The organism is Mucilaginibacter tolerans, assembly GCF_030519375.1.
In the GTDB taxonomy this organism is placed as follows: Bacteria; Bacteroidota; Bacteroidia; order Sphingobacteriales; family Sphingobacteriaceae; genus Mucilaginibacter.
Window position 1 is genome coordinate 173,015 of the sequence record NZ_JAUMKB010000002.1, and the last position, 57,671, is coordinate 230,685.

General features: G+C 42.3%; 53 protein-coding genes (2 of these 53 running past the window's edge). 16 read left to right on the forward strand and 37 right to left on the reverse strand.

The window, feature by feature from the left end; all coding sequences use genetic code 11:
• Nucleotides 1-4,702, reverse strand: partial view of an alpha-2-macroglobulin family protein gene (locus tag Q3A68_RS03340; RefSeq protein ID WP_302899623.1) — the 5' portion only. 890 nt of this gene lie to the left of the window's left edge; only the first 4,702 of its 5,592 coding nucleotides appear in the window; it begins with the start codon at nt 4,700-4,702; its stop codon lies beyond the left edge, outside the window.
• 118 nt (nt 4,703-4,820) lie between these two features.
• Here Q3A68_RS03340 and Q3A68_RS03345 point away from each other — a divergent pair, with 118 nt between their 5' ends.
• On the forward strand, nt 4,821-5,024 hold the full coding sequence (locus Q3A68_RS03345) for a hypothetical protein (RefSeq protein ID WP_302899624.1): 204 nt from the start codon (nt 4,821-4,823) through the stop codon (nt 5,022-5,024).
• 85 nt (nt 5,025-5,109) lie between these two features.
• Here the strand turns inward: Q3A68_RS03345 and Q3A68_RS03350 are convergent, their stop codons facing one another.
• The 8 genes from Q3A68_RS03350 to Q3A68_RS03385 form a co-directional block, all read right to left on the reverse strand.
• Nucleotides 5,110-5,514, reverse strand: coding sequence for a hypothetical protein (locus Q3A68_RS03350; protein ID WP_302899625.1), 405 nt, complete (start codon nt 5,512-5,514; stop codon nt 5,110-5,112).
• Nucleotides 5,515-5,605: 91 nt separating this feature from the next.
• A complete protein-coding gene (gene topA, locus Q3A68_RS03355) occupies nt 5,606-7,924 on the reverse strand; it encodes a type I DNA topoisomerase (protein WP_302899626.1) in 2,319 nt (772 codons plus the stop codon).
• Between the two features lie 163 nt (nt 7,925-8,087).
• Nucleotides 8,088-9,176 carry a tRNA 2-thiouridine(34) synthase MnmA gene (gene mnmA / locus Q3A68_RS03360; protein ID WP_302899627.1) on the reverse strand — a complete coding sequence of 363 codons (1,089 nt, stop codon included), beginning with the start codon at nt 9,174-9,176 and terminating at the stop codon, nt 8,088-8,090.
• A 149-nt stretch (nt 9,177-9,325) separates the two neighbouring features.
• Entirely contained in the window at nt 9,326-10,693 is a 1,368-nt protein-coding gene (locus Q3A68_RS03365; RefSeq protein WP_302899628.1) for an NAD-dependent succinate-semialdehyde dehydrogenase, read from the reverse strand.
• Nucleotides 10,694-10,760: 67 nt separating this feature from the next.
• On the reverse strand, nt 10,761-11,435 hold the full coding sequence (locus Q3A68_RS03370) for an ATP-binding cassette domain-containing protein (protein WP_302899629.1): 675 nt from the start codon (nt 11,433-11,435) through the stop codon (nt 10,761-10,763).
• A 350-nt stretch (nt 11,436-11,785) separates the two neighbouring features.
• Nucleotides 11,786-13,036, reverse strand: coding sequence for a glutamate-5-semialdehyde dehydrogenase (locus tag Q3A68_RS03375; RefSeq protein WP_302899630.1), 1,251 nt, complete (start codon nt 13,034-13,036; stop codon nt 11,786-11,788).
• A gap of 82 nt (nt 13,037-13,118) precedes the next feature.
• Nucleotides 13,119-14,198, reverse strand: coding sequence for a glutamate 5-kinase (proB, locus tag Q3A68_RS03380; RefSeq protein WP_302899631.1), 1,080 nt, complete (start codon nt 14,196-14,198; stop codon nt 13,119-13,121).
• A gap of 96 nt (nt 14,199-14,294) precedes the next feature.
• Nucleotides 14,295-14,627, reverse strand: coding sequence for a hypothetical protein (locus Q3A68_RS03385; protein ID WP_302899632.1), 333 nt, complete (start codon nt 14,625-14,627; stop codon nt 14,295-14,297).
• Nucleotides 14,628-14,743: 116 nt separating this feature from the next.
• Between Q3A68_RS03385 and Q3A68_RS03390 the strand changes: the two genes are divergently transcribed.
• Nucleotides 14,744-15,019, forward strand: a complete 276-nt coding sequence (locus tag Q3A68_RS03390) for a hypothetical protein (protein ID WP_302899633.1) — start codon at nt 14,744-14,746, stop codon at nt 15,017-15,019.
• A gap of 135 nt (nt 15,020-15,154) precedes the next feature.
• Here Q3A68_RS03390 and Q3A68_RS03395 read toward each other — a convergent pair whose 3' ends face one another.
• From Q3A68_RS03395 to Q3A68_RS03485, 19 genes are all read right to left on the reverse strand, one after another.
• Nucleotides 15,155-15,916 carry a phosphate ABC transporter ATP-binding protein gene (locus Q3A68_RS03395; protein WP_302899634.1) on the reverse strand — a complete coding sequence of 254 codons (762 nt, stop codon included), beginning with the start codon at nt 15,914-15,916 and terminating at the stop codon, nt 15,155-15,157.
• Between the two features lie 2 nt (nt 15,917-15,918).
• A complete protein-coding gene (pstA, locus tag Q3A68_RS03400) occupies nt 15,919-16,767 on the reverse strand; it encodes a phosphate ABC transporter permease PstA (RefSeq protein WP_302899636.1) in 849 nt (282 codons plus the stop codon).
• Complete coding sequence (pstC, locus tag Q3A68_RS03405) at nt 16,764-17,657, reverse strand: phosphate ABC transporter permease subunit PstC (RefSeq protein WP_302899637.1); 894 nt, start codon at nt 17,655-17,657, stop codon at nt 16,764-16,766. The genes pstA and pstC overlap by 4 nt, the downstream gene beginning before the upstream one ends.
• Nucleotides 17,658-17,763: 106 nt before the next feature.
• Nucleotides 17,764-18,741: a PstS family phosphate ABC transporter substrate-binding protein gene (locus Q3A68_RS03410; RefSeq protein WP_302899638.1), complete on the reverse strand. Its 978-nt coding sequence runs from the start codon at nt 18,739-18,741 to the stop codon at nt 17,764-17,766.
• 20 nt (nt 18,742-18,761) lie between these two features.
• Nucleotides 18,762-19,910: a porin gene (locus Q3A68_RS03415; RefSeq protein ID WP_302899639.1), complete on the reverse strand. Its 1,149-nt coding sequence runs from the start codon at nt 19,908-19,910 to the stop codon at nt 18,762-18,764.
• 286 nt (nt 19,911-20,196) lie between these two features.
• Nucleotides 20,197-21,279: an efflux RND transporter periplasmic adaptor subunit gene (locus tag Q3A68_RS03420; protein ID WP_302899640.1), complete on the reverse strand. Its 1,083-nt coding sequence runs from the start codon at nt 21,277-21,279 to the stop codon at nt 20,197-20,199.
• Complete coding sequence (locus Q3A68_RS03425) at nt 21,269-24,517, reverse strand: efflux RND transporter permease subunit (protein ID WP_368045651.1); 3,249 nt, start codon at nt 24,515-24,517, stop codon at nt 21,269-21,271. Before Q3A68_RS03425 ends, Q3A68_RS03420 begins: the two co-directional genes overlap by 11 nt.
• Nucleotides 24,518-24,531: 14 nt before the next feature.
• Nucleotides 24,532-25,908 carry a TolC family protein gene (locus tag Q3A68_RS03430; RefSeq protein WP_302899642.1) on the reverse strand — a complete coding sequence of 459 codons (1,377 nt, stop codon included), beginning with the start codon at nt 25,906-25,908 and terminating at the stop codon, nt 24,532-24,534.
• A 90-nt stretch (nt 25,909-25,998) separates the two neighbouring features.
• Nucleotides 25,999-26,373 (reverse strand): hypothetical protein, encoded by a 375-nt coding sequence (locus Q3A68_RS03435; protein ID WP_302899643.1) that lies wholly within the window; start codon nt 26,371-26,373, stop codon nt 25,999-26,001.
• Nucleotides 26,374-26,564: 191 nt separating this feature from the next.
• Nucleotides 26,565-27,815, reverse strand: a complete 1,251-nt coding sequence (locus Q3A68_RS03440; protein ID WP_302899644.1) for a sulfate adenylyltransferase subunit 1 — start codon at nt 27,813-27,815, stop codon at nt 26,565-26,567.
• 1 nt (nt 27,816) lies between these two features.
• Nucleotides 27,817-28,722: a sulfate adenylyltransferase subunit CysD gene (cysD, locus tag Q3A68_RS03445; RefSeq protein ID WP_302899645.1), complete on the reverse strand. Its 906-nt coding sequence runs from the start codon at nt 28,720-28,722 to the stop codon at nt 27,817-27,819.
• Nucleotides 28,723-28,740: 18 nt separating this feature from the next.
• Nucleotides 28,741-29,448, reverse strand: a complete 708-nt coding sequence (locus tag Q3A68_RS03450; protein ID WP_302899646.1) for a phosphoadenylyl-sulfate reductase — start codon at nt 29,446-29,448, stop codon at nt 28,741-28,743.
• Nucleotides 29,445-30,956 (reverse strand): TSUP family transporter, encoded by a 1,512-nt coding sequence (locus tag Q3A68_RS03455; protein ID WP_302899647.1) that lies wholly within the window; start codon nt 30,954-30,956, stop codon nt 29,445-29,447. Before Q3A68_RS03455 ends, Q3A68_RS03450 begins: the two co-directional genes overlap by 4 nt.
• Nucleotides 30,934-31,719 (reverse strand): uroporphyrinogen-III C-methyltransferase, encoded by a 786-nt coding sequence (gene cobA, locus Q3A68_RS03460; RefSeq protein WP_302899648.1) that lies wholly within the window; start codon nt 31,717-31,719, stop codon nt 30,934-30,936. The genes Q3A68_RS03455 and cobA overlap by 23 nt, the downstream gene beginning before the upstream one ends.
• Nucleotides 31,716-33,809: a nitrite reductase gene (locus tag Q3A68_RS03465; RefSeq protein WP_302899649.1), complete on the reverse strand. Its 2,094-nt coding sequence runs from the start codon at nt 33,807-33,809 to the stop codon at nt 31,716-31,718. The genes cobA and Q3A68_RS03465 overlap by 4 nt, the downstream gene beginning before the upstream one ends.
• Nucleotides 33,810-34,244: 435 nt before the next feature.
• Nucleotides 34,245-34,679: an RrF2 family transcriptional regulator gene (locus Q3A68_RS03470; protein WP_302899650.1), complete on the reverse strand. Its 435-nt coding sequence runs from the start codon at nt 34,677-34,679 to the stop codon at nt 34,245-34,247.
• Between the two features lie 90 nt (nt 34,680-34,769).
• On the reverse strand, nt 34,770-35,048 hold the full coding sequence (locus Q3A68_RS03475; protein ID WP_302899651.1) for an Rdx family protein: 279 nt from the start codon (nt 35,046-35,048) through the stop codon (nt 34,770-34,772).
• 118 nt (nt 35,049-35,166) lie between these two features.
• Entirely contained in the window at nt 35,167-35,310 is a 144-nt protein-coding gene (locus Q3A68_RS03480) for a hypothetical protein (RefSeq protein ID WP_302899652.1), read from the reverse strand.
• Nucleotides 35,311-35,527: 217 nt separating this feature from the next.
• On the reverse strand, nt 35,528-36,358 hold the full coding sequence (locus tag Q3A68_RS03485) for an MOSC domain-containing protein (RefSeq protein WP_302899654.1): 831 nt from the start codon (nt 36,356-36,358) through the stop codon (nt 35,528-35,530).
• A 143-nt stretch (nt 36,359-36,501) separates the two neighbouring features.
• On the opposite strand from Q3A68_RS03485, the gene Q3A68_RS03490 reads away from it, so the two are divergent.
• From Q3A68_RS03490 to Q3A68_RS03510, 5 genes are all read left to right on the forward strand, one after another.
• Nucleotides 36,502-37,818 carry a Gfo/Idh/MocA family protein gene (locus Q3A68_RS03490; protein WP_302899655.1) on the forward strand — a complete coding sequence of 439 codons (1,317 nt, stop codon included), beginning with the start codon at nt 36,502-36,504 and terminating at the stop codon, nt 37,816-37,818.
• A gap of 22 nt (nt 37,819-37,840) precedes the next feature.
• Nucleotides 37,841-39,223, forward strand: a complete 1,383-nt coding sequence (locus Q3A68_RS03495; RefSeq protein ID WP_302899656.1) for a 3-keto-disaccharide hydrolase — start codon at nt 37,841-37,843, stop codon at nt 39,221-39,223.
• Nucleotides 39,224-39,289: 66 nt separating this feature from the next.
• Nucleotides 39,290-41,005: a GMC oxidoreductase gene (locus Q3A68_RS03500; protein ID WP_302899657.1), complete on the forward strand. Its 1,716-nt coding sequence runs from the start codon at nt 39,290-39,292 to the stop codon at nt 41,003-41,005.
• 49 nt (nt 41,006-41,054) lie between these two features.
• On the forward strand, nt 41,055-41,792 hold the full coding sequence (locus Q3A68_RS03505; protein WP_302899658.1) for a ThuA domain-containing protein: 738 nt from the start codon (nt 41,055-41,057) through the stop codon (nt 41,790-41,792).
• 123 nt (nt 41,793-41,915) lie between these two features.
• Nucleotides 41,916-43,856 carry a beta-N-acetylhexosaminidase gene (locus Q3A68_RS03510; protein ID WP_302899659.1) on the forward strand — a complete coding sequence of 647 codons (1,941 nt, stop codon included), beginning with the start codon at nt 41,916-41,918 and terminating at the stop codon, nt 43,854-43,856.
• Nucleotides 43,857-43,935: 79 nt separating this feature from the next.
• Here Q3A68_RS03510 and Q3A68_RS03515 read toward each other — a convergent pair whose 3' ends face one another.
• Nucleotides 43,936-44,163: a hypothetical protein gene (locus Q3A68_RS03515; RefSeq protein WP_302899660.1), complete on the reverse strand. Its 228-nt coding sequence runs from the start codon at nt 44,161-44,163 to the stop codon at nt 43,936-43,938.
• Between the two features lie 3 nt (nt 44,164-44,166).
• Nucleotides 44,167-44,820 (reverse strand): pentapeptide repeat-containing protein, encoded by a 654-nt coding sequence (locus Q3A68_RS03520; RefSeq protein WP_302899662.1) that lies wholly within the window; start codon nt 44,818-44,820, stop codon nt 44,167-44,169.
• 92 nt (nt 44,821-44,912) lie between these two features.
• Between Q3A68_RS03520 and Q3A68_RS03525 the strand changes: the two genes are divergently transcribed.
• The 5 genes from Q3A68_RS03525 to Q3A68_RS03545 all read left to right on the forward strand — a co-directional run bounded on the left by Q3A68_RS03525 (nt 44,913) and on the right by Q3A68_RS03545 (nt 48,245).
• Nucleotides 44,913-45,848: a ring-cleaving dioxygenase gene (locus tag Q3A68_RS03525; protein ID WP_302899663.1), complete on the forward strand. Its 936-nt coding sequence runs from the start codon at nt 44,913-44,915 to the stop codon at nt 45,846-45,848.
• 1 nt (nt 45,849) lies between these two features.
• The gene (locus Q3A68_RS03530) at nt 45,850-46,476 is read left to right on the forward strand and encodes an alpha/beta hydrolase (RefSeq protein WP_302899664.1); all 627 of its coding nucleotides are present in this window, start codon (nt 45,850-45,852) and stop codon (nt 46,474-46,476) included.
• A 99-nt stretch (nt 46,477-46,575) separates the two neighbouring features.
• On the forward strand, nt 46,576-47,166 hold the full coding sequence (locus tag Q3A68_RS03535) for a Crp/Fnr family transcriptional regulator (RefSeq protein WP_302899665.1): 591 nt from the start codon (nt 46,576-46,578) through the stop codon (nt 47,164-47,166).
• Between the two features lie 70 nt (nt 47,167-47,236).
• Complete coding sequence (locus Q3A68_RS03540) at nt 47,237-47,740, forward strand: DinB family protein (RefSeq protein WP_302899666.1); 504 nt, start codon at nt 47,237-47,239, stop codon at nt 47,738-47,740.
• Between the two features lie 43 nt (nt 47,741-47,783).
• Nucleotides 47,784-48,245, forward strand: coding sequence for a hypothetical protein (locus tag Q3A68_RS03545; protein WP_302899667.1), 462 nt, complete (start codon nt 47,784-47,786; stop codon nt 48,243-48,245).
• Between the two features lies 1 nt (nt 48,246).
• Here the strand turns inward: Q3A68_RS03545 and Q3A68_RS03550 are convergent, their stop codons facing one another.
• Nucleotides 48,247-48,471: a (4Fe-4S)-binding protein gene (locus tag Q3A68_RS03550; protein ID WP_302899668.1), complete on the reverse strand. Its 225-nt coding sequence runs from the start codon at nt 48,469-48,471 to the stop codon at nt 48,247-48,249.
• A 41-nt stretch (nt 48,472-48,512) separates the two neighbouring features.
• Here Q3A68_RS03550 and Q3A68_RS03555 point away from each other — a divergent pair, with 41 nt between their 5' ends.
• The 4 genes from Q3A68_RS03555 to Q3A68_RS03570 are packed head-to-tail and all read left to right on the forward strand — an operon-like array spanning nt 48,513 to nt 51,758.
• Nucleotides 48,513-49,601 (forward strand): aromatic ring-hydroxylating oxygenase subunit alpha, encoded by a 1,089-nt coding sequence (locus tag Q3A68_RS03555; protein ID WP_302899669.1) that lies wholly within the window; start codon nt 48,513-48,515, stop codon nt 49,599-49,601.
• 3 nt (nt 49,602-49,604) lie between these two features.
• Nucleotides 49,605-51,047: an APC family permease gene (locus tag Q3A68_RS03560; protein WP_302899670.1), complete on the forward strand. Its 1,443-nt coding sequence runs from the start codon at nt 49,605-49,607 to the stop codon at nt 51,045-51,047.
• A gap of 14 nt (nt 51,048-51,061) precedes the next feature.
• Nucleotides 51,062-51,304 (forward strand): molybdopterin converting factor subunit 1, encoded by a 243-nt coding sequence (moaD, locus tag Q3A68_RS03565; RefSeq protein WP_302899671.1) that lies wholly within the window; start codon nt 51,062-51,064, stop codon nt 51,302-51,304.
• 34 nt (nt 51,305-51,338) lie between these two features.
• Nucleotides 51,339-51,758, forward strand: a complete 420-nt coding sequence (locus tag Q3A68_RS03570; protein ID WP_302899673.1) for a molybdenum cofactor biosynthesis protein MoaE — start codon at nt 51,339-51,341, stop codon at nt 51,756-51,758.
• Between the two features lie 34 nt (nt 51,759-51,792).
• On the opposite strand, the gene Q3A68_RS03575 is transcribed toward Q3A68_RS03570, so the two are convergent.
• From Q3A68_RS03575 to Q3A68_RS03600, 6 genes are all read right to left on the reverse strand, one after another.
• Nucleotides 51,793-52,851, reverse strand: a complete 1,059-nt coding sequence (locus Q3A68_RS03575; RefSeq protein WP_302899674.1) for a HesA/MoeB/ThiF family protein — start codon at nt 52,849-52,851, stop codon at nt 51,793-51,795.
• Nucleotides 52,844-54,016 carry an NTP transferase domain-containing protein gene (locus Q3A68_RS03580; RefSeq protein WP_302899675.1) on the reverse strand — a complete coding sequence of 391 codons (1,173 nt, stop codon included), beginning with the start codon at nt 54,014-54,016 and terminating at the stop codon, nt 52,844-52,846. Before Q3A68_RS03580 ends, Q3A68_RS03575 begins: the two co-directional genes overlap by 8 nt.
• Entirely contained in the window at nt 53,997-54,470 is a 474-nt protein-coding gene (moaC, locus tag Q3A68_RS03585; RefSeq protein ID WP_302899677.1) for a cyclic pyranopterin monophosphate synthase MoaC, read from the reverse strand. The genes Q3A68_RS03580 and moaC overlap by 20 nt, the downstream gene beginning before the upstream one ends.
• A complete protein-coding gene (locus tag Q3A68_RS03590; RefSeq protein ID WP_302899678.1) occupies nt 54,467-55,675 on the reverse strand; it encodes a molybdopterin molybdotransferase MoeA in 1,209 nt (402 codons plus the stop codon). Before Q3A68_RS03590 ends, moaC begins: the two co-directional genes overlap by 4 nt.
• Nucleotides 55,676-55,678: 3 nt before the next feature.
• Nucleotides 55,679-56,668 carry a GTP 3',8-cyclase MoaA gene (gene moaA / locus Q3A68_RS03595; protein WP_302899680.1) on the reverse strand — a complete coding sequence of 330 codons (990 nt, stop codon included), beginning with the start codon at nt 56,666-56,668 and terminating at the stop codon, nt 55,679-55,681.
• A 136-nt stretch (nt 56,669-56,804) separates the two neighbouring features.
• Nucleotides 56,805-57,671, reverse strand: partial view of an aldose epimerase family protein gene (locus Q3A68_RS03600; protein ID WP_302899681.1) — the 3' portion only. Its footprint extends 207 nt past the window's final position; 867 of the gene's 1,074 nt are visible here — the last part of the coding sequence; its start codon lies beyond the right edge, outside the window — the gene reads right to left on this strand; it ends in the stop codon at nt 56,805-56,807.

Consider the following 57,671-nt stretch of genomic DNA (forward strand, 5'->3'; position numbering starts at 1 on the left):
CTGCCAAGCGCCATTTAGCCTCCGGACTGATGTATTTAAACTCACGCAAACGGTTCATCGCTCCCAATTCAGGTGAGCGGGCCATAGCTAATAAATACAATCGATAGGCTTGTATCAGGTCAGAACCATAGAAGCTGCGGGTATCAGGCGCCCATCCTACGGCTTTGGCTTTCTGGTATTTCTTCCAACGTTCAATGAAGCCTATTGGTAAGCTATAGCCTTTTGCCTGTGCAGCCAGCATAAAGTGACCAGCATAATTGGTTCCCCATTCATCAGACTCGCCGCCATCAGGCCAGTAGCTTAAGCCGCCATCCGAAACCTGGAAGCCGTTTAACCGGTTGATGGTCGCCTTGATGTTCCGTTCTGTTTCTGCTTTCTGTACGGGGTTCAGATCAAGTATCTGACTTAAAAACAATTGCGGGAATGCCGAAGACGTAGTCTGTTCCACACAGCCGTAAGGGTATTCTATCAGGTAGTCCAACCGTTTTGAAAGATTTAAAGGTGGGATTGAAGCTACCTCCAATGTAGCCTTGTTTGTCCCATTCATACCGATAGCTGCGTAACTGGTTATCCATGTTTCACCCGGCTTCAACTCCTTCTCTGTTATCTTTGTGATAGGCGGGTTAGGGTTACGTACATTTAGTTCGATATCGTAAGCAGCTTTTTCACTGCCGCTTTGGGCCAGTATCTTCACTTTTCCTACGCCCACAAAATCCTTCACGTCAAAATCAAATGTGACTAACTGATCGCCAGTTTTTGTGAAAGTGACTGTCTTCCGGTTATTGCCACTCAGGTTGCTGAAAGCATTAGACTGGACGCTCACATTTACCGTCTTTACGTTATTTTCTAAAGCAAATACCGTTATCGGCAACTGCACTTTTTCTGTCGGCCCCAATACCCTCGGTAGCGTAGCCAGTATCATCAACGGCTTTTTAACAGGCACAGCCTTTTCTGCAAAACCATAACTACCTTCGTGCCCTGCGATAACCATTGCTTTTACCGAACCGATATACTGAGGAAGCGTAAAGTCATGTGTTTGTTTTTCTCCTTTGCCTAAATGGAACGGTCCCAGGAACTTCACTACAGGTTTAAATCTATTCACAGATACATTCTTCTTGATACCATTCGTGCCGTCACCGCCTATACTCAGGATACGCTCCAAACCTCCGCCATAAGCCCCAATCACATAATCAAACAGATCCCAGGTTTTTACACCTAAAGCTTCTTTTGCATAGAAAGTTTCATGCGGATCAGGTGTTTTGTAGTTAGTTATATCTAGTAAACCTTCATCCACAATCGCTATGGTATAAGTCATTTCCTTGCCCGATGCTTCTGAAACGGTTATAGATGATCGAGTTTCAGGCTTTAATTTGGCTGGTAGACTGATAACCGGCTTCAATATCGTTTCCGGGTTATCCACCTGCAGTGGGATAGCGCCATACATACGAATAGGCAGATCGTTTACCGTTTGTGCATGACGCTGTAGTAAAGTCACATTCACAAAAATGTTAGGCGCCATGCTCTCGTCTACTTTAAAGCTATATTGTGTCTGTCCTTTTTTAGTGTCTACCCAAACCGTCTTTAGTACACGGCTACCATTTTCAAAGCTGATCAGGGCACGACCATCAGACATGGTAGGAATGGTCAGAGTAGCCTGTTCACCAACCTTATAATTGGTCTTATCAGAGGTGAAGGACAGCATCGAAGCCTCAGTAGGATTAGTTTGCTGTAAGCGTTCCGACCAGTTTGGCCAGTCGACATAAATAATTTTACCCGACGAATGCCCGGTTTGCTGATCAGATACTTTGATGAGATAACGTCCCCAATCTTCCGGAGCGATATGCAGATTCCAGCTGCCTTTGCCGTTGGTGAGCCTTACGGTCTCGGTTTTGATGAGCTTATTATACTTGTCCTGCGTAAAGTTGCTCATCTGATCACCGGTCTGATCCCACCACCAGCGCCATTGTATCTTATATAGTTCTAACTGAACTTCACGTGTGCCGCTTATTGCATTGCCTTTGGTATCCACATCGGCGATATCGATCTGGTTGTCCCGGCCGGTAAACAACATACCCGACAGGTCGCTTCCCTTTGGTGTTTTGATGCCCACATAACCAGGATAAACGTTATAAGGTAACGATAGCGTTTGCAGACTGAAATTACCGCCCGGTTCAAATACCTTTACCACAAAATTTGCCCTCAGTTGCCCCGGTGCTTGTTTCTCTACATTAATATCTGCATTAACAGAAGCTACGCCGTTCTCATTTAGTTTACCGTCGAATACGGTTTGCGTTTGGGTATTGAATGCCAGGGTAGGATCGTCAAAGGTATAGTCAGGATAGTCTTTGAAAGATGTCTTTTGTGCGGACAGGAAGGCATCAACCTTCGCTTTCAGGTTTTGGGCTATGCCGCCGAATAACCAGTGCGCCTCCAGCTTGCCATCGGTATTACTGCCTTTCGATAACTCACTTGCGCCGTTAAAGCTCAGGTTCAGCTTCAGGCGGTTGGGCATAATGGTTTCTATCTTGATATTTTTCTGAAACGTTGCGCCGCCCACTTTCACCTTCGCCATCCAGTTACCCGTGCGTGATGAAGTTTCTGTAGCCGTATGGAAACTATAAAAACCATCTACTGATTTGGTTTGCGTAATGCGTTTATATAACTGTCCGTCCGGATTATAGAGCTCAAACTCTACCGGATGATCGGGAGGCAGCGTCTTCAACTTATCCTCTAAAATAAACGACAGGAATATCGAATCTCCAGGCCGCCACACCCCACGTTCGCCATAAATAAAACCCTTTAATCCGCTTTGTATCTCATCGCCACCGACGTTGAATCTTGACAGGGGGAGTGAGCTTCCGTCATCCAGTTTCAGGTATCCTTTCTCGGCGCCGTGGGTGGCCACCAATAGGTAAGGCTTGCGTTTTAGGTCGAACTTAGCCATACCATCTCCATCAGACGATCCTTTATAAAGCACTTGCTTCTGGAAATCCAACAGCTCCAGCGTCACGCCCGAGATAGGCTGAGCCGTCAGTATGTTGGTCACGGCCACCGTCATGCTGTTATTATTGCCACGCTTGGCTATCAGGCCGATGTTCGAGGCGATGATATTTCTTTTTGCCCAGCGTTCTTTGGTATAATAAGAACTTTTGCATGGGTCGAAACGCTCGTTCCAAACATAATTTTCAGGATAATAACTGTCGTATCGCTGCCAAAAGTCATCATCTTCGTCTTTTACTTTGCCATTATTGCCGCCGCCATCATATTCATAACTGTCTTCGTCGTCCGTCCCATCATTCTTCTTTAACACCGGCGAGCCCAGGCTACAGTTATACAAGGAATACTCTTGCCTGAAACCGATCACCACACGATAAATAGCGCCCGGTTCTGCACGCAGCAACTGGTCTATATCCAGCATAAAGCGGTTCTTCTTGTTCAGGTTAAGGCTTTTATCCTGATCAAGGCGGATAGTTTTCTGCAAAATAGGTCGACCCACTGAGCGCAATTCCTGTCCACCGTTAAAGTCGTTATTCTGAAAAAACTGTGGCACATTAGTTTCATATATTTTAATGATGCTCACATCCACTGCGTTCAGGTTCACCGCCTCAAAAGCCATCGTCAGCTTACCCGAATCGGGCAGGATGACGCCCTTGCCGGGAATAGTAACCGATGGCATCCTATTCTCAAAAAATACACTGGCCGAGTAAGGTTGCGTGATCTTCTTATGCGAAATGTTCTCGACACCCTCATTTACAAATGCGCTGTAATTGCCCTGTAAACGGTCGGGAGCATATATTTTTACTGTACTGCCGTCAATGGTATAGGCGGGATCCTCCACATTCTTTATACCTACCAATCCCTTTAATTCCTGACCTACCAGTATCGCATCCGAGAACTGCACCAGCACATACTGATCCTGATCCTGAACTGCCGTTATCGACAATACCTTAAAATCGCCGATGGCGGGTATCTCAAACTCCTGGCTGCCTTTTTTGTCCACATTCAGGCTGCTGCCATCCCAGTTCACCCCAAGTTTGTTTACCGCGTTATTACCCCGGTCCACATCGTTAATGGTAAACTTATGTATACGCTGCACGTTGTTATGCTGCCAGCTGATGCGGGTAGGTGAGGCATAACTAACGCTGATCAGTTTTTCTATATCGGCATTGTTTTCGTCATCCGCAGTTTGCACCTCGCCCTCCAGCTTCATCTTATCCAGCGAGGTATGTGTAGCGGTTTGCAAGCCAACAAACGATACCGTAAAATCGGGCTTAACGGTTTGAAAGGTAAACTTAAACTCCTTAAATCGGTCGGGCACATCCACAATCTTTTTCAGCGCGAATTCGGCTGTATAGCTTTGGTCGGCTACGAGCTTCTTTTCGGGCCTGAACTCAATGGTGCGCTCGTCTATCCAATAAGCCTTACCAGCAATGGACGGCGAAAAATCAAACACACCATCGGGCAGCTTGTCGTTCTGCACATGCGTGGTAGGCACATCACCCGCAAGTTTAATACGGATGGTACCCTCTTTGGAAATAATCCCCGAGGTGTACGACTCGATGTACTTGCTAAACGCCGGGTCGACTGCATTCGCGTGCTTACGGTGAAAAACAAAATAGACAATAACCAGCAAAATAATAGTAGCTGCAAGCGCAATAAAAGGGCGCCTGCGTGCAGGGGAAAGGCTTTCGGTGTCTTCCATGGATAAGGTGAAATATTTACGTAAATTATGAATTTTCCGGAAATAAAAGAGGAATATTTTGTGGAGAGGTTGTACGTTTTACGTGGTATGTTATACCTTAAAAAATCATGTCATTGCGATGAACGGCCCGTGTGGTGAAGAAGCAATCGCTTTGCCGTACAGGGCGAATTGGTTTATCAGGGCGCCAGGGCGGGCTATTCATTCATACTGCACAGGCATTAGCGACAAGGCAGGTATCCATTGCTATCCCCCGGCGCCTTTTGTTTCGTTCTATATTTTGTTATACCCTAAAGAACGAAACGGCACAACCATGTCATTCTGAACTTGTTTTCAGCATGACTAAATTTATAAAACAATTAATCTCGGATTTATTATTGCAAACTGCCAACCATTAACTGCAAACTGAACTACCTAATCATCACTCCCGGCTTATTCAGAATAGGAAGCTTAATAAAATTGGATTCAACAATGCTTTCGGGCAGGAAGATGAACTTTTTATCGAATATTTCGCGGCCTATGTAGTAGCTGAGCCAGTATTCATTGTTGAGGCCAAAGGTGGATTCATCTATAGGCTCGATTAAAGCGTAAGCACTATTTTCAACCAGCGGGAACATGTGACGCAGGGTAGAGGTCTTAATGGGTTCGCCATTCTTTTCACCATAGCCTTTTGAGGTGATCAGCACATTTTCTATCGGTTCATTCTTTAGGTTGATGAGATAGACATACCATGTTTTGCTTTCTACACTCTCACCCTCCAGCGCTACCGCAATGGCGATATCCTTTACAATATTTTCAGGGATGTCTTTTTTCATTTTATTAGTTGATTGGGTTGATTGAGTTGGATTAGGTTGATTAGGTTAAACTCATTCAACTTAATCAACTATTTAACGCAATCAACTATAACTACTTCTTCTTCACAAACTTCTTTTTCGGTGCTTTGGCTTCGGCCTCGGCCAGGGCCTTGCATTCCTCGTAGGTGAGGTCCTTGGGCTCTTTGCCCTTTGGTATCTTAACGTTTTGTTTGCCAAATTCGATATAAGGCCCCCAGCGACCGTTCAGTATTTTCACATCCGGGTTTTCGTCGAACGTTTTTATCAGGCGCTCCGAGTCACGTTTACGTTTATCCAGGATAATCTCGATGGCCTGCTCTTCGGATACATCCAACGGGTCGATATCCTTTGGCAGCGAGTAAAACGCACTGTTGTGACGGATATAGGGGCCGAACTTACCTATGGCAACCGTCATTTCCTTATCCTCAAACAGGCCTACTTTTTTAGGCAGCTTAAACAGTTCGAGCGCATCCTCCAAAGCAATGGTCTCGATGCTCTGACCTGCGCGCAGACTGGCATAAAGCGGTTTTTCTTCTGTATCGCTGTCGCCGATCTGCACAAATGGCCCGAAGCGGCCAATACGCACCGATACCTTTTTACCATTATCCGGATGGACACCCAGATCGCGCTCACCAGTGGCTTTATCGGCTGTCTCGATGGTATTCTGCACCTCTTTGTGGAAAGGGTTATAGAATTTGCGGATCATGTCGGTCCACTCTTCCAACCCCTGTGCTATCTCATCAAATTGTTTTTCTACTCCGGCGGTAAAGTGATAATCCACGATTCCTTTAAAGTACTGCACCAGGAAATCGTTCACCACCGAGCCGATGTCTGTCGGGAACAATTTACCGCGTTCAGCGCCTGTATTTTCAGTTTTTTCTTCTTTGGTGATGTTAGTACCTTTCAACGTCAGCACTCTAAAGTTACGCTGCTTGCCTTCGCGGTCTTCCTTAACTACATAACCACGGTTTTGTATCGTAGATATAGTAGGGGCATAAGTGGACGGGCGGCCGATACCCAACTCTTCCAGCTTCTTTACCAGGCTTGCCTCAGTGTAGCGGGCAGCAGGGCGCGAGAAACGCTCGGTAGCAGTTATTTCCTGCATATCAAGACGCTGACCTTTGGTTAACGGTGGCAGCATGGCGTTATCCTCATCGCTCTGCGTATCTTCATCATCATCAACCGATTCCAGGTATACTTTCAGGAAACCGTCGAATTTCATTACCTCTCCATTGGCTACCAATTCTTCTTTACGTGTTGATATACTGATCTTTGCAGTGGTTTTCTCAAATAAAGCTTCACTCATTTGGGAAGCGATGGCACGTTTCCAGATCAGCTCATACAGACGTTTTTCAGATGGATCCCCATCAATGGTGTGAGCATCAAAATAGGTAGGCCTTATAGCTTCGTGGGCTTCCTGAGCTCCGGCGCTCTTGGTTTTATATTTTCTTATCTGATGGTATTTTTCGCCATAAGCTGAGTTGATTTCTTTTGCAGCTGCGTTTAACGCCGTATCAGATAAGTTCACCGAGTCGGTACGCATGTAGGTGATCTTACCCGATTCGTACAGCTTTTGAGCAACCTGCATGGTACGTGATACCGAAAAGCCCAGTTTACGGCTGGCTTCCTGTTGCAGGGTAGAAGTGGTGAATGGTGCAGCCGGAGAGCGTTTGGCAGGCTTGGTTTCAAGTGAATTCACATTGAAATCGGCACCAATACAGTCTTTAAGGAATTTTTCTGCGTCTTCCTGCTTTGCCCAGCGCTCGGATAGTTCAGCTTTAAATGCTTCCTTACCTTTACCAAATATAGCAACGATCTTAAATGCCGCTTCTGACTGGAATTTGTTGATCTCACGCTCACGGTCGACTATTAGCCGCACCGCAACGGATTGTACACGTCCTGCCGACAGTGATGGCTTTACTTTTTTCCATAACACGGGAGAAAGTTCAAAACCCACTAATCTATCCAATACACGGCGTGCCTGCTGAGCATTTACCAGGTTATAATCTATTTTACGTGGATTCTCTATCGCCTTTAAAATGGCAGGTTTTGTTATCTCGTGGAATACGATACGTTTGGTAGAGGCATCTTTCAAACCCAAAGTCTCAAATAAATGCCAGGAAATGGCTTCTCCCTCACGGTCCTCATCGGATGCGAGCCACACCATTTCGGCTTCCTTGGCTAATTTCTTTAACTCGCTTACTACCTGCTTCTTATCAGCAGGAACTTCATATTTTTGGGCGAAGTTATTAGCGATATCGATCGCATCTTCCGACTTCACCAGATCGCGAATATGCCCATAGCTTGACTTTACGGTAAAGTCTTTGCCGAGGTATCCCTCGATCGTTTTGGCTTTCGCCGGAGATTCAACAATGAGTAGATTTTTAGCCATTAAACCAATTATTTTTTTGCAAATAAAACATAAAGAAAGGGAAACGCAAATTGTTTGTGGGAATATGGTTGGAAAGTTGAAAAGTTGAAATGTTGTAAGGTTAGTTGTTTCGTTGGGGTGTTTCCCTATAACGAACGAAACAAAATTAACCTTTCAAACAGAATTAAATCAGGAATCCGCCGCCTAACAAGTCGTTACCTTCGTAGAATACAGCCGATTGGCCGGGAGCAATACCGCTTACATTATGGGTGAAATCCACCTTCATGTGCTCGCCCATCTGAACAATGGTGCTTTGCGTGCCGGCATCTTTGTAGCGTATTTTGGTCACCGCATCGATAGGTTCGGTGATGCTTTCATATTTAACCAGGTTAAGGTTGCGCACCCAGGCTTCTTTGCGTTCCAGCTCTTCCTGTGTGCCTAAAACCACGGTATTGGTATGCGGATCGATACGGGTAACAAACATCGGATGGCCTAAAGCAATTCCCAGTCCTTTACGCTGGCCGATGGTATAGAAAGGATATCCCTGGTGCTGGCCTACTACAGTACCGTCTGTGAGCACGAAATTACCCTTGCCTACACGCTCATCCAGATCTTCTACTTTATGGCGCAAAAAGGCCCTGTAATCGTTATCAGGCACAAAGCATATTTCGTAGCTTTCACTTTTTCCGGCTAATTCTACCTGACCCATATCTAAAGCCATCTGCCTGATCTCTGCCTTGGTAAAGCTCCCTAAGGGGAATTTAGTACGGGCAAGGTTTTTCTGAGACACACCCCAAAGTACATAGGATTGGTCTTTGTTTTCATCCAACCCCTTTGATACTACATAACGACCATTATCATGCATACGGATATTGGCATAATGTCCGGTAGCTATAAATTCACAGTCGAGTTTATCTGCACGCTTTAATAATGCTTCCCATTTAATGTGGGTGTTGCATAAGACGCAAGGATTAGGGGTACGCCCGGCGAGATATTCGTCGACAAAGTTATCGATCACAAAATCACCGAATTCGCTGCGTATATCGAGGATATAATGAGGAAAGCCATAACCAACGGCAAGTGCACGTGCATCATTGATACTATCAAGGCTACAGCAACCGGTTTCTTTAGAGCTACCGCCTGATGAAGCATAATCCCACGTTTTCATCGTAAGGCCGATCACCTCATAACCCTGTTCATGCAGCATAATCGCCGCAACCGAGCTATCAACTCCGCCACTCATCGCCACTAATATCCTGCCGTGCTTGCTCATATTTGGCGCAAAGATACGGTTTTGAAATTGGTTGTTAAGTCAATGGATGGTAAATTGTGGGTGGAAATAAACCAGTTAATCAATGATTGGTTAACCAGGGGTGTTTCATGGGAGTGTTACAAAATAAAGAACGAAACACCTCGCTTCATTCACTGTACAAAAACCGTCTTTATATTCACAAACTCATGAATACCAAACAAGCCTAATTCACGGCCGTAGCCTGATTGTTTGATGCCGCCAAAAGGCAAGCGTGGATCTGATTTAACCAGCGAATTGACAAAGCAGGAACCCGCCTGTAACTGTGTGGCAGCTATTGTTTCACCTTTATCTTTGTTTTTGGTGAATATAGCTGCTCCTAAACCGAAGGCGGAATCATTGGCCTTACGTATGGCATCGGCCTCATCTTTGGCCACAATAATGGATGCTACAGGACCGAATAACTCGTCATCATAAGCAGGCATACCTGACTTTACTTTGGTGAGGATAGTTGCAGGATAAAAGGCATTTTTACCTTTTGGCAACGTACCTCCTAAAATGCATTTAGCGCCTTTTTTTATAGATAGTTTTACCTGTTCGTGCAATTGGTTACGCAGATCAATGCGTGCCTGAGGCCCTATAGCTGTGTTGACATCTAATGGATCACCCAGCTTTTTGGCTTTCATTTTATTTAGAAAAAGCTTTGTAAACTCTTTTTCTACTGATTTTACGACGATAAAGCGCTTAGCAGCTATACAGCTCTGACCGCTGTTAATCATACGGCTGTTCACACAAGTTTCTGCGGCTTGCTCCAGGTCGGCATCAGACAGGACAACATAGGCATCGCTTCCGCCTAACTCCAAAACCGTTTTTTTGATAAGCGCGGCCGCCTTTTGTGCTACCATTCTACCGGCGTTGGTACTGCCTGTGAGGGTGACAGCCTGAATTAAAGGGTTTTCGATGATCTTTTCGACCATCGTGTTGTTTACCATCAGCGTTTGGAAAACATAATCCGGAAAACCTGCCTGGTGAACAACTTCTTCAATTGCCTGCGCGCATCCTGGTACATTGGAGGCATGTTTTAAAACTCCACAGTTACCGGCAGCCAACGCAGGGGCGAGGAAGCGAAATACCTGCCAGAAAGGAAAATTCCAGGGCATTACCGCCAATACCACACCAATAGGCTGAAAGGTTACGAAGCTTTTAGAAGCATCAGTTTCAATTACCTGATCACTAAGATATTTTGAGGCATTAGCAGCATAGTATTCGCAGACTGCCGCGCATTTTTCAATCTCGGCAACACCCTGGTTCACGGGCTTGCCCATTTCATGAGCCATCAGTATGGCAAATTCTGATTTACGGGTTTGCAATACCGCGGCCATATTGGTCAAAAGTTTGCTGCGCTCTTCATGAGAGGAGTTTCTCCACTTAAGCCATGCCTTATGCGTTTGAGCAATCTTTTGTTCAACCTGTTTGGCTGTATGCGCGTGGTACTGTTTTAATACTTTTCCGTTGACCGGATTGACTGAAGTTAGGTTCATAACTATCTACCTGTCAAAGGTAAACAGTTGTAATAACAAATAGTTAAAAAAATTAGCCGGGAACCTATCAATAAAATGTGCCTTGTGGCACATAATTAAACAGCTCCAGGTCATTCAAATCATTTATTGGTCTGCATACGCCATTGTTAATCAGGATTATTCTATCACTGGCAGCGATGATATTCTGATAATCATGATCAGTTATTATAAAACCTTTTGATGAACGAAACTCCTTGATCAATTCTACAATGACTTGCTTGTATAAAGGTTCCACTCGGGAAAATGGTTCATCAAGCAAGATAAATTTAACATCCAAATTTACCAGGAGCAGGATCTCAAGATACCGCAATTCGCCTCCGGATAATTCTGATACCCGTTTTTTGAGGTGATTTTTTAATCTCAAATCATCTTTTATCTTTTCTCTTGCAGCGAGAGACGCTACATAAATATTAATAATGTCCTGAACAGAAATATTTGTAGGCAAAAAACCGTGCTGGGGCATATAAGCAATTAAATTCCCATTTTTATAAGGTTGATGATAAACCTTACCGTTTATACGAATGAACTTGTAGTGTGTGAAGAGTGTACCAAAAATAACCTTAAACAAGGATGACTTACCGCAGCCATTTCGTCCAAGTATGCCAATAATATCACTTGTCTCACATCTCAGAAAGCAATCTGTCAGTATATTTTTCTCGTCAAAGGAAATTACAACACTATCAACTTCCAACAGATTTTTCATGATCAAATAAGTTTTAGAACAATGAATATTACAAGTGCAATCAGAATATTGCCCAAGCAAGAAAAACCTATCAGTTTAAATTTAGATAGTCCTCGATTGTAATAAAAATAATATTGTTGCTTATAGAACAGCTCGAAATAAAATACAGAAAGTATCAAACCGAAGAAGCAAAATGATATCGCAAAAGCAGGGAAGTGAAATAAAACCCCAAAAAGTATTGAAACAGGAAGATTTACTCCTAAGAGCGTTTTATAATAGTTGAGTATAACGGCGAAATTTCGCTTCAAAGTAACTGTGATTGGTTGTTAACCAATAAACGAAAACTTGAGCCAATTGTTATATATAGCTAGCTATGGATTGCGCACCTGGCCGTTGCCTTCAACAACCCATTTATAGCTGGTGAGTTCCTGCAAACCCATCGGTCCGCGGGCATGCAATTTTTGCGTACTGATACCAATTTCAGCACCCAAACCAAACTGGGCACCATCAGTAAAAGCCGTTGAAGCATTTACATATACTGCTGCTGCGTCAACCTTATTCAGGAATATTGCTGCATGATTTGCATTCTCTGTAATAATAGCCTCACTGTGTTTTGAGCTATGACTGGCGATGTGATTTAAACCCTCATTAAAGCTATCCACCGTTTTGATGGCCATTTTGTAATCTAAAAACTCCGTACCGAAATGTTCAGGTTGAGCTTTTTGCAACAAGTTATCAGGATAATTACCTTTTAATGAGGCATAGGCCCTTTCGTCAGCGAATATTTCGACATCCTTCTCAGCTAACTTTTCAGATAATTCAGGCAGTTCAGATAAACGCGATGAATGTACCACTAAACAATCCAAGGCATTACAAACGCTAACACGTCTGGTTTTAGCATTAAAGACGATCTCGCTACCTTTCTGAAGGTCCCCGGTTTCATCAAAATAAGTATGAACTATACCGGCACCGGTCTCGATCACAGGCACCTTACTTTGTTGTCGTACACGGTCGATCAGACCCTGACTACCACGTGGTATCAGCACATCGATATAGCCAATGGCATTTAAAAGTGCCTCAGTAGCCTCTCGCTCAGGAGGTAAAAGTACCGCTACATTTTTATTGATACCATGCTTAGCCAGCACATCATGAATGATCTTGATTATGGCTTTGTTGGAATATTCAGCATCGCTTCCGCCTTTCAGAATACATACGTTACCTGTTTTAAAACAAAGAGCAAATACATCAAAAGTAACGTTAGGGCGAGCCTCATAGATCACTCCGACGATACCCAATGGCACACTGATCTTTTTTATATTCAACCCGTTAGGCATGGTCTTTTCTGACAGGATATGGCCAAGCGGATGGGGTAGGTTGGCCACATTCACCATATCTTTAGCGATATCCTGTATGCGGGATTCGGTGAGTTTTAGACGATCATATTTCGGATCGTTTATATCCATACGATCAAGGTCTTTTTGATTTTCCTGCAACAGGAGCGTAGTTTGTGCAACTGCGGCTTCAGCCAGATTATTCAACACAGCAACTATCGTCTCAGGCGAGACACTTACAATGTCCCGTCCGGCTAATAATGCATCTTCAAAATATTGTTTATATTCCATCTCGTAAAATCAAAATGCGCTCAACTGTTCCGACCTGTTCCACTTATACTGTTACACAATAACGAACGAAACAGCACTATCACTAACTCTGCAAATAAAGATAATCATAATGCACCAGCGCTTTCTGGTTTTTATGGCCAATGCGCTCCCGTGCTTTTTCTGAACCGTATTCGGCTATGCCTAAACCGATCAGTTTATCATGCTCATCTACCAATTTTATGATCTCCCCTTTATTAAAATCAGCTTCTACAGTTACTATCCCAACAGGCAACAAACTTGTTGCTTTGCTTGAAAGTAAAGCTGTTTTCGCACCCTCATTTACCTTAACCACACCTGTTGCATAATGCACAGAATGCGCTATCCATTTCTTTTTACCAGATTTGGTCTTGTCAGGTATAAATCTTGAGTGTATCACTTTATCTTCCAGCACATCAGTCAAAATATTATCCCGGGTACCATTAGCAATATGCACTGCTATGCCTAACTGCGCCACTTTTTGCGACATGGTTGATTTGGTGATCATCCCGCCACGGCCAAACTGTGAACGCCCGGAGGAAACAAAGGCAGATAGATCCAGCGACGAATTATCAATCTCCTCAATTACTTTTGAGCCTGGCAATTTAGGATCACCGTCATAGATGCCATCGACATTTGTGAGCACTATCAACGCTTGTGCATTTAGCATCGATGCGATCAGCCCCGCGAGTTCATCATTATCGGTAAACATTAATTCAGTTACCGAAACCACATCGTTCTCATTGACAACGGGTATTACCTGGTGCTGTAAAAGTACTTCAAGACAGTTGCGCATGTTGAGGTAATGCAACCGGTCACGGAAATCTTCTTTGGTAACCAGTATCTGCGAGCAAAGCATATCAAACTCACTAAACAGGCTGGAATAAGTATTGATGAGCTTTACCTGACCTATAGAAGCTAATAATTGCCTTGCGGCTACTGCATCGGCCTTTTCAGAAACGGCGATCATACTACGTCCTGAAGCTACCGCTCCTGACGATACCAATATTACCTCTTTCCCTTGCTTTTTAATTGCAGCAATTTGTTCCACCAAATGGCCAATGCGTTTCAGATCGGGTAAACCATCTTTTTGCGTCAAAACATTTGATCCGATCTTTACTACAATGCGGTGGTAATTAAAAGCCATTGGGTATTCCTATAATTCAGGCCCCAATATTAATAAATTATAGCTGATTGATGGGAATAATAGGTGATAATAATTACCTTTTGAAAGTAGGTGGGTTCACTTATCTAGCTTAAGGGACGCGATAGTAATAAAATGGGGGAGTTTTACAGATGTATCGGGTTTCCAGCCAATGGTGGCCTTAACCGGAAATGTGGTACCGGAGGTAATTCCGGAATTAGCAGGAATCTGATATGACCGGTAAACAGTTGAGGTGTCTTTATCAAATACGATCAAATAGCCACCACAAGTCACGCACGCTCTATAATCCAAACTAATAGTCCCATGGTCAGTAAATAAAGCAGATGCCGGCAGTTGGCGCCCTTTCTTGCAGGCCGTAAAAGCTATAGCCAGGAGTAAAAGCATCATGATTTTACGAGTATATCTTTCCATTGCCTTATTAATTAAAAACCAATACGTTATCTTGTTTCTAAACGCTACAGTTAATCATCATAGAAACAAAATCTTTATTTAATACTTATGCATTAAAGATACGGGGTAAGCAGCAAATGAAAAGACTAATTTTATCGATCGTTTTAAGCATGGCCGCCGTTTTGGCATTTGGCCAATCTAAAGCTAAAACCAAAGATACCTCAAGAAATATTCCAACGACAACCAATACGGCCTTCAGAGTAAAGTTTAATGATGTATTTAAGCGAAATACCGACGGTTCTTATTCAACTTTATACCCGGTACAGATTAACGGTGATAATTGGTTCCGGAGCGTCGTTTCCGGTCGGTACACCCTTTGGTGGGGTAGATGTGGGGGCCTACGCCGGACATGATATAATGATTGATACGGTAAACAGAGTGGTTATTATCAGGAGATTTCTAAAATAGTTTGAATAAGAATACAGCATAAAAAATCAGCAGAATTCTCTGGATCTTAAGAAATCTGTAAATTCTGATTTAGACAACCATTAACTAATAAACCCTTTCACATATTCCTTGGTCAGTTCCTTTTGTGGGTTTAGTAACAGCTCTTCGGTGGGGCCAAATTCAATAATCTTACCCATGTAAACAAAGATGATATAATCGGATACACGGCGCGCCTGACGTAAGATATGTGTTACCAAAACAATAGTATACTTTTGTTTTAGGTGGATAAACAAATCCTCGATAATACTGGTGGAAACCGGATCGAGTGCAGAAGTGGATTCATCACCCAATATGATCTCCGGCTCGACAGCAAGTCCGCGTGCCAGGCATAACCGCTGCTGCTGACCGATTGATAAGCGTGTCGCAGGCGCATGCAGACGATCTTTTACCTCGTTCCACAAACCTGTAGCTTTTAATTGAGTTTCCACCAATTGATCCAACTCCACCTTTTTGGGGTTACCGTGCAGGCGCGGACCGTAGGCCACGTTATCGTAAATCGACATCGGCAGGGGGTAAGGGCGTTGTGATAATAACCCCATCTTTTTACGAATGTGGGTTACTTCGGCTTTTGGATCATAGATATTTTCTCCATCTAACAATACTTTACCGGTCACTTTTACATCTGGCGTATCATCCAATAAACGGTTGAATGATTTCAGCAAAGTAGTTTTACCGCAGCCTGAGGGCCCAATTATGGAGATCACTTTTTTGTTGGGAATATTGATGGTAATATCCTTCAGTATCTCGTGGTTGCCGATGCTGACATTTAAATGCTGAACACTAATATGCGGATTGTTTGTCATGGCTACTGAATTTTGTTTTTTGAGAACCGTTTTGCCAGTAGGGATGATAAAACGGTGATGATCAATACTACGATAGTTAATATTAAAGCTGAAGCATACGCCCGTCCCTGTACTTCTTCTACTGGGCTGCCTAACTGAAAGAATATGGCTAAAGGAAGTGTTGCTGCAGGCTGGTGTAAGGATGTGGGAATATTATCGCTAAAACCGGCGGTGAATAATACTGATGCCACATCGCCAATAGCACGGCCGAAGGAAAGCAGTATAGCCGTAAAGATTCCCGGCCGGATCTGTCGCAACACTACTTTAGACATTTCCCAACGGGTTGCCCCTAAGGCTAATGAAGCATCGCGAAGCTCTTTGGGTACGGTGATGATTACTTCGTCCAGCGTGCGCACCAGGATGGGAATCACCAATAGTGTTACCGCAACAATACCACCGAGCAGCGATGCCTTGATACCAAAGTATACCATAATAAGAAACCCGAATGCTCCATAAACGATGGATGGGATACCAAACAGGACGTCAAATGCAATGCGAAGCGAGTTGGCAATAACATTGCGGCTTCCAAGGTACATATTGATGTATATGGCTACCGGTATACTGATGAGTAATCCTAACACAGTAGCGCCGCCTGCAATGTACAAAGAGCCTATGATGGCATTCAGAACACCACCTTCCTTACCAATATAAAAACCTCCGCCGGGTATTTTGGTGATTATATCCCAGTTCATAAAGGGTACACCTTTGTAAAATATGGTACCAACAATCAGAAAGAAACTACCGGCTACAATAACAATAGCTAGCAGCATCAAGACTTTGAAAAAGTTTTCTTCTAATTTTCGCCTGATCATGCTGCAAGTTTCCTTTCCAATCGGGCCAGTATCACCCTTGATATAATGTTGAACAATAAAATGATGATGAATAATAACAAGGCCGCGAACATCAGTGCAGAATCGTACATAGGTATGGATAGCATCTCGCCATAATTATTGGCGATAAGGGCTGGCAGGGGATAACCTGAATCAAATACCGAGTGTGGCACAGCGGCATTATTCCCGCAGACCATCAGTACAGCAATGGTCTCGCCAAATGCACGGGAAATGGCTAATACAGTAGCAGCGATAATTCCCGGTTTTGCTTTACGCAGATATACTTTTTTGATTGTTTCCCATTTGGTAGCGCCTAATGACAGGGATGCTTCCTTTAGTTCTTTCGGAATAGTATTTAGCACTTCACATACAATACTGACGATGAGCGGAAATATCATCACCGCCAGAACAATTCCACCTGCCAATACACTGTATCCAGTAGAAAATTCGACAAAATGGGGTGCAATGTGATTTTGAATAAGCGGAATAATGAAAAGTACCCCCCATACGCCAAAAATTACCGGGGGTATGCCCGACAACAGGTTGACAAAGGGAACCAGTACTTTCCTGACCCGCGGGTGTGCATATTCGGTGATATAAAATGAGCTAAGGAGACACAGGGGCAATGCAATAATGATCGCAATACCTGTAACCCAAAGTGTGCCCATGATAAAGGGGAAGAAACCGAATAATCCTTTGAGGGGCTTCCAATCGCTCGATGTAAGCAGTGTCCACCAGGACGAATTAGCCAGTACAGGTATAGATTTATAATATAAACCAATACCTATTACCAACACTACCGAAACCGATAGTATAGTGAGTAATAGCATTAGTTTCGAAAGAACTTTATCTTTTAATAGCCTAAATTGCATTATATTGGTTAGGTTGATTAAGTTGCATTGAGTTAGATTAAGTTGATTGAATTGGGTATTAAAACTTAATCAACTCAATCAACCACTTAACTCAATCAACTAAATATTAGTTAACTTTCTTCAGCTCCTCGGCTATTTTCTGTTTTGAAAGCTGGATATACCCGTTTTCGTCAACATACTTCTGGCCTTCGGTCAGTACAAATTTTACAAATGCCACCAGTTCCGGTTTGGTTGGTTTTCCTTTAAACAGGAACCCAAGGTTACGTGCCGGAGGAGATGGGTATTTACCCGAAGCGATAGCATCGGTCAGATTATCAATCGTGTCATAGAAATTCTCATCCGGATCGATTTTGCCATTGCCATTTACATCAATAGGCAAAGCATGCACACCCGCAACCTGTTTGCGTGTTTTCAGATCGTATAAGTAAGCAAGGTTGTTGTAACCAATGGCAGTTACATCTTTTTTAACCGCCTGGGCAAGGCCCGGGTCGCCGTAAACACCTACACCAAGCAGGTCCTCCTGCTTTTTGTTGAAGTATTTTGCCCAGGTTTCGGCAGCACCAGCCGCATCTGAGCGTGTGTACACATGGATTGGCACAGATACTTTTCCGCCCAGCTGGTTCCAGTTTTTAACCGATCCGTTAACAAATACATTTAAAAACTGATCGCGCTTCACGCCCTTAGTTTCCAGGGTACTTGCATTAGGATTACCTGTATTATAAGTAGGAACAACAGCATCTTTGGTCACATAAATGGTATAAGCACCTTTTTTTACTTCGGCAGGGTTAATATCCCGTGAAGCAAGGCCGATATCAACCAGTCCTGAGAGCGCATCGGTTATTCCCTTACCTGCGCCGCCTGCTGAAATATTAAATACCACGTTAGGGTGAATCTTTTTAAATTCCTGAGCCCATTTTACGGTGATAGGGTAGAGGGCGAATGCACCGGATATATTGATAGTACCTTTCAAATCATCTGGTGCTGGTTTGTTTTCAGCCTTTTTAAATGATGATAAGGTGATAACTATACCTGTTATGGCTGCAAATGATAGTATAGTTTTTGAATTAAATGATATGCGTTTCATTGTTATTGCGTTTGCGTTTATTAGAATGCAATCTGTAATTGCGCTTCGATTATGTTGTTTTTAATCTGTGTAGTTTCTTCGTGTTTGTATAAATAATCAACAGCCAGTTTTGTCCATTTATTGAACACAAAGTTTACACCGCCATTATAAATGATTGAACGGTCTGTTGTAACAATTTTGCTCGGATCATAAGTATCATATTTTGCGACTAACTGCACCTGGGGAATTACAAAATATCCTGCCTGCGCATACCAGCCGTCGCGATGAACAGAAGCGTCGGTACCATGTAAATACTCAGTAGTTATTGAAAAAGGTCCAGTAACATATCTTGCGTCGAAACCATAGCGATTACGTGCCTGGGTAACAGGATTAGGCACTTTTGTTGTAGCGACAGGGATATCTTCGCCCTCATATAAACTACCGCCTAAATCAAGGCCTTTAAGAGGATGGACGCCTAAACGGGCAGCTATATCCTTGTGGTTGTTATTGTCGGTAGTGGCATTATAACCTGCACCATTAAATACACCAAAAGTATAATCAAACAGATAGCGGTCACTTACTTTGGCAAAGCTTCCGCTCACCTGAATACCCAGATCACGGCCGTTTTGATTTCCAATAACATCTTTTGATCTTTCGGCCAGAGCTTCAACCACCTGTGAACGGTCGATGAAATCTAACTGAGCATCTCCAACCAAACTTTCATAACCAAGCGGAACTTTAAACTGACCAGCCTGGAGTTTCAGGAAATCGGCAAACTTATAGGCTGTGTAAGCATCGAGCAGTTTAGTTGTACCGGCGAACTCAGTATAAACTTCGTATGACCATTGGTCGGTAATATTACCTTTTGCATCCAAACGGGCACGGTGCAGATCGAATGCGTCATTTACCCCGCTTTGGGCAAAACCCTGATAACGGGCCTGTACCAAACCGCTTATTTGTAATGCACGGCTGCCAATAAATAAATTATGCTGATTTTCTCTGTCCTTATCACGTTTCTGCTGCTCCTTTAAGGCCAGATCAGAACGCAGGGAGTCGGCTTCCTGTTGAGTTAATAAATTCTTTTTGATAAGCAGGTTAAGCAGCTCATCATTCGATTGTGCTTTTGATATAATTGCCGTAAAAAGTAGGACGAGTACAAAAAGGGCTCTTTTTAAATAGAAGTGTTTCATGTTAGTACTTAGTTCAAATTATCAGGTTGGGGTTATTATTACTTATTTATTGTTAAAGTTTAATTTTGTATATTCTATTATTTCTATATATTCTACTGATTTAGTAGTGTAAATATCAAATTATTAAGTGAATAAGACAAAAAAGATTTAATATATTTTTCGACAATAAGTCTTAGTTTATTGATTATCAGACCATTAATTTTATTATTTGTATGGGAGCAACGCAAAAAAAAGACCGATAATCAAAGCGACTACCGGTCTTACACCAATAAAATAACCTCAAATTTTATTGTATAGAGTCTCCTTGTTTGATCTCGTCGGAGCCGTGAAGGAGTATTTTATCATTTGGTTTCAAATCGCCGAATATTTCGGTTGAGTCGTTACCGGCCAGGCCTTCTTTGATACCTACCAAACTTGCTTTGCCATCACGAATCGCTATCACATATTCCTTTTCGGTAGACCTGACAATAGCCGAATTGGGTACCTGTAATGATTTTGCCCCCGATACCATCGGTATTTTAACTTCGGCATACATCCCCGGTTTTAGTTTTCCGTTTTCGTTGATTACATCGATCTCAATTGCTTCCTGGCGCATACTACCTAAAGCATTAGCCGAACGACTGATTTTAGCGGTATGTTCCTGTCCGGGCATGGCGTTGAAGGTGAATTTTACCGGTTGAGCTAAGTCGACCTTATCTACATAATCCTCCGGAATGTACACGGTTAGGCGCATTTTGTTAATATCCTGTATGATGAGCATCGGCTGATCGGTTTGCTTGCCTGGAGCAACAAGAGCACCCGGAGAAACATTTCTCTGGACGATCATTCCATCAAAAGGAGCGTAGATGCGTAGATAACCTTGCATGGTACGCACAGCCTCAACATTCGACTGCTCGGATTGCGCCATAGCCAGATCGGCTTTCATTTTGGAACTGGCATTATCCAAATCTAAGGATGACACAGAACCTGGCTCTTTAGCTGCCTCTTTTAAACGCTCATATTTCTCCTTGCTGGCCTGGGCATTTTCTTGCGCTTGCATATATCGTGAATTGGCAGACTGCAATTGCGCTTCCATTTCAGGCGCTTCCAATATTATTAGCAACTGACCTTTTTTCACTATCGAGCCGCGGTCGACAAAGAGCTGTTTTACAAAGCCATTTACTTTCGGGAAAAGGTTTACTTCATTAAAAGGCACTAATTGTCCGGGTAAGCTCGCTGAACTTGACAGTGCTTTTTCCGATACGGTACCAAACTCATATTTACCTGTGTTTTTGTTGGATTTTTCAGTTAAATCAACAGGCTTTTCGCTGCTTGTACATGCTGCAACTAAAGCAGTTGCAGCTATTAATAAATAAGATCTATATTTCATGTTGTTGAATATTTAAAGTGGTGGATTCGGCTGATTGTTCAGGCATCAGCGCCGGGGAATCATAAGTGGTTTTCTCCTGCACCCAGGCAAAAACCATTGGTAGTATGAATAATGCAGCAAAAGTAGAAGCAAACAGTCCTCCAATTACAGCACGGCCCAGCGGAGCAGATTGCTCACCGGCTTCGCCTAGACCCGAAGCCATTGGGATCATACCGGCGATCATTGCCAAACTGGTCATTAAAATAGGCCTTAAACGGATAGAAGCACTGGTTACTGCTGCTTTAGTAGAATCTTTATACTTCAGTCTTAAATTCTCGGCATTGGTTACGATCAGGATCGCATTAGCAACTGACACACCGGTCGACATGATCATACCCATATAGGATTGCAGATTTAACGTACTGCCTGTCATCAGCAACGCAGTGATCGATCCCAATATTACTGCAGGGATGGTCACCAATACAGTAAGCGATACCTTGAACGATTGATAATTGGCGGCTAGCAACAGGAATATAACCAATATGGCAAACCCCAAACCATTTTGCAGACTTCCCAAAGTCTCGGTCAGCAGACCCGACATACCACCAACTTCTGCAATCAATCCTTTGGGTGGCGTGCCGATAGATTTTACTGCTTTTTGCACATCAGAAGTAGCTGTGCCTAAATCCTTTTTATAAATATTGGCGCTGATGGTAATAAAGCGACGAGGACCCGCACGGTCGTACTCAGCGGGTGCGGTGGTGAGTTTAAAAGTAGCTACATCGGCGAGGGTGGGGCTGCTTTTGCCTTTTACAAGCGGGATTTCTTTCAACTCATCCATATTATTCATCACATATTCCGGCACCTGGGCTTGTACCTGGTAGGCGTAGGCGTTCTTCTCATCCAGCCAAAGGTTTTTTAAAGTAAAACGGCTGGATGAGGTACTGGCAGTAACAGACCGGGCAATATCGCTCACATTCAAGCCCAATTGCGACACTTTCAACCTGTCGAGCGTAATGGCAATTACCGGGTAATCTAAAGGCTGATTGATCTGTACATCACGCAGATAAGGGATTTGTTTCAATTTATCTAGTACCTTATAGCCATAGTTTTTTATCTGATCAAGATCCTTTCCGGCTACCTGCACTTCAATCGGGGTATTGGCCCCAAGACTCATGATCTTTTCAGTCATATCTATCGGTTCAAAGGTGATGGTCATCTCAGGCAGAGCATGGGCAATATTTTTTCGTAAAGCATCCTTCAATTCGTCCATATTAATATGGTAATCTTCATCCAGGTTTACCTGCAAAACCGCTTCATGCGTACCTGTATTAAATACGTACAGGTTACTGCTGCCGAAACTGCTCGGTACCAAACCAATGTACCCGGAAGTGATCTTCACGTGGTTGTTTACCGTTTGATTGATGATGCGGAGTACTTCTTTAAACTTATCCTCTGTGCGTTCCAGCCTGGTTCCCTGTGGTTCTTTTATCCGTATCTGGAATTGTCCGTTATTGAGTTTGGGCATCATGTCCTTGCCAATTATCACAAAACCTGTAGCCGCCAGGGCAATCACAACGATCAGGTAGGTAAGCACATAGAATTTTTTGCGCGGCATCATGTGTTTGATGATCGCGATGAAGCGCATTTTAACGCGTTCGAACAGGTCGTTTTCTTCTGGATGCTCTTCCTCCTGTTGTTGGTGCATTTGTACCTGTTCTTCCTCTGTTTCATCGAATGTTCCGCCAGCATGAGCGTGTATTTTGCCGTGATGATAATGCTGGTAGCGTTCGGCCTTGATCAACCAGTTACTCATAATTGGTACCAGGGTTTGTGCCAGCACGTAGGAAACGATCATGGTCAAACCGATCGATAACGAAAGCGGCAGGAACATCGCCTTAGGCACGCCGTTCATCATAAAGGAAGGCGCAAATACGGCCAGGATACATAATAAGATGAGCAACAGCGGAAATGATATTTCTTCACAGGCATCGAAAATTGCTTTACGTTTGGATTTACCCATTTCCAGGTGCTGGTGAATATTTTCTATCGTTACCGTAGCCTGATCGACCAGAATGCCTATGGCTAAAGCCAAACCGCTCAACGTCATAATATTGATGGTTTGACCAAAGAGGCTCAATAATAACACGCCAATCAGGATTGATACAGGTATCGTGATCACTACGATCAGACTGCTTCGCCAGTCGCGCAAAAACAGCAACACCATTAACCCCGTCAGCAGAGCGCCAAGACCACCCTCAGTCATCAAGCTCTTCACTGCGTTTACTACAAACACCGACTGGTCAAACTCATAAGATATTTTCACGTCGCTTGGCAACAGGTTCTGCATTTCCGCCAGTTTACCTTTCAAACCCTGTACTACCGACCAGGTAGATGCCGATGCCGTTTTTACAACAGGTATATATACCGAGCGTTTGCCGTTGATCAAAGCATAGTCAACAGTTACGTCGGTTGCATCGGTTACCCGTGCTATATCTTTTACATAAATGGGTACACCATTTTTGGTGATTACTGGAATGTTACCAAAGTTTTCAGCGTTTTTAACCAGAGTATTCATTGTAGTCAAATACATGGTGTTACCCACACGCAAGTTGCCCGATGGTGACATTACATTAAATTTCGCCAGGGCTTCAACCACTTCGTCAGGTGTGAGATTAAAGCTTCTCAGCTTGTCAGGGTCAACGCTAAAAACAATGGTTCGTGCGTTGGAGCCAAATGGAGGAGGAGCGGAGAGGCCCGGTATGGTTGAAAACATAGGCCTGATGCGTGTAGCAGCCAGATCGTAGATGTCTTTCAAACTTTCGCTTTTACTATCCAGTACCAACTCACCAACGGGCAGTGAGGAAGCGTCATAACGTATTACCTGGGGAGGCAAAGCGCCTGGAGGGAAGAACCCCTGGGCACGGCTCACCTGTAAAGCAACCTGTGCCGACGCCTCGGCCATATTAGTTGTTTCATAAAATGATATTTTGATAATAGTTAAGCCCTGTATGCTTTTACTGCTGATGTTCTTTACACCGTCTACATACAGGAACTGGTTTTGTAGCCCGGTGGCAAAAAAGCCTTCCATTTGCTGTGCTGACATACCACCGTATGATTCGATCACATAAATGGTAGGAAGGTTAAGCTTGGGGAATATATCTATCGGGATATTCATTGCACGGAGCACTGCAAAAATTAAAAGGCTTACAGTGATCACTATCGTAGTGATCGGCCTTTTCAGTGCGGATGTGACCATTGACATAGTTGTAGTTATTTTAAAAGGTTTAATATGGTGTTTACTTTGTTGTCGGTAATGGCTTGGTTAAACAATGCATTGGTATAAGCATATTTAGCCTGTACATAATCGGTTTCGGCACGATAAAGGATGTTTAGTGCGGCGTCCAGCTCGATAATATCTGTCAGCCCGTTTTTATACAGAGATAGCTTTTGACGATAGCCATCATTGGCTGCTTTGAGCTGATGGGGTATTTCGGTTAACCGTTCACGGGCCGTTTGCATTTCTGCATATGCCTGGCTGGCATTAGCTGCGAGCAGGGTCTTCTGCTCCTGCAGTTTATTTTGGAAATAATCGGATTGGGTTTTCTGGGTGCGAACTTTTAACTGTTTCCGACGCAGGTCGAAAAGGTTATAGGAAATACCTAATCCAACCAAATAATTATCGCGCTGAAAACCCCAGCCGGTTGAAAGGCCGTTAAAATGATCGTTGGCATCTACGCTTGATCCGCGTCCCCAGGCAGCACCCTCCAGTAATATCTTTGGATTATATTGCTTTTTCACCAGGTCTTCCTGTTCTTTGCTGTTCTGATACAGTGACTTATAATAATTAATGAGCGGATGATTGGCAGTATCAGTATTAAGCTGGCCATAAGGTGAATGGATTAACTGATCTTCCACCAATGTATCAGCTACTATTGATTGATAAGGCAGACCGCTCACAGTAGCCAGACGCAATTGTACTTGCTGCAACTGGTTGTTTAATTCGATATAATTCAAGCGTGCCTTTGATAACTCCGCATTGGCAATACTGGTATCGACACCCGGGCGTACACCACTGCGGGTAAGTGAACCGATGGAACGCAGGATTTCCTGGTTACGCTGAATGTTTCGTGCCTGAATTTGCTGATAATCCTGCAGGCTCATCAGTAAAAGGTAATTACTGATGGCGTAAGCTTCCAGTTGATATTTTGATTGCGCGAAATTATTTTGCTCAACCTGTATATTCGACTGTGCTACGCGGTTTTGGGCGCCATATGCACCGAAATTATATATTTCCCAATCTAATGCAGCTACGCCAACATTGGCTGATACAGCTGTGGCATTGCTTTCGGTACGAACGCCCCGGCTGTCAGATGGAATTATCCCGAAGCCGAAATAAGGACCGGCAACGTTGTTGTTGGTACCGATATCAGCTTGGTAGTTCAACCGCAAATTGGGCAGCCAGTTATTGCGCACCTCTGCCGCTTGCGCTTGCCTGATGCGTATGGCTGAAGAATCCGTTATTAAAGTAGGGGCGCTTTTATCTACTTGTATTAAGAGTTGTTTTAATGAAACAGACTGCTGCGCGCTGGCTGCAACAGATAGCAGCAGCAAAAACACCGCAAACAGACTTCTATGAATATTTGACATTTTTTGGATCATTAATTTGATAAATTCAAAAAGTATAAGGCATACGCGCAGGTGAATGCTGCGGGTAATCATGTGTTACTTTAGGAAATATCAAATAATGAGCTTGCCGGCCAGGAGATAGGCACTTTCAGGTGGCCATAGAGATAAGCGAAGATCAGATAATATTCTGGCCGTTAATTTTGATAATGGGTCAAAAAGAGCGGGAAAAAGGTTAAGCAATAAAAGTGAAATGGAGGAAAGCAGTACCATCAGTGGATTTGCAAGTCGCTGATGGATCTGTTTTGCATTTTTATCGGCATCCTCCAGATTCTCGGGCTTTCGCTTAGAGAAGCTTTTGACCAGGATATTGTGCGAAATGTGAATTTTAAAGTGGCGATTGGAAACCTCAAAACCAAAAAAAGGCTTGGCAATAAACAGCAGCGCTGCAAATGCAAAGAATACTTTAAAAACCAGCGCTCCTTTCATTTGGGTTTCAAATAATATTGTTCAACTACAAAAGTGGTGTTAAATTGTTTCATTGAAATTAATGTAACGTTAATGTTGCATGCATTCACCTGCCGGCGCTTCTGCGAATTGGGAGTGGCAAAAAGAAAAAAAGGCCCCATAAAGGAGCCAGTTTAGTTGATTGATTTATTTAGTCGTGGAATATAATTGGCTTATTCTGCATTTGCCCTGAACATCAATGCACCTACGGTTACGTTAGTGCGACTGTCAATCAGTATAGCGCCACCATTTGCTTTATTGTCCTGGTAAAGATCAAAGGCTAAAGGATCGGCTGTTTTGATAACGATACGGCCGATATCATTCAGTTTGAAATCTTCATCAAACTCCTGCTCCAACGTATTAATATTCACCTTGTACAATATTTCCTGTATGCGGCAACGTGTTAATTTACTGTTATGCTGCAGAAAGTAGGTGTGGGTAGTATCCAGTGGTTTAGTATCCATCCAGCACAGATCAGCTTCAATCTGCTGTGAAACCTGCGGTTTGTTTTTTGCACTTACCAATGTATCACCGCGACTAATGTCAATTTCGTCTTCAAGATGAATGGTTACAGACATACCGGATATGGCAGCTTCTGGCTCTGAATCAAGCAGCTCAATTTTACTGATAGTTGATGTAAAACCCGATGGTAAAACTGTTACCTTGTCATTCACACGGAACGAGCCGCTTGAAACTCGCCCTGCATAACCACGGTAATCGTGCAATTCTTCAGTTTGTGGACGAATCACCCACTGTACCGGGAACCTTGCATGCTCGGTGAGGGTATCGGCAGGTATTTCAACGGTTTCCAAATAAGGTAATAAACTATTGCCCTTAAACCACGGCATTCTTTCGGAAGCATGGACAATATTATCACCTTTCAACGCACTAACTGGTATGTAAGCTACATTTTTCAATCCAACCTTAGCCGCTAATGATTTGTAATCGCTGACGATCTTATTGAAAACATCTTCTTCGTAATCAACCATATCCATCTTATTCACACATACTACCACTTGTGGTAAGCCTAACAGGGATACCAGGAAGGAGTGACGTATGGTCTGCTCGATCACGCCTTTTCGCGCATCGATCAGGATGATGGCCAAACCAGCATTTGAAGCGCCGGTAACCATGTTACGGGTGTACTGAATATGGCCCGGGGTGTCAGCTATAATGAATTTGCGTTTGTCTGTCTGAAAGTATTTGTAGGCAACGTCGATAGTTATACCTTGTTCGCGCTCCGCTTTCAAGCCGTCGGTTAAAATGGCCAGGTCAATAGTGCCATCATCATTTTTACGGTTTGAGCGTTGAAGCGCCTCTAACTGGTCAACCAATATAGCGCCGCTATCATAAAGCAGGCGGCCTATAAGGGTGCTTTTACCATCGTCAACACTGCCTGCAGTTAAAAATTTTAGAATATTCATATTAAAAGTAGCCCCCTTTCTTGCGGTCTTCCATTGCGGCTTCACTCACTTTATCGTCCATACGAGCACCGCGTTCGCTAACACGGGAGGCGCTTATTTCATCAATAATATTATCTATCTCAAATGCGTATGACTCTACAGCAGCTGTACAGGTCATATCGCCAACGGTGCGGAAACGTACATTACGGCGCTCCACCACATCCTCATCATCCATATTCAGGAATGGAGAGGCAGCCATTAACTGACCATTGCGGGTGATCACATCACGTTCGTGGGCAAAATAGATAGTGGGTAATTCAATTTTTTCCCTACGAATATAGTTCCACACATCTAACTCTGTCCAGTTACTGATTGGGAATACGCGAACGTTTTCGCCTTTATGTATCTTACCGTTATAGATATTCCAAAGCTCCGGGCGCTGACGTTTAGGATCCCACTGACCAAATTCATCACGTACCGAAAAGATACGTTCTTTTGCCCGTGCTTTTTCCTCATCACGGCGTGCGCCACCTATGCAGGCATCAAACTGGTGCTTTGCAATCGTATTTAACAGCGTAACAGTTTGTAACTGATTACGGCTGGCGTTTTTACCTTTTTGCTCTACTACGCGGCCATTATCAATGTCATCCTGAACATAACCGACGATCAGCTTTTCGCCGATACGTTTGATCATATTGTCGCGATAGATAATGGTTTCTTCAAAATTATGCCCGGTATCAATATGTACCAACGGGAACGGAAATTTTCCCGGACGAAAAGCCTTTTCGGCCAACCTTACTAAAGTGATAGAATCTTTACCTCCCGAAAAAAGCAGGGCGGGCTTTTCAAATTGCCCGGCTACCTCCCGCAAGATATGGATGGCTTCCGCCTCTAATTCATCTAAATAATCCAACTGCTGCTTACTCATTAATTATGTAATTCAAACTTATTTATGCACCTCGTGTAATCCGCATTCTTTTTTCGACTGATCTTCCCACCACCAACGGCCTGCCCTGAAATCTTCTCCGGGTTGAACTGCCCTTGTGCAAGGTTGGCACCCGATACTCGGAAAGCCTCTGTCGTGTAGCGTGTTATAGGGTACGTTATGTATCCTGATATATTCTTTTACCTGATCGAGGGTCCAATCGTAAATCGGGTGAAATTTAATCAAATTATTTTGTTCGTCCCATTCCAGATTGTGCATGTCATGTCGATTGACTGACTGTTCGGCACGAATGCCAGTTACCCAACATTTATTGCCTGCAAGGGCACGCTTCAGGGGTTCAACTTTACGAATACCGCAGCATTCTTTACGGTTCTCAACAGATTCGTAAAAGCTACTCGGCCCTTTTGTGTTGACCATCTTCTCCAGCAACTCATTATTAGGATAATAAGCATGTATAGGTTTCTCGTACATTTCCATAGTACGGTTCCACACATAATAAGTTTCAGGAAAAAGGCGACCTGTCTCTAATGTAAATACCTTGATAGGCAGATCATTGGTAAAAATCATGTGCGTGATCACCTGGTCTTCCCAGCCGAAACTTGTAGAAAACACGATCTGTCCGGCAAACCTGTTTGCCAGTAATGATAGTGCTGCCACTGGGTCAAGACCTTGAATTTGTTGCTTTATATCTTCTAACTCGCTTATCATAAAACGTGAACTCCCAAGAATTTAAGAATCGCTCTTATACTTATTAATATTACGATTATAGCTACAGCCATCATAATAGCTTTAGCCGATATTTTATTTGAAATCTTAGCCGCAATAGGAGAAGCCAACGCACTGCCTATTACCAGACCGGAAACCGCTTCCCAACGAGCGCTGCCCAAAAACCAGATGAATGTTAACGAGCTCATCAGCGCAATAAAAAAGCGTGATAATTTAACAGTCCCTAAAGAAAAACGTGGATGACGCCCGCCAGCAATAAGGGTTGATAAAACGATTGACCCCCAGCCACCACCTCCAACTGCATCAATAAAACCACCACCAAAACCTAACAGACCAATTCTTTTAATTTTGGCTGTTGTTCTTTTTTGCCCGGTTTTTAAACCCTTTCTGAATATAATGATACCTAATATTAAGGTATACAACGATACAAATGGTTTGGTATAAGCACTATAATGTTCTAATGAAGACAATATGGTAGCCCCTAGCATCGCACCTATGATACCGGGAATGAGCAGCATCTTAAACAATTTCCAGTTGATGTTGCCCATCCGGTAATGCATCCAGCCCGCTATGCCATTGCTTAATATTTCAGAAAGATGCACACCCATACTTGCTGTTGCGGGTGTAATGCCCATTGATAAAGAGAAAGTAGTCGAAGTAACACCGTAAGACATGCCAATGGCCCCATCAATCATTGCAAACACAAAACCTGCACCCAGGAAATAGTAAAAAATGGGGTTGATGCCCTCAACGTAAGTTCTAAAATCGGGATCCTTATTCCATAAAGTAAAGATGGTTACTACGATAGCAAAAACCAGTGCGCCCCATAATAGCCAAATTAAGTTCTTATTACCCTGAGTTTTTTTCTCAACCAATACCGAAGTAACATCATTCAGCACTTTTACTTTATAAGCGAAATCACCTGAAAGCGAGTTTCTCAACTCGTTCATTTGTTGCAGCGTAATATCCAGCTCTCCGGGAATTGCCTCATCCAATACTTCTCTTAATCGCTTGGCAACTGTAGGGGATTTACCATTAGTAGATATGGCTACTTTCAGGTCGCCCTTCTGAACAATCGAGCCGAGATAAAAATCGCACAGATCAGGTTTATCAGCTATATTCACCAATAATTTACGCTCGTGTGCTGAGCTTCTGATATACTCATTAAGTTGATTATCGTTTGTTGCAGCTATAACTATATCCGCGTCATCAAGGTCAGTATCTACAAATGCTTTTTGCGAAATGCTTATGCCTTCATATTCTCCTGCCAAAGCACGTACACCGGGTACAAACTCTTTGGCAATAATAGTCACCTTTGCCTTTGGACTATTACCAAGCAGGGCGGTCAGTTTTTCCAAACCAACATTGCCCGCACCGATCAGAACCGTATGCAAATTATTCAGCTTTAAAAAAACCGGAAAAAGCTGATTGCCTTCGGTTTTTTCTGTCTGAATGGTAGGTGTACCGTTATTCCTGGGAGATAATGCCATAAAATTCCCTGATAGGCTGAAACTGTGGATGTAAAGACACCACTTCGCCAATGACAATTAAAGCAGGCGAGGTGATCTTTTTCTCCTCAACAATCTCTGTAATAGTATCTATAATGCCAATGGCTACTTTTTCATTTTCGGTCGAACCGCTTTGAATTACAGCTACAGGCATGCGTTGTTTACCTTCTTTTTTGAATATTTCGGCAATTTCGCTCAGTTTATGCAGGCCCATCAAAACAACAACAGTCGCCCTGGTACGAGCCGCCTCATAAAGATCATTTGATATATTGCCGTCGGCTTTTGTACCCGTTACTACCCAAAAGCTTTCGCTCATACCGCGATGAGTAACCGGGATATGCTGTAATCCTGGAACACCAATTGAACTTGATATGCCGGGAATTACTTCTGTGTGGATGCTGTAAGAAGCCGCATGATCCAACTCTTCATAACCACGGCCGAATACAAACGGGTCGCCGCCTTTTAAACGCACAACATGGCCATAATTCAAGGCATAATCAATCATTAATTTATTGATCGCATCTTGTGAAAAAGAATGATCTCCCGAACGTTTACCTACATAAACCTTAGTTGCATGCTCCGGCGCAAAGTCAAGCAATTCTTCGTTTACCAAAGCATCATAAAGCACCACGTCTGCGGTTTTAAGTGCTTTTATACCTTTTATGGTAATCAGTTCGGCGTCGCCGGGGCCTGCACCAACCAGAGTAATACGTGGTTCCTTAATTTCTTTTTTTATATCTATCATGATTGCACCAATGCCTCTCTTTTTGCTTTAACATTTGCTAAAAATGCTTCAGCCTGTTTGCGGTAAGCTGTCGCAAATTCTTCAGAAGGTTCATTTTTGTTAATCTGCAATACCGTGTCACTAAACGTACCGTCAAAATTAAATTCTCCAGTGGCTATATATTGCTTGTCGAATTCATTAATGATGCCAATTTGGGTACCAACATTGATATTTTTATCCAACAACAATGCCTTTGCTGAGCTGATGAATACATTGTAGGAATGATAAATAGTATCGGCCCAGGCACCATTTGCAAATGATTCATTTGCCCAGCCTGATTTCTCATCAGCTTCGTATAATAATGTAGCAACCAAATCGATCACTACGCCAGCACACTCACCAACACCAATAGCTGGGACGAAAGTTTCTTCATGCCCCCAGTCTACAAACTCATCATCTTTCAGGGTTGACAGATCAGCCAGTGGTTTTAACATCTGGTAGAAATAGTCTTTTCCCTGTCTGTCGTAATAATGGTGGAAAAGCTCGTCTTCTATTGAATTTTGCTTGTAATCGTCCAAAACGGTTCTTAATACAACATCAGCCCTTTTAGCAGGAACTTTGATGATCTTTTCAGCAGCACGACCAATTCCATCGCCAACTGTACCGCCACCCAACAAAACCTGCATCGATGGTAACACCTTCAAACCGGCTTTAAGTGAGCTGCCATGGAAACCAATATGGGCCAAACCATGCTGACCACAAGAGTTCATACAGCCGCTTATTTTGATCTTGATATCGCGGTTGAAGATCAGATCTTCATATTCATTATAGATGATATCTTCCAGGACACGGGCAAAGGTCATACTATTGGAAATACCCAGGTTACACGTATCGGTACCTGGGCAAGTAGTCACATCGGCTACGCTGTCAAAACCGGGGGCTGACATATCCAAAGCGGTTAAACCCGCATATAAAGCCGGCAATGCTTCTTTTCTTACATATTTTAACAGCAAGCCCTGATTTTGGGTAATACGTAACTCATCTGCCACATAAGGGCGGATGGCCTCAACAAACTTTCTCGCTACATCTGTATGGATATCGCCAACAGGGACCTTTACATATACGCCATAAAAGCCTTGCTGCTTTTGTTCAAATACATTGGTTGCCAACCATTGTTCGTAACGCAATGGGTTGTCCATCTTTGCCTCAGGAATGATTAAAGGCTCGGGTATAACCGGCATGTCTAGCACATCACGGTTAATAGGGTAGGTTTTTACTTTGTTAGCAATTCTTTCCTCTTTTACCAGTCTTAATACTTCTTCCAGGCCTAATTTCTGGATCACATATTTTAGCCGTGCTTTATTACGGTTATTGCGTTCGCCATAACGGTCAAAAACACGGATAACTGATTCGATATAAGGAATCAATTGATCTTCGGGCAAAAATTCTTCAACAATGCTTGCCAAAATAGGCTGAGCACCTAAACCCCCACCAAGCAATATTTTAAAGCCACGCTCACCTTTATCATTTATTTTAGGGATAGCGCCAATATCATGTACATATGAAAATGCGGTATCCTCATCGCTTGACGAAAAGGAAATCTTAAACTTACGGCCCATTTCCTGACAGATAGGATTGCGCAGAAAGAATTCAAACGCAGCATGAGCATAAGGCGAAACATCAAACGGCTCTTTCGGATCAATACCCGCAGTAGGAGAGGCAGTCACATTTCTTACGGTATTGCCGCATGCTTCACGCAGGGTGATATCGTCCTGCGCCAGTTCGGCCCAAAGTTGAGGTGTACGGTCCAAACTAACATAATGTATTTGAATATCCTGGCGTGTGGTTAAGTGCAGGTTATGGCTCGCATACTCATCAGATACGTCAGCAATGCGCAGCAGTTGTTTAAACGTAACTTTACCAAAAGGTAATTTGATACGAACCATTTGCACACCGGGCTGGCGCTGACCATAAACGCCGCGGGCCAGACGCAAGCTCCTAAACTTTTCATCATGTATCTTACCTTCACGGAAAGCTCTGATCTTCTTTTCCAGATCGATAATATCCTTCTCCACAACCGGATTTTCCAGTTCAGTTCTGAAGCTTTGCATATCTTCTAATAATTAAATTAATATTTATCTCTTAGTTTGAACCCCAAATATATATATAGTATACGGAAATGGTAGCATTTTTTAGTAATATTATTTCTTTTACAGTAAAATTACATACAAAGCCGTTTTTAAACGTACCAAATCTGCGCCAAAGTTTAGTTTGAGAATCGGTATACGCAAGTGATTGAATTTTAGATACTCGCGAATCAAATCAGACATTTTGCGTTACTCTGTATACAATTGAAATTCAAGTAAATACAATGCCCGTTTTTTTCTCAATAGAAAAACTCGGGAAACTATTTTTTTAAATTATTCAGAAGAAAAAGTAAAAAAATCCTCTAGGGCTAAGTAAATAATTAAAGGCATAGTTTTAACCAATACTCAATTGGGGAAAAATATACCCTTTGTATTACAGTAAATTTCTAACGGAGAGCTTCAAACTTTGATCAGCGTATTTTCTCTGGCTATTACATCGGCTATACTAGTTTCCGACAGAATTTTAAGCGTTGCATCTCGCACATCAATAAACACATCACGGATGCCACACGTGGTTTCCTGCTTGCACTCATCGCATTTATGATAAAAGTTGAGGCTGGCACAAGGCACCATCGCAATAGGCCCATCGGTAATACGCATGATGCTTACCAGGTAAATATCTTTTGGATCTTTATTTAAGCTATAACCACCTCCGGCGCCCTTTTTACTGTAAAGGAACCCGGCATTACGTAAGTCCAGCAATATCTGTTCAAGGAATTTTTTAGGAATCCGTTCCTCTTCCGCGATTTTGGAGATTTGCATTGGTGGTTTATCGACATTCTTTCCCAGCACTACCAGGGCCTTAATGGCATATTTCGTTTTTTTCGATAGCATTTAATAATATTAAAACTTACAAAGATAGGTAAATATATTATGTCTATATAATTGGTCGGCTGTACGTACTATTTAAAGTAAATATAGTATTTATTTTTTATCAGAATGTCCAAGACTTTTTGCAGGATTCACTATATCTCGCACTAATTGCTTTATTTCTTTTATTTCAGGGAAACGCGCCCATTCTTTATGGTCATAAATAACGGCATCATTTATCCGAATACTGTAGTGCCCCCCGGTTTCACTGGGTTGCAGCGTAACGGCATAAAGTTCATCAGAGAAGGTAGTTAACAATTCCTGGGCCATATATGCTGCGCGCAACAGCCAATGGCATTTTGGACAATATTCAATAGTTATAGTCGGTTTCATTAAGCCAATTTACAAATCAGCCCGTAAAAAATAAAAATATCATCATAACACGCTAATTAGGAAACGTGTAAAATGATGATATTAAGAATTCAAAATTGTGATTATATGGGAAGGTGGATTACCTACTTTGGATAAAATTAAAGCCTAATGCCAGTTTGGGGTTAAAAGGGGCCTTCTTTCTTTTCTTGAAAATATTATTATTGTTAACATATGCGCCCACAGCATTCAATACAGCATCAAATAAGTTTTCTATTGATTTCATATAAGCAATTTAATTTGGGCTTTATAACGAAAAACAGAAGGCTATGGTTGCAAAAATCTGCGTTTTTGATTATTTCAGGGGCTTTTTTGGATAAAGCAAGGAGTGGATTCCTGTTTAGATAAAATACTAAAACATGCTGATTGTTAGCGTATTAAATTTACTCTTAATGACTTTCAAAAAAATTAATTTATAATTTAATTTTCTCGTTAAACGATTGCTATACCCCAACTAAAAACCTGTCTTGGTAGTTTAATTTAATTATCTGCAATTCATCCCCGATTTTAATCTCCCCTAAACCATTATGTGCAAGATTTTGTCCGAACATGATCTTTTTGTCTTTCAGACGGTAACGTGCCAGCGTTTTTAAAGGTTCTTTACCAGCAAGGCCATTTTCCTGGTCAATGGTGGTCATTACGCAACGAGCGCAAAGTTTTACACCATAAAAAATAATATCGCCAATTATGAAAGTATGCATCGCATCTTCCTGGTATGGTTCGCCTCCGGTAAATACAATATTTGGGCGGAAACGGCTCATAGGCAATACTTCTGCCAATTTGCTGTTCAAATCATCCAGGGAAGATTGACCAATTAGTAAGAATGGATAAGCATCTGAAAACGAAGTGATGCTATCTTCTGAGGTATATCGCTGATCCGTGATGCGGTAGGTGTCATCAGGCATAAATACTAACCGGCATGGTATCTCAAGCATGCTACTGAACCATTCATCAGCTTCGTTACCTACAAACTGCCCGCGACAGGTATCATCCCATATCGTAACTTCTGCAAATTCGTTTTTAACAGCATCAAAAGGAATGGTACACGACGATTGCTTAACCGAATGAGTGATCTTTATGCCTTTGTCTGTTAATGCCGGTTTGAGCAATGCCATTTGGTGGACATCGCGTTGAGAAATAAAACGGTTATTGTGGTCAACCAGCATCCAGCGGCGGTCATATTGAAAGCCCCTGTCGGTTACCAAAGCTTTATCTAAAGCAATTCCCCCTAATGATTTTACTGGATAGATGAATAGTTGGCTGATGCGAAGCATTGTTAAAAGTAAAGGCTGTAAAGATAAGTTTTGTACAGGCCGCGGCAAACAGAGTTATAACAACTTCGTTACATTTTTGAAAGATTGGAATCGGTTTAACACATTTATCCCTACATTTAAAAACCAATTTAAAACATCTAATTATGCATCGCAGAAAATTCATCAGGGATGCCTCGCTGGCTACGGCAGGTCTTACTATACTTAATTTCCCGGTATTTGGTAAAAATGCGCCGAGCAACAAAGTAGTATTAGGCGTAATGGGGGTAAACAGCAGAGGGAATTATCTGGCAAGCAGCTTCGCACAGCTGCCTAATGTTGAAGTCGGCTACATCTGCGATGTGGAAGACGGCGCTATAAAAAAAGGCTATGATGCGCTTAAAAATGCACCCCGAAAACCTGAACTGGTACACGACATCCGTAAGCTGGTTGAAAAGAAGGATTTTGATGCCCTTGTAGTGGCTGCTCCCGATCACTGGCATACACCCGCAGCAATTTTAGGTGCATCACATGGCAAGCATGTATATGTAGAAAAACCATGCGGGCAAAATGCGCATGAAGGAGAATTAATATCCCAAGCTTTGCATAAATATGGCAAACATATACAAATGGGTAACCAGCGCCGCTCTATGCCTTCTCTGATCGACGCCGTTAAACAGGTAAGAGAAGGTGCAATTGGTGATGCCTATTTTGCTAAAGCCTGGTACACCAACAACCGTCAATCTATAGGCATAGGAAAACAAATACCGGTACCTTCAACCCTTGATTTTGAACTATGGCAGGGACCTGCGCCTCGCAAACCTTACCAGGATAATTTGGTACATTATAACTGGCACTGGTTCTGGAACTGGGGAACAGGCGAGGCTTGCAACAACGGTACGCACGAAATTGATTGCTGCCGCTGGTTCTTAGGGGTTGATTATCCTACTAAAGTGAACTCATCTGGCGGAAGATATGCTTATAAAGACGACTGGCAAACGCCGGACACCCAGGTAGCCAATTTCGAATTCGGAGATAAATGCTCTATTACATGGGAAAGTCGCAGTTGCAATAACTTCCCGGTTGAAGGTAGCAGTCGCGGGTTTATTATTTATGGTTCCAAAGGCAGTCTGGTTAACTTAGGTGGCGGTGACTACAAAATACTGGATATCAAGAATAAGGTACTGAAAGAAGTAAAATCAGAAGTAGCTGCTGACCCGAACAATACCGTTAGCGCCAACGGCAATCTGGATTTTTATCATTTTAAAAACTTTGTGGGTGCTGTTCGCGGGGAGAATGAATTGACTTCGCCAGTAGACGAAGCATCAAAAAGTGTGCTTTTGTGTCATTTGGCAAATATCTCACAACGCACAGGTATTACATTGAACTGTGATCCAAAGAATGGTTATATCACCAATAGTACTGAAGCCATGAAATTATGGGGCCGCACTTACCAAGCAGGCTGGGAACCGAAACTAGCGTAATAATATTTATCCAAATTCTAACATGAAAAAACAGCAATATTTAATTCTAACAGCTCTGTTATCAGGGCTTTCGCTATCATGCTACGCGCAGGCTGGCTGGACAAACCTTTTTGACGGTAAAACTCTTAAAGGCTGGAAACAAGCTACAGGGAAGGCTACATATACTGTTGAGAATGGTGTGATTGTAGGAACTACGGTAGCTCATTCGCCCAATTCATTCCTGGTGACAGATAAGGAATATGGCGATTTTATACTGGAGATCGATATTAAGGTTGAAAACAATGAAACCAATTCCGGTGTGCAAACACGTAGTCATTACGATCCGAAAGGCAATGATGGTGCAGGGAAAGTATATGGCCGCCAGGTTGAGGTTGACCCATCAGACCGTAAATGGAGCGGCGGCATCTATGATGAAGGCCGGCGTGACTGGCTGTATCCAATGGACCTAAACGCCAAAGCAAAAGATGCCTTTAAAGTAGGCGAGTGGAACCATTATCGTATTGAATGTATCGGGAATTCCATCAAAACATGGGTTAATGGTGTAGCCACAGCTTATATGGTGGATACGGTGGACAGCAAAGGCTTTATAGGCCTGCAGGTACATGGTATCAGCAACGAAGGCCAGGCAGGCAAACACATCTACTTTAAAAACATCAAAATACAAACAGCTAGGCTTAAACCAAAACCATTCCCTTCAGGCGTTTATGTTGTTGACTATGTATCCAATCATCTAACTGATTATGAGAAAAAAGAAGGCTGGCGCTTGCTGTTTGACGGCAAAACCAATGCCGGATGGAGAGGGGCAACCTCAACAAGTTTCCCTACTAAGTCCAACGGATGGGTAGTACGCGATGGAACAATGACCATTTTAGGCTCAGCAGGCGGTGAGGCTGCCAATGTAGGTGATATCGTCACCAAAGAACAATTCAGTGCATTTGATCTGTCGTTTGATTTTAAGATGAGTACAGGTGCAAACAGTGGTGTAAAATATTTCGTAACGCTGCAGGAAGATACACACGGACAATCGGCTATAGGTTTGGAATACCAGGTGCTGGATGATAAAGTGCACCCTGACGCCAAATTGGGACGTAATGGCGACCGAACATTAGCTTCCTTATACGATCTGATCCCTGCAAAAAAACAGGATCGATTTGTACGCCCCATTGGCGCGTGGAACACTGGCAGGATTATCGTTTTTCCAAATAATCATGTTGAACATTACCTGAATGGAGTAAAAGTGCTGGAATATGAGCGTGGATCCAAAGAATTTGAAGACCTGGTGAAGATCAGCAAATATGTGATCTGGAAAAACTTCGGCGAAGCTAAACAGGGGCATCTTTTATTGCAGGATCATGGTTTTGAAGTAAATTACAGGAATATCAAAATAAAAGAATTACACAATTAAAGGATTTTACAGATTAAAATCAGAGATTCAAACAAATAAAACCACTTTAAAACATTTTTTTCAAATATGCCGATAGATTCCGTTAATGTCAACAATAAGGCACAGGCAAAAAATACTTATGATGCGATCGTAATAGGGTCGGGTATCAGCGGCGGCTGGGCTGCCAAAGAACTTACCGAACGTGGCTTAAAAACCATTATGCTGGAACGTGGCCGGAATTTTGAGCACATCAAGGATTATAAAACCGCTACTAACAATCCCTGGGATTTTGAACACCGCGGGCATGTTACCCAGCAGCAAAAAAAACACCACGCTATAGTGGCAAGGGCATGGGGGCTTAATGAAGGAAACGTTAACTACTGGGCCGATGACGCGGACGCTCCTTATACCGAAATAAAGCCTTTCAATTGGTGGCGCTCGTATCAGTTAGGCGGCAGGTCTATACTTTGGGGGCGTCAAAGCTATCGTTGGAGTGATCTTGACTTCGAAGCAAATCTGAAAGATGGCTGGGCCATCGACTGGCCTATTCGATATAAAGATATTGCCCCCTGGTATGATCATGTAGAAAAGTTTATTGGCGTAAATGGTTCATTGGAAGGATTAGAACAACTACCGGATGGGCATTTTCTACCAGCTATGCAAATGAACTGTGTTGAAAAGGATGTAGCAGACAGAATAAAAAAACACTATAACAATACCCGGCATATGATCATCGGTCGGTCAGCTAATTTAACAGCGCCTATACCCGGTCGTACGCAATGCCAGTTCCGTAACCGTTGCTGGGAAGGTTGTCCTTTTGGAGGATATTTCAGTACACAATCGTCCACGTTACCCGCAGCTATGAAAACGGGCAACCTGACGGTAAGACCGTTCTCCATTGTTACCAAAATATTGTATGATCAGAATACCCAAAAAGCTACCGGAGTAGAAATATTAGATGCAGAAACCAATCAAACCTATCAATATCACGCAAAAATAGTATTTGTTAATGCCTCAGCTTTGAACAGTGCCTGGGTTTTGATGAATTCAGCAACTGATGTTTGGCCCGATGGATTAGGCAGCAGCAGCGGAGAATTAGGTCATAACATTATGGATCACCATTATAATTTGGGCGCATCAGGCAAGGTTGAAGGTTACGAGGATAAATATTACTTTGGCAGAAGGCCGAACGGAATCTATATACCCCGGTTTACTAACCTGTTTGGTGATAAGCGGGATTATCTTCGTGGCTTTGGTTATCAGGGCGGTGCGAGTCGCGAAGGATGGAGCCGTAATGTTGCTGAACTAAGTATTGGTGCGAAGTTCAAAGATGAGTTAAGCGAACCAGGGCAATGGACGATGGGCATTGGCGGTTTTGGCGAATTGCTGCCATATCATGAAAACAAGATCACATTGGATCACAATAAAAAAGATAAATGGGGTTTACCAGTGTTAGCGATGGATGCTGAAATCAAAGACAATGAGAAAAAGATGCGCAAAGACATTGTATCTGAAGCCAAAGCGATGCTGGAAGCAGCAGGGGTAAAGGATGTAAAATCGCATGATTTCGGCCACCATGTAGGCGACGGTATCCATGAGATGGGAACCGCTCGTATGGGCCGCGATCCAAAAACATCGGTACTCAACATGCATAATCAGGTTTGGGACGCTAAAAACGTATTTGTTACTGACGGCGCTATGATGACTTCATCGGCATGTCAGAACCCATCGTTAACTTATATGGCTATGACTGCCCGTGCCGCAAATTTTGCCGCCGATGAATTGAAAAAAGGAAATATTTGATTTCGGATGTTCGATTTCGGCTTTGTTTAAACGATTATAAATCAATGTTATGAAAACTATAGTATATTATTTAAAAGCTTGCGCCATTCTACTGATTCTGGTGCAGCTTCCCTACAGTAAATTATTAGCTAAACCTAAAATATTGGTCTTTGCTAAAACAGCCGGCTTTCACCATAACTCTATTGCAGTAGGTGTACCTGCTATTATTAAATTAGGACAAGAGAACAATTTTGATGTAGACACCACCACTAATTCTGCCAAATTCACAGCAGCTAACCTAAAGCAATATGCAGCTGTGATTTTCCTGAGCACAACAGGCGATGTATTGAATGATGAGCAGCAGAAAGCTTTTCAGCAATATATTCGTTCAGGCGGGGGCTTTGTAGGTGTGCATGCTGCAACTGACACTGAATATGACTGGCCATGGTATGGCGATTTGGTAGGAGCTTATTTTAAAAGTCATCCAAAACAACAAGAAGCAACACTACATGTAATTGACCGTGACTTTATCGCAACTAAGCACCTACCCGCAGAATGGAAACGCTTTGACGAATGGTATAACTATAAATACATCGCCAAAGGCCTGCATGTACTCATCACCATAGATGAAAAGAGTTATACCGGCGGTGAAAATGGCGATAACCACCCTATGGCCTGGTATCATGAGTATGATGGCGGCAGGGCATTCTATACAGAATTAGGGCACACCGATGAGTCTTATTCTGATCCATTGTATTTGAATCACCTTTTAGGCGGTATCAAATATGCCATGGGAAAGGCCAGGTAGAAGATTTGAAATAATTTTAAAAAGATTGTTACACTTATATAAAATATTTGGTTTCTCCCTCTAAAACATTAATTTGCGAAGTAAATCCCAACTATAAAATCTTTTCAAAAAAATTATTTCCAAATGAAGAAACTTTTAGGATTGCTATGCTTAAGCTTTATTGCTTTGCATTCATTCGGCCAAAGCAACAGGGATGGCAATATTGCCATCATTCCGGAGCCTGTATCGCTCACTCAAAAAGAAGGTGAGTTTACTTTACCCAAAAGAGTTATTATCGAAACGGCTACCGGACCTGAGATGAAACAGATTATTGCTACACTTCGTGAGCGTTTTTCAGTGCCAACAGGCTCAAAGGTTGTTGTTTTAAGTAATGCACAAGCAGCCACCATCAAACTCATATTAAATAAGAAAGCTGATGATGCCTTAGGTAAAGAAGGCTATAACCTGGCAGTAACCCCTAAGGGTATTTTCATAAAGGCCAATGGACCAGCAGGTTTGTTCTATGGGGCTCAAACTTTAGTTCAATTATTCCCTAAAGAAATCGTAAGCAATAAATATGTGGCCAATGTAAGCTGGATGGCGCCCTGTGTGGAGATTACCGACTATCCGCGTTTTAAATGGAGAGGCTTGATGTTTGATGTGGCCCGTCACTTCTTTACCAAGGCCGAGGTTGAACAATACATCGACAACATGGTGAAGTACAAAATGAATTTGTTGCATTTACACCTAACCGATGATGAAGGCTGGAGAATAGAAATCAAAAGCTTACCACGCTTAACTACAGTTGGTGCTTATAACGTAAAAAAAGTAGGTTATTTTGGCAACTTCTCTCCACCGGGACCTGACGAACCGCGCGACTACGGGGGCTTTTATACACAAAAGGACATAAAAGAAATAGTACAATATGCAAAGGATAGGTTTGTAGATATCCTTCCTGAAATTGACGTACCGGGCCATAGTTTGGCAGCTGTAGTTGCTTATCCGGAATTATCCTGTACCCCGGGAGCTGATAAATACCAGGTAAGATCGGGAGAGCACTTTATGAACTTCAGCAAAGACGGCATTAAAGCAGGTATAGATAATACGTTGTGCCCTGCGAATGAAAAGGTTTACGATTTCCTGGATAAAGTATTAACCGAAGTAGCTCAACTATTTCCATTCGGTTATATCCATATGGGTGGCGATGAGTGTGCCAAAAATTTCTGGGAGCAAAGCGATGCGATTAAAGCACTGATGCAAAAAGAAAACCTAAAAACCCAGGAAGAAGTACAAAGTTATTTTGAAAAACGTATTGAGAAGATCGTAGAATCAAAAGGCAAAAAGTTTATGGGCTGGGACGAGATCTTGGAAGGCGGGCTTGCACCTGATGCCATAGTGATGAGCTGGAGGGGTATGAAAGGCGGTATTCAGGCTGCAAAGATGGGCCATGAGGTGGTAATGAGTCCGACCACTTTTGCTTACCTGGATTACATGAACGGAGACCCTGCAATTGAGCCGCGTGTTTATTCAACTCTTCGCCTGAACAAAGCTTACCAATTTGATCCAGCACCTGATAGCGTTGATTCTAAACTGATCATTGGAGGACAGGCAAACTTATGGACCGAACAGGTGTATAATACCCGTCACCTCGAATACATGACCTGGCCCCGTGCTTTTGCTATTGCTGAAGCGGTTTGGTCGCCCAAATCGGTTCGTAATTTTGATGACTTTGCTAGCCGTGTTGAAAAGCACTTTGACCGCTTTGATGTAGCGCAAACCAAATATGCGCCAAGCGTGTACGACCCAATCTTTACAGCAAAAATTGGAGCTGACACCACTAAGACAGAAGTAGAATTATCGACCGAGGTAAAAGGGCTGGATATTCATTATACATTTGATAATTCGTTCCCTGACCAGTTCTATCCGAAATACACTGCACCATTATTAGTACCAACGGATGCCTATATGTTGCGCGTAATTACATACAAAGGTGATAAACCTGTTGGCCGTTTAATCACTATCACTGTTGATGAACTTAAAAAACGGGCAAAGTCAAAAAGGAACTATCCGAATAATGATGACTGATAAAAAAGCCCTGGAAAATTCCGGGGCTTTTACTCGAATCTTTCGGACTTGCCAACTTTCTGCCTTTCCGGCTAGCTCATTAAAACTGGGTCAATTGCCAGCGCAGCTGATCGATCTGATCTCCGATAAGTTGAACATTTTCAGCAGTTAATTCAGCCTTGGAATACTCTTCCAATTGCCAGCCGCCACCTACTTTGCGTATATAACCGATAAACGAATGATCGAGGCTTATCTGGTAATAGTCTTTTTGCAGTTGTTTCACCTTTACCAGTTTATCACTACTAAAAGGTATAATGTGTTCGGTCATAGGTTAATCAATTACCAGGTTGTATTTAAGAAGTAAACCATTCAAAGCATCGGCACTAAATTTGGCTTTATTAATGGTATTATTTTCAGGGTCGATGTTAAAATTATAAGCCGAACGCAGATCAGCTCCTTTTAATATCGTCCGGTTAAAAATAGCGCGGTTCAGGTTACACTTCTGAAATACCGCATTGGTCAGATCAGCCTCGCTGAAATCAGCCTCTTCAAAAGAGCAGTCGTCGAAAGTTGTTCCTTTTAATTTCTTTTTATGCCATACTGTATAATCGAGCACACATTTTTTGAAGCTTACTTCAAGCGAAAAGCTGCTGCTTTCCCCGAAGTTGACACCTGTTATTTTGCAGTCTTTAAACTCGACTCCCTGTAAACCGGTCTGGGTTAATTTGATAAGCGACAGGTTACAAGTATCCATGACACAATTAATAAAGGTGAGGTGTGAAAGGTTGGCGTAGGAGAAATCGCAATTTACAAACTGGCAATCTTCAAAGGTACGCTCGGTGCCTTCAATATCAGCCGCCGTTATGTTTTTAAAAGTCGTACTCTCCTCAAATTTATGTTCCATTGTACCAGTAAATGCCGTTTCGGGGACGGCTCCGAAATTAAGAAAAGTATCGTGGTTATTGGTCGAATCAAAAAATATCATCGCATTTATTTCTTAACCTACATTAAGTGTGCAGGACTGAATTGTGGGGTAAATTTGTATAACAAAAACAAACAGGAGTAAAGCTTAATAAAATGAACAATAGAATTAAAGGCATACATCATATCACTGCAATTGCAGGAAATGCTAAAAAGAATTTTGATTTTTATACACGTGTCCTTGGTTTACGTATGGTAAAGAAAACTGTAAACTTTGATGATCCGCACACTTACCATTTTTATTATGGTGACAAAGTAGGAACTCCCGGTACTATTTTGACCTTCTTCCCATGGGAAGGCATACAAACTGGTCGCAGGGGAGCAAGACAGGTAACTGAGATTGGTTATTCTGTTCCGGAAGGTAGTTTGGGTTTCTGGGTAAAACGTTTGGATGAAAACAATGTGATTTATAACAAACCATCTGCAAAGTTTGGCGACGAATATGTTTCGTTTCTTGATCCTGACGGGTTAAAATTTGAACTGACTGTGCCAAAACGACCTGACACCCGGGAACCATGGACCATTGATGAAGTTGCCGCTGAAAACGCTACCCGTGGCTTTCATCACATCACTATAACCTCCAATAAGATGGATGCAACAGCTAAAATATTGACTGATGTGTTTGGATATAAATTATTGGAGCAGGAGGTAAATCGTTATCGTTTCGTGACTGATGCAGTAGAAAATGCAGCCATAGTTGACATCGTGGAGATTCCAGCTGAAATAGCCGGTCATGTTGCCGGCGGTTCAGTTCACCACGTGGCTTTCCGTGTGGAGAATGAAGAAGTATTGATGCAATACCGCGAAAAGATCGTGAATATGGGTTTGAATATTACTGAGAAGATCGATCGTAACTATTTCTATTCGCTTTATTTCCGTGAACCGGGCGGCGTATTGTTTGAAATTGCTACGGATAATCCAGGTTTTTCGGTTGATGAGCCGGTTGCTGAATTGGGCAATGGTTTAAAATTACCTGCGCAATATGAGGCCTACCGCAATGAAATCGAACAAAGTTTGCCAAAATTAGCCTGAAATGTACACGCATAGTAAACAGATTATTACAGCAGGTGTGCCTGTTAGCCAGGCTAAAAAGGCACTGATCATGATACACGGCAGGGGAGCATCCGCTAATAGCATATTATCATTAGCTGACCACCTCACCTTGCCTACCAATATGACGATCATCGCACCGCAGGCAAACAACAATACCTGGTACCCGTATGGTTTTATGGCCCCGGCTGCGAATAATGAACCGGCTCTAAGTTCAGCCCTATCTCTGATCAATGAGGTAGTAGAGGATCTGGTAAAGCAAGGTATCGGGAGAAACAACATCTACTTTTTGGGCTTTTCTCAGGGTGCATGTTTAACGCTGGAGTATGTGGCGCGTCACGGTCAGCAGTATGGAGGCGTGATGGCATTTACTGGCGGTTTGATAGGACAGGAACTGAAACTATCAAATTATTCAGGCGATTTTGCACAAACGCCGATATTGATGGCCACTGGAGATCCTGATCCGCATGTACCAGTGAGCAGAGTAGAGGAGACCGTTGCTCAACTCACAAAAATGAATGCTAATGTGCTGTTTAAAGTATATAAAGGTCGTCCGCATACTATTACGCAGGATGAACTGGATCTGGCTGAACAGCATGTGTTAAAATAAAAAAGTTGATTTTCCATTGAAACTTTATAGCGACGGGGCTAAAAAAAACCGTCGCTATTTTTTTGCTCATACTTTAAGCTTCATGGTTATCTTTAGCCCATGGAGGCAACAAACCTGATTCTAACTAATATTTCCGGATATATTCATCTGAATGAATCAGAGAAAGAGTTTTTCGTTTCGTTGCTGAAACCGATGAGACTGAAGCGCAAGCAAATGCTGTTGAAGACAGGAGATATATGCCGCTATTCATCATTTGTTATTCAGGGTTGTTTAAGAGGTTATTCTGTCGATGAAAACGGATATGAACATGTACTGAATTTTGCGCCTCGGAATTGGTGGATAGCCGATATGTACAGCCTTATTACACAAAAGCCCGGTATATTGAATATCGAAGCACTTGAGGACACGGAGATACTGACTTTATCAAAGATCCACCAGGAAGAATTGTATATCAAAGTTCCTGTCTTTGAACGTTTCTTTCGCATTATTACAGAAAACTCTTTGGTATCATACCAACAGCGACTGCTTGATAATCTGAGCCTCACTGCGCAAGAGCGTTACAATAACTTCTGCAAACGTTACCCTACGCTTATTACTACCTTGCCATCCAAACAAATAGCCTCCTACATTGGTGTAACGCCTGAGTTTTTTAGCAAGATGAAGCACAAGCTATTGTTAAAAAAATCATAACATAAAAGTTTACACAAGCATGTCTGTAATTAATACAGATATGATCCATATTTGATAAAAAACTAAGATTATGAGTACAAATATTATAGTTTCCGAGAAAGAGCTGTTTATCAAAATGGTCATGTCAAACTGGAATCTTCAAGTGAGCCGGATGAACGGCGTACTGGCCAAACTAAGCGATGAAGAACTATCAGCTCCAACAGCGCCTGAACGCAATACTGGCGTTTATTTATTAGGTCATTTAGCAGCTGTCAGTGATGGCATGTTTACCATTCTGGGCATTGGTAAAAGACTTAACCCGGCAATGGATGAATTATTTTTGCATAATCCTGAAGAGTCGGGTCTGGAAAAACCATCGATTGCCGAATTAAAAGAATACTGGAATAAAGTAAATGAATTACTTTCTGAAAAAATAAATCAGATAGCTCCAGAGGAGTGGTTTACACGTCATACAGCTGTTACAGAAGAGGATTTCGCAAAAGAACCTCACCGCAATAAACTGAATATTGTGATTAACCGAACCAATCACCTGAGTTACCATTTGGGGCAATTGGTTTACCTGTTAAAGAAATAATCGAAATAAGCTATTTTCTGTGTAAATTCGGGTGATACTTAATATGAAGAAAACATTACCCGGATTTTTTATTTTATTACTTGTCCTAATTTCATCCAGTTGCAGTAAGAAACTGTACACCCATAAGCAGGTGATGCAAAGCTTTCATACGAAGGATGATGTTTTTAAGCGGTTCGGCAATCCGGATATCAAAAGAATGGCGGATAGTACGGAAATATGGATCTATAATCATGACGTGAGCGGTAAAACCACACTGGCATTAGCCAAAAATCAACCAGTTAATGATACCACTCATACTTCAACAGCAATCCCCTCCAATATTTATGTCAATTTCATTTTCGATCGCACCGGCAACATCATAGGCTATAAAAGCAACGGCGTAGATTTAAGCTATACAAAAAAAATATCAGCCATTACTAATATTCTGAATGTGTTAGGGGCGGTTGCTATAGTAGCCGTCGTTATTGGTATTGATGCTTATAGCAACGGCGACTTTAGTTTTTAAATTATCTTTCGTTGTTTCTATAGTAAGATAAAGCACCAGAGGGACATTGGTTCACCTGGTTTGCAATTGTTTCTGCATCAGCACCGGTTATATTGATCCAGGGTTTCTGCTGTAGATTGAAAACAGCAGGAAGACCATTAACGCATCTGGCAGAATGGGCACATAGATGTGGCTGCCAAACCACCGTTATTTCACCATTGTCATATTTCTTGATATTGTCTTCCATAACCACTAAATTACAGCTTTAACCGATTAAGCCAAGCTGATATGCCCCGATTTTCTGTCGATCCTGATATTTCTGTGGCTAAAACCATTGATACCGATTTCTACACCAGTTCTGAAGTATTTGAACAATGCCGCGAAAAAATATTTGCAACATCGTGGCAGTTTATAGGCAATGAAGATATTGTAAAAGAAAATGGCGAGGTCTATCCGTTTACTTTGTTGCCGGATTATCTCGACGAGCCGCTTGTGCTTACAAAAGGCAAAGCAGGTGAGTTAAATCTTCTGTCCAATGTATGCACCCATCGCGGTAATATAGTAGCCGAAAAAGCATGTAAGCTAGCTAATTTGCGATGCCGTTATCACGGTCGTTTGTTTAACCTTGACGGGAAGTTTACTTCGATGCCCGAGTTTAGGGAAGTGAAAAACTTCCCGTCAAAAGATGATGATCTGCCAGGATTAAACCTGTTTAAATGGAGTAAATGGCTCTTTACTTCAGTTAACCCTGTTTACGACCACAAGTTGTTTTTTCGGGATATGATTGAGCGGGTTAGCTGGATGCCGCTGGACGATTTTAAGTTTTATCCGGAGCTATGCCGCACATTTAATGTTAAAGCCAATTGGGCGCTGTATTGTGAGAATTACCTGGAGGGTTTTCATATACCGTTTGTTCACGCGGGATTAAATGCAATAATCGATTTTGGCGAATATGCAACCGAATTATATTTCCCCTATTCCAGCCTGCAGTTAGGTTTGTCAAAAACAAACAAGGATTGCTTCGACCTGCCAACCGATTCGCCAGATTATGGCAAAAATGTAGCTGCCTATTATTTCTGGGTATTTCCTAATATGATGTTCAATTTTTACCCTTGGGGACTATCGGTTAATGTGGTCGAGCCGGTCTCGGTTGGAGAGTGCAGGGTAAGGTTCTTATCCTACGTATGGGACGAAACCAAACTAGACGCGGGAGCAGGGTCGGGTCTTGACAAAGTAGAACGGGAGGATGAAGAAATAGTAGAAAACGTACAACGCGGCATACGTTCCAGGTTTTATAAACATGGACGGTATTCGGTAACACGAGAGCAGGGTACACATCATTTCCATCGCATTTTGGCCGAATTCATCAATAAATAGCCCATGGCACAACTCGAGCGCAAATTAGGACTGTGGGTTTCCATTTCAATTGTGATAGGCTCCGTTATAGGGAGCAGCATTTTTATGAAACCCGCTACAATGGCCGCTCAGTTGAGTTCGCCGTCGCTACTATTACTGGTCTGGATAGTAGCAGGTATAGTCTCGCTATTTGGGGCGATGATCAACGCCGAAGTGGGTTGTATACTGCCAGAAACTGGGGGCCAGTATGTTTATTTCAAGCACATGTATGGCGATTTTTTTGCTTACCTGTATGGCTGGGCATGTTTTATAGTGATCAACACCGCATCTATATCAGGCATTGCATTCGTATTTGCTGATTATACAGGCTATTTTGTCAAGCTGCCTCATTTTTCTGCTGCAATTGAGCATTCTATTCCTATCGTTATCCCATTTATTGGCAAATTTTATTTACTGGAAAATATCGGCACCAAGGCAGTTGCTATTTTTTTGATCGTGTTATTTACGCTGATTAATATCAGAAGCTTGAAAGCAAGCGGCGGCGTACAGGTATTTCTTTCGGTATTAAAGGTCGTTGCTTTACTCTTTTTGATAGGAGCAATATTTTTTTCCAGTAAAGGGAATGCTCACAATCTGGTACAAACATCTGCAAGTTTTAATTACTCCGGTTGGAAAGTACTGACAGCTTTTATTGCCGCCACTACCGGCGCTCTTGCGGCTTATGATGGCTGGAACAACCTGGGATTTATATCCGGCGAGATAAGGAACCCGCAAAGAAATATTCCCCGGGGTCTGATTATGGGATTGGGAGTATGTGTCCTGATCTACGCCTTAACCAATGAGGCCTATCTATATATGCTGCCCGTAGATACCATGCAAAACTCGGCGCTGGTAGCCTCTGATGCGCTGTACAAAGTACTTGGCGTAGCGGGAGGAGGTTTTGTAGCTGTACTGGTGATTATTTCTACCGCGGGAAGCACTAATGGCAATATATTACCCTGCGCCCGCATTATTTACGCCATGGCCGAAGAAAAGCATTTTTTCCCATCAACAGGTAAAGCCAGTCCAAAATATCACACCCCTGTAAATGCGCTTTGGGTACAAGCTATCTGGGCCGTATTGCTTGTCTTTATGGGATCATTTGACATGCTAATGGATATGTTCGTGTTTATATCGTGGGTATATTATGGTTTTGCTGCGTACGGTATAGTGATTCTGCGTAAAAAGATGCCGAATGCTGAACGGCCATATAAACTGAAAGGATACCCTTATTTACCAGCCATTTTCATTCTTTTTACCACCTTATATGTGGTAGTCACGCTTTACAACGACATCAATAATTATTTAGAAGGCAAAAGCGCCATTATCAATTCTGTATTTGGAATTGCGTTAACTGCAATAGGAATCCCCTTATACTGGTATTTCAAAAAGAACGAGGCTACAAAAGATGTTATATTGCAGGATTGATTTAATTTTGCAGTATGAAAGTAAATGTGCTGGCATTTGGTATTGCAAAAGATATTTTTGGAGGCTCATCTGTTGAAGTAGAATTGCCAGAGCAAGGCACTACGCAAAATTTAAAACAATCCCTGGAAGAACGATATCCACGCCTGAAGCACCTGGTATCGTACATGGTGGCTGTGAACAATGAATACGCATCAGATGAGAGTTTATTGACCGAACGGGATGAAGTAGCTATTATTCCGCCGGTAAGCGGAGGGTGATCGTTGATTTTTAATGATTTTAAGATTTCGTTGATTGAATAACCAGATAAAAATATCAGACCAGCCGTTAAATATTCAATCCTGCATAGATTGGGTGATGACGCCGCAATCGGGTGGGATAAATATATTTATTGGTACTGTTCGTAATGCCACCAAAGGAAAAATTGTAATGCGATTGGAATTTGAAGCATACGAAGCTATGGCACTTAAAGAGATGCACAAAATTGCAGAAAAGGCATTCAGCAAATGGCCGGTTCAGAAATTATTAATTCATCACCGTATAGGCGTATTAAAAGTAGGTGAGGTGCCTGTTATTATTGGTGTCTCCTGTGCACATCGCGATGCTGCTTTTGAGGCTTGTCGTTATATAATTGATACATTGAAGGAAACCGTACCCATTTGGAAAAAGGAAATATTTGAGGATGGCGAAGTTTGGGTAGCAGCTCATCCGTGACTGCTGATTCATTTGATTAAATGATTTCGCAGATTCAGAGTATTTTTTCCCAGGCTTCCAATCCACCGTCAAGTGAAAGTACCCTAGCATCAGGGTATTTTTGTTTGATGCGCTTTACTGCGTCAGCACTTCTTTTTCCTGTTGCACAATAGAATACTTTTTCTTCAATTCCTGAAAAGTAGTCTATATGATCTTCCAGTTCCATTAGTGGAATATGTTTACCGCCTATATCATACTCATCTCTTTCGCGATCAGTACGTACATCAATCAATTCAAAACGATTTTCGTTAAGGCTTTTCTTCAGTTCCGCAGCGCTTATTAGTGGAACGTCCTTAGTTGGTGTTAACTGTTTGATCGTAACCTTACTTCGTGAACCAATTTTTATCATACGACTTTGTAAAGTCTGCGAATCTAGCATCAATATTTTTCCGGCTAATAATTCCCCCGTTTTAGTAATATATTTAATTACTTCGTTAGCTTGCATACAACCAATAATACCTGCCAGGCTAGGGATTACCCCGCCTTCAGCACAATTGGGCACTTGCGTAGCATCAACTTCGGGAAACAGGTCGCGGTAATTAGGAGAGTAGGTACCACCTGCATTCTTTACGTTCCAGACAGCCAATTGTCCTTCAAACTGATAAATAGCTCCGTAAACCAAAGGTTTCCCCAGGAGAACGGCAGCATCATTTAATAAATAACGGGTTTCAAAATTGTCTGTGCCATCTGCAATAATATCATATTGCTTTAAAATCCCCATCACGTTATCAGAGGTAATCTTTATTTGATGTGGGACAAGCTTTATCCCGGGATTTTGTTTTTGAAGACGTTCACAGGCAACGGCTGCTTTATTTTTTCCTACATCCTGCGGAGTATACAAAACTTGCCGATGCAAATTGCTTATTGATACCGTATCAAAATCAGCTATACCCAATGTGCCTACTCCCGAGGCGGCCAAATATTGCGCTGCCGGGCAACCTAAGCCACCTGCCCCCACAATCAATACTTTTGCCTGCTGCAAAAGCAGTTGTGCAGACGCACTGAAACCGGGCAGAGCGATCTGGCAACTATATCTTGTAAAATCTTCAAGCATCAGCACTCGCTATCTTTTGATGGATAGTCCTCTTCACTTTTTCAAGGTCATCGGGTGTATTTACGTTAGTCAGTGCATCAACATTGGGCGCTTGCAACACATGCACATCGTTATTGATCAACACCTTACGTGGACAAGAATAACCCTGGGATAAAAACGAAAGCAATACAGGATAGCTTTTGGGCTCCCAGATAGTAATCAATGGTTCCGGAAATTCATTGTCGGGGCTATTATAGGCCGTGGCAATAGCAGATATTTTACGCCTTTCGATCAGGAATTTAAAAGTCTCCGTCTCCAGTAATGGCATATCACAGGCGACTACAAGCCAGGCGCTGTCGGGCTGTTCCCTGAATGCTGAAAGGATCGCTCCATAAGGCCCTAAACCTGTAAAAGTATCCTCCAAAACCGGGTAAGCTGGATTGATTTGCTGTTTTTGATCAGCCCGGCAGGATATGAACACCTCTTTACATAGCGGTTTTAAGATATCAGCTACATGATAACGCTGCTCTTTACCAAACCAGCAAACTGCCCCTTTATCATATCCCATGCGTACACTCTTTCCGCCTGCAAGCACCAAACCATTTAGCGAAGGTTTTGAATATTGTATTTTGTTCTCGAAGAAGGCAATGATTTTATCCGATTCATCCAACCTGCATATGGGGATGTTTTGCCAGTTTGGAATTGACTCTTTAATGAAATCAAAAACGTCAATTGCATTTTCTGCCAGTAGAATCAATTCGACATTGATTAGTTGAGCCAGCCTTTTTTGCAATGAAGCAGCTTTAGTATGATAGACAATTACGACTTGCGACTTAGCCTGCTGATGGTTCCCATTTACCAACACCAGGTCGGCTTCAGAAAATTGCTGCCTTAAGCTAAATGGGGTAGAAGTGGTATTATAATTGAACTGCTGATAATTAATCTGATCAGTATATTCCAGCATAGCGCCGTTAGCAAGACGGCCCGGTGCAAGTGTCATCTCATCGTTGTGAGACGTATCCGCATAAGCACATTTATATTTAGAAGATAACGCACCGATAACCAGATCAGCCAAAGCCTTTATCACAACACACGGCGCTCCAACAATAGCCCATTCATTTCTTGCATAATTTCCGATAGCTGGTCTTACCAGGTCGGCATGCTTTTTATGTTCTTTTGAAGTCACGTTTACCTCCTGTTTTTTCCATCAGTTTGGTTTCTTTAATTACAATATCATGGCTTAAAGCCTTGCACATATCGTATATGGTCAGTGCTGCAATTGATACACCAACCAGGGCCTCCATTTCGACACCAGTTTTAGCTGTAATCGTTGCTGTACAATCAATCACCACTTCCCGCTGTTCATTCAGATGAATATTGATGTTGCAATTATCCAGCCCCAACGGATGGCATAATGGTATCAAATCTCCTGTTTTTTTAGCGGCCATTATTCCTGCTATAATCGCTATTTGAAATACCGATCCTTTTTTAGTTTGGATATCGCCATTGGTTAACTGCTCTAACACCGCCGCTGGCAATGAAACAATGCTTCTTGCAACAGCTGTACGAGGCGAAGTTTGTTTTTCACCAACATCAACCATATTGGGTTGCCCACGCTCGTCTAAATGTGAGAAAGTCATATAGTCAATTGTTTAAATGGCCAAATGTGAAATACCTCTCCCTGCTTAAATTCATCTCTTCCTTTAGGTAATTCAATAAAAGCATCTGTATCTGCTAAGTTAGCAAAATCACCCGAACCATTGCCTTCAATTGCCTCAGCTATTATTTGCCCTTTGTCGGAAAACTTCAACTTTACTTGCAGAAAATACTGCAAATCAGGTTTAAAAGTAAAATCCTGACCTAACACAGCATACATTTTTGGTTTTTCGCTAAGCTCCTGACAAGCATTTAACCAAGGCAAAAAATATCGATGCAGGCACATAAAGGTAGCGACAGGATTACCAGGAAAAGCAAATACCAATACGCCGTTATCATTCTTGCCAAACCAGAATGGTTTACCCGGACGCTGACTCACTTTATGAAAAATGGTTTGTACTCCAATGGCATCCAAGGCCTTAGGTATATGATCAAATTTACCCATACTGATACCACCAGTCATTAGTATTACATCATAATTGGCAATGCAGTAGTTTAGCTTTTCTTTTGTGACTTCAGGGTTATCCGGAATATGAAGAAGATCAGCTTCCAATCTATATTGATTTAACACCGCCCTAATGGTATAACTGTTTGATTTCCTGATTTGAATAGGCGAGGGCTGCTCATCAACGTTCACCAGTTCATCCCCGGATGAGATGACAACAACTCTTGGTAATTTTTTTACCAATAACTCAGTATCACCAACGGACGCTGCAACGCTGATCACTGCGGGAGTAATCAATTGTTTCTTTGCAGCAACAATGTCACCCTGTTTTTTATCGGCTCCTTTTAAATGCAAATTCTGACCTTTTTTGGCTCCAGTAGTTATCATAGTAACTATACCATCTTTAATATCGATATGCTCGTAGGGAATTACCGTATCTACCGAAGATGGTAAAGCGGCCCCGGTCATAATCTCAATGCATTCATCATGCTTGTCTATATCAGCAGGACTATCGCCAGCAGCCTGTATAGCTTTTATTTTGAACGATTTTATGTCTTTTTCAATGGCAGCATAGTTTATTGCTATACCATCCATGGTTACTCGGTTAAAAGGGGGGAGGTCGCGGTCGGCCTTGATGTCTCCAGCAAGTATGCGGCCTAAGGCATCTTCAAAGTAGACTGTTTCAGTACCAAAATCCTTTATTTCAGCCAGGATAAGTGCTTCAGCCTGTTCAACCGTTACCATGCTTTACCCTCCAATTGTTGCCATTGATTCGTGTGCAGGTAAGTTTTTACTTCTATTTTTTTCTGCTTCCCAACCGTCCTTTGGTCTGTTCGAAAAACCCTTTAATAAAGCGTTTTGCAGATCATTATCTGTTGCTCCGCCGCGTATCAGATCTTTTATATTCAATACACCGGCGTCATATAAACAGGTTTTTAATTCGCCTTGCGGCGTGATCCTTATCCGGTTGCAGGTACCGCAAAATGTGCGGGAATAAGCTGCGATAACGCCGATATCGCCTTTATGTCCAGGGATATGATAGTTATACGATGTGGAATAAAGAGAATCGGTTAATTTATTCATATCGGGGTACCTATGCCTGATTTCGTCCAAAATCCGCACATAATCCCATTGCAAACCAGTATAGATGTGTCCATCGCCATTAAATGGCATTTCCTCAATAAACCGAACACTTATGGGTAATTCTTTAGTTAGTTCAACTAAAGGAATAATATCCTGTGTATTTTTTCCATCCATCACAACGGCATTAATCTTAACCTCTATCTTGTGTTTCAACAGTTGTTCCAATGTTTCCATCACATTGGCAAATTCGTCCCGTTTTGTTATCGAAAAAAAACGATTTGCATCCAATGTATCCAAACTAAGATTGACAGATCTTATGCCGATTTTTTTTAATTCCGGTACGAGAGGGGCTGTTAACACCCCATTGGTGGTTATTGTCAGCTCATTTAATCCAGGCAAGACTGAAAGGGCCGTCAAAAATTGCATAATATCCTTCCGTACAAAGGGCTCACCACCGGTAATACGAATTTTTTCGATACCCATTCTCACCAGCAGAGCGCAGCTTCGTAGCATTTCCTCGTAAGTCATCAGTTCCTTGCGTGAAAGCCAGTTCAAGCCTTCCTCGGGCATACAGTAAAAGCAACGCAGGTTGCACCGGTCGGTTACAGCCAATCGAAGGTAATTGATTTTTCTGCCGTGATTATCTGTTAGCAATGTCTTTAATATAAGAAACTGTAAATTTAAGTATTTCAGCGCATCCGAATGTTTTTCAAATGTCGTTTTATTACACAAAAAATCCTGTTAAGGTTAGTTAACAGGATTTGCTTATCAGACGCAAGGTTTTGTGCCTCTACTTTGTTTTGAATTTATAGAGTGATTCTGTTTTATAAGTCTGACCAGGCTTCAATACTGTTGACGGGAACTGCGGCTGATTTGGTGAATCAGGATAATGTTGGGTTTCCATAGCAAAGGCAGAACGATAATAATCTTTATCACCATATTTCATCGTGTTTTTAGAGTGCATGAAGTTGCCGCTGTAGAATTGCATACCGGGCTCCTCTGTGTAAATTTCCATTACAATACCTGTCTTATCACCCTTTACAATAGCGATAGGGTCAGCCAGCGTATGTTTATCTAACACAAAGTTGTGATCATACCCTTTGCCATTTTTTAACTGCTCATTGGCGTCATTAATCCTTGCACCAATAGTCACAGGAGTAGTAAAATCAAACGGCGTCCCTTTTACTGGTTCAATTTTTCCGGTTGGGATAAGGGTAGAGTCAACAGGCGTATAGTTGTTTGCCTTTATCTGTACCAAATGATCTAAAATTGTTCCGCTACCTTCACCATTCAGGTTGAAATAAGCATGGTTAGTCAGATTAACCACAGTGACTTTATCAGTGGTTGCTTCGTAACTGCATTTGAAGCCATTATCGTCGGTTAACGAATAGGTAACTTTGACTTTTAAGTTTCCTGGGTATCCTTCCTCCATATCCTTTGAAAGATAAGTGAGCTCAAGGGTTTGGTCGTTGATCTTTTTAGCATCCCAAACTACGTCCTGATATCCTTTTTTACCTCCATGCAGCGAATTGGGAGCATTATTGGTAGCCAGGGTATATTGCTTACCTTCCAAAGTAAAATGCCCTTTGGCGATGCGGTTACCGTACCTGCCGATGGTTGCGCCATAGTAGCGTTCTGATGACTTCACGTAGTCATC

What these genes read in the sequence shown, in the direction of transcription:
- Q3A68_RS03530 (WP_302899664.1), top strand. Translation starts at nt 45,850, where the DNA reads ATGTACACGCATAGTAAACAGATTATTACAGCAGGTGTGCCTGTTAGC.
- Q3A68_RS03415 (WP_302899639.1), bottom strand. Translation starts at nt 19,910, where the DNA reads ATGAAACACTTCTATTTAAAAAGAGCCCTTTTTGTACTCGTCCTACTT.
- Q3A68_RS03560 (WP_302899670.1), top strand. Translation starts at nt 49,605, where the DNA reads ATGGCACAACTCGAGCGCAAATTAGGACTGTGGGTTTCCATTTCAATT.
- Q3A68_RS03500 (WP_302899657.1), top strand. Translation starts at nt 39,290, where the DNA reads ATGCCGATAGATTCCGTTAATGTCAACAATAAGGCACAGGCAAAAAAT.
- Q3A68_RS03480 (WP_302899652.1), bottom strand. Translation starts at nt 35,310, where the DNA reads ATGAAATCAATAGAAAACTTATTTGATGCTGTATTGAATGCTGTGGGC.
- Q3A68_RS03395 (WP_302899634.1), bottom strand. Translation starts at nt 15,916, where the DNA reads ATGACAAACAATCCGCATATTAGTGTTCAGCATTTAAATGTCAGCATC.
- Q3A68_RS03375 (WP_302899630.1), bottom strand. Translation starts at nt 13,036, where the DNA reads ATGGAATATAAACAATATTTTGAAGATGCATTATTAGCCGGACGGGAC.
- Q3A68_RS03590 (WP_302899678.1), bottom strand. Translation starts at nt 55,675, where the DNA reads ATGGTAACGGTTGAACAGGCTGAAGCACTTATCCTGGCTGAAATAAAG.
- Q3A68_RS03465 (WP_302899649.1), bottom strand. Translation starts at nt 33,809, where the DNA reads ATGCAAAGCTTCAGAACTGAACTGGAAAATCCGGTTGTGGAGAAGGAT.
- Q3A68_RS03535 (WP_302899665.1), top strand. Translation starts at nt 46,576, where the DNA reads ATGGAGGCAACAAACCTGATTCTAACTAATATTTCCGGATATATTCAT.
- Q3A68_RS03385 (WP_302899632.1), bottom strand. Translation starts at nt 14,627, where the DNA reads ATGGAAAGATATACTCGTAAAATCATGATGCTTTTACTCCTGGCTATA.
- cobA (WP_302899648.1), bottom strand. Translation starts at nt 31,719, where the DNA reads ATGATAGATATAAAAAAAGAAATTAAGGAACCACGTATTACTCTGGTT.
- topA (WP_302899626.1), bottom strand. Translation starts at nt 7,924, where the DNA reads ATGGCTAAAAATCTACTCATTGTTGAATCTCCGGCGAAAGCCAAAACG.
- mnmA (WP_302899627.1), bottom strand. Translation starts at nt 9,176, where the DNA reads ATGAGCAAGCACGGCAGGATATTAGTGGCGATGAGTGGCGGAGTTGAT.
- Q3A68_RS03490 (WP_302899655.1), top strand. Translation starts at nt 36,502, where the DNA reads ATGCATCGCAGAAAATTCATCAGGGATGCCTCGCTGGCTACGGCAGGT.
- Q3A68_RS03540 (WP_302899666.1), top strand. Translation starts at nt 47,237, where the DNA reads ATGAGTACAAATATTATAGTTTCCGAGAAAGAGCTGTTTATCAAAATG.
- Q3A68_RS03435 (WP_302899643.1), bottom strand. Translation starts at nt 26,373, where the DNA reads ATGAAAGGAGCGCTGGTTTTTAAAGTATTCTTTGCATTTGCAGCGCTG.
- Q3A68_RS03365 (WP_302899628.1), bottom strand. Translation starts at nt 10,693, where the DNA reads ATGAACCTAACTTCAGTCAATCCGGTCAACGGAAAAGTATTAAAACAG.
- Q3A68_RS03525 (WP_302899663.1), top strand. Translation starts at nt 44,913, where the DNA reads ATGAACAATAGAATTAAAGGCATACATCATATCACTGCAATTGCAGGA.
- Q3A68_RS03510 (WP_302899659.1), top strand. Translation starts at nt 41,916, where the DNA reads ATGAAGAAACTTTTAGGATTGCTATGCTTAAGCTTTATTGCTTTGCAT.
- Q3A68_RS03410 (WP_302899638.1), bottom strand. Translation starts at nt 18,741, where the DNA reads ATGAAACGCATATCATTTAATTCAAAAACTATACTATCATTTGCAGCC.
- Q3A68_RS03505 (WP_302899658.1), top strand. Translation starts at nt 41,055, where the DNA reads ATGAAAACTATAGTATATTATTTAAAAGCTTGCGCCATTCTACTGATT.
- Q3A68_RS03370 (WP_302899629.1), bottom strand. Translation starts at nt 11,435, where the DNA reads ATGAAAAATCTGTTGGAAGTTGATAGTGTTGTAATTTCCTTTGACGAG.
- Q3A68_RS03550 (WP_302899668.1), bottom strand. Translation starts at nt 48,471, where the DNA reads ATGGAAGACAATATCAAGAAATATGACAATGGTGAAATAACGGTGGTT.
- Q3A68_RS03455 (WP_302899647.1), bottom strand. Translation starts at nt 30,956, where the DNA reads ATGGCATTATCTCCCAGGAATAACGGTACACCTACCATTCAGACAGAA.
- Q3A68_RS03515 (WP_302899660.1), bottom strand. Translation starts at nt 44,163, where the DNA reads ATGACCGAACACATTATACCTTTTAGTAGTGATAAACTGGTAAAGGTG.
- Q3A68_RS03485 (WP_302899654.1), bottom strand. Translation starts at nt 36,358, where the DNA reads ATGCTTCGCATCAGCCAACTATTCATCTATCCAGTAAAATCATTAGGG.
- Q3A68_RS03425 (WP_368045651.1), bottom strand. Translation starts at nt 24,517, where the DNA reads ATGGTCACATCCGCACTGAAAAGGCCGATCACTACGATAGTGATCACT.
- Q3A68_RS03390 (WP_302899633.1), top strand. Translation starts at nt 14,744, where the DNA reads ATGAAAAGACTAATTTTATCGATCGTTTTAAGCATGGCCGCCGTTTTG.
- Q3A68_RS03575 (WP_302899674.1), bottom strand. Translation starts at nt 52,851, where the DNA reads ATGCTTGAAGATTTTACAAGATATAGTTGCCAGATCGCTCTGCCCGGT.
- Q3A68_RS03520 (WP_302899662.1), bottom strand. Translation starts at nt 44,820, where the DNA reads ATGATATTTTTTGATTCGACCAATAACCACGATACTTTTCTTAATTTC.
- Q3A68_RS03345 (WP_302899624.1), top strand. Translation starts at nt 4,821, where the DNA reads ATGAACGGCCCGTGTGGTGAAGAAGCAATCGCTTTGCCGTACAGGGCG.
- pstA (WP_302899636.1), bottom strand. Translation starts at nt 16,767, where the DNA reads ATGATCAGGCGAAAATTAGAAGAAAACTTTTTCAAAGTCTTGATGCTG.
- moaD (WP_302899671.1), top strand. Translation starts at nt 51,062, where the DNA reads ATGAAAGTAAATGTGCTGGCATTTGGTATTGCAAAAGATATTTTTGGA.
- Q3A68_RS03470 (WP_302899650.1), bottom strand. Translation starts at nt 34,679, where the DNA reads ATGCTATCGAAAAAAACGAAATATGCCATTAAGGCCCTGGTAGTGCTG.
- Q3A68_RS03475 (WP_302899651.1), bottom strand. Translation starts at nt 35,048, where the DNA reads ATGAAACCGACTATAACTATTGAATATTGTCCAAAATGCCATTGGCTG.
- Q3A68_RS03555 (WP_302899669.1), top strand. Translation starts at nt 48,513, where the DNA reads ATGCCCCGATTTTCTGTCGATCCTGATATTTCTGTGGCTAAAACCATT.
- Q3A68_RS03350 (WP_302899625.1), bottom strand. Translation starts at nt 5,514, where the DNA reads ATGAAAAAAGACATCCCTGAAAATATTGTAAAGGATATCGCCATTGCG.
- Q3A68_RS03420 (WP_302899640.1), bottom strand. Translation starts at nt 21,279, where the DNA reads ATGAAATATAGATCTTATTTATTAATAGCTGCAACTGCTTTAGTTGCA.
- proB (WP_302899631.1), bottom strand. Translation starts at nt 14,198, where the DNA reads ATGGCTTTTAATTACCACCGCATTGTAGTAAAGATCGGATCAAATGTT.
- Q3A68_RS03430 (WP_302899642.1), bottom strand. Translation starts at nt 25,908, where the DNA reads ATGTCAAATATTCATAGAAGTCTGTTTGCGGTGTTTTTGCTGCTGCTA.
- pstC (WP_302899637.1), bottom strand. Translation starts at nt 17,657, where the DNA reads ATGCAATTTAGGCTATTAAAAGATAAAGTTCTTTCGAAACTAATGCTA.
- Q3A68_RS03440 (WP_302899644.1), bottom strand. Translation starts at nt 27,815, where the DNA reads ATGAATATTCTAAAATTTTTAACTGCAGGCAGTGTTGACGATGGTAAA.
- cysD (WP_302899645.1), bottom strand. Translation starts at nt 28,722, where the DNA reads ATGAGTAAGCAGCAGTTGGATTATTTAGATGAATTAGAGGCGGAAGCC.
- Q3A68_RS03495 (WP_302899656.1), top strand. Translation starts at nt 37,841, where the DNA reads ATGAAAAAACAGCAATATTTAATTCTAACAGCTCTGTTATCAGGGCTT.
- moaC (WP_302899677.1), bottom strand. Translation starts at nt 54,470, where the DNA reads ATGACTTTCTCACATTTAGACGAGCGTGGGCAACCCAATATGGTTGAT.
- Q3A68_RS03450 (WP_302899646.1), bottom strand. Translation starts at nt 29,448, where the DNA reads ATGATAAGCGAGTTAGAAGATATAAAGCAACAAATTCAAGGTCTTGAC.
- Q3A68_RS03545 (WP_302899667.1), top strand. Translation starts at nt 47,784, where the DNA reads ATGAAGAAAACATTACCCGGATTTTTTATTTTATTACTTGTCCTAATT.